Annotated in this window: 54 protein-coding genes (2 of these 54 running past the window's edge); 39 read left to right on the forward strand and 15 right to left on the reverse strand. The window is 71.7% G+C overall.

The window, feature by feature from the left end; all coding sequences use genetic code 11:
* The 6 genes from AB0K18_RS28485 to AB0K18_RS28510 form a co-directional block, all read left to right on the forward strand.
* On the forward strand, positions 1-581 hold the 3' portion of the coding sequence (locus AB0K18_RS28485; protein WP_364919976.1) for a histidine kinase. 580 nt of this gene lie to the left of the window's left edge; only the last 581 of its 1,161 coding nucleotides appear in the window; the start codon falls outside the window, past its left edge; it ends in the stop codon at positions 579-581.
* Positions 578-1,237 (forward strand): response regulator transcription factor, encoded by a 660-nt coding sequence (locus AB0K18_RS28490; RefSeq protein WP_364919982.1) that lies wholly within the window; start codon positions 578-580, stop codon positions 1,235-1,237. The genes AB0K18_RS28485 and AB0K18_RS28490 overlap by 4 nt, the downstream gene beginning before the upstream one ends.
* A 136-nt stretch (positions 1,238-1,373) precedes the next feature.
* The gene (locus tag AB0K18_RS28495) at positions 1,374-2,597 is read left to right on the forward strand and encodes a trypsin-like peptidase domain-containing protein (RefSeq protein WP_364919985.1); all 1,224 of its coding nucleotides are present in this window, start codon (positions 1,374-1,376) and stop codon (positions 2,595-2,597) included.
* Between the two features lie 197 nt (positions 2,598-2,794).
* On the forward strand, positions 2,795-4,909 hold the full coding sequence (locus AB0K18_RS28500) for a PQQ-dependent sugar dehydrogenase (RefSeq protein WP_364919988.1): 2,115 nt from the start codon (positions 2,795-2,797) through the stop codon (positions 4,907-4,909).
* A gap of 10 nt (positions 4,910-4,919) precedes the next feature.
* Positions 4,920-5,828, forward strand: a complete 909-nt coding sequence (locus AB0K18_RS28505; RefSeq protein ID WP_364919991.1) for a sugar phosphate isomerase/epimerase — start codon at positions 4,920-4,922, stop codon at positions 5,826-5,828.
* A gap of 175 nt (positions 5,829-6,003) precedes the next feature.
* Positions 6,004-6,834, forward strand: a complete 831-nt coding sequence (locus AB0K18_RS28510; protein ID WP_364919993.1) for a glycerophosphodiester phosphodiesterase family protein — start codon at positions 6,004-6,006, stop codon at positions 6,832-6,834.
* Here the strand turns inward: AB0K18_RS28510 and AB0K18_RS28515 are convergent.
* From AB0K18_RS28515 to AB0K18_RS28525, 3 genes are all read right to left on the reverse strand, one after another.
* On the reverse strand, positions 6,815-7,354 hold the full coding sequence (locus AB0K18_RS28515; RefSeq protein WP_364919995.1) for a hypothetical protein: 540 nt from the start codon (positions 7,352-7,354) through the stop codon (positions 6,815-6,817). The genes AB0K18_RS28510 and AB0K18_RS28515 overlap by 20 nt on opposite strands.
* A gap of 84 nt (positions 7,355-7,438) precedes the next feature.
* Positions 7,439-8,164, reverse strand: coding sequence for a LuxR C-terminal-related transcriptional regulator (locus AB0K18_RS28520; RefSeq protein WP_364919998.1), 726 nt, complete (start codon positions 8,162-8,164; stop codon positions 7,439-7,441).
* Between the two features lie 38 nt (positions 8,165-8,202).
* A complete protein-coding gene (locus AB0K18_RS28525; protein WP_364920000.1) occupies positions 8,203-8,985 on the reverse strand; it encodes an AraC family transcriptional regulator in 783 nt (260 codons plus the stop codon).
* Positions 8,986-9,070: 85 nt separating this feature from the next.
* Here AB0K18_RS28525 and AB0K18_RS28530 point away from each other — a divergent pair, with 85 nt between their 5' ends.
* A complete protein-coding gene (locus AB0K18_RS28530) occupies positions 9,071-9,889 on the forward strand; it encodes an NAD(P)H-binding protein (RefSeq protein ID WP_364920002.1) in 819 nt (272 codons plus the stop codon).
* Between the two features lie 88 nt (positions 9,890-9,977).
* On the opposite strand, the gene gdhA is transcribed toward AB0K18_RS28530, so the two are convergent.
* From gdhA to AB0K18_RS28565, 7 genes are all read right to left on the reverse strand, one after another.
* On the reverse strand, positions 9,978-11,318 hold the full coding sequence (gdhA, locus tag AB0K18_RS28535) for an NADP-specific glutamate dehydrogenase (RefSeq protein ID WP_364920005.1): 1,341 nt from the start codon (positions 11,316-11,318) through the stop codon (positions 9,978-9,980).
* Positions 11,319-11,391: 73 nt separating this feature from the next.
* A complete protein-coding gene (locus AB0K18_RS28540) occupies positions 11,392-13,827 on the reverse strand; it encodes a PEP/pyruvate-binding domain-containing protein (protein ID WP_364920008.1) in 2,436 nt (811 codons plus the stop codon).
* A 78-nt stretch (positions 13,828-13,905) separates the two neighbouring features.
* Positions 13,906-14,964, reverse strand: a complete 1,059-nt coding sequence (locus AB0K18_RS28545; protein WP_364920010.1) for an iron ABC transporter permease — start codon at positions 14,962-14,964, stop codon at positions 13,906-13,908.
* A complete protein-coding gene (locus tag AB0K18_RS28550; RefSeq protein WP_364920013.1) occupies positions 14,961-16,016 on the reverse strand; it encodes an iron ABC transporter permease in 1,056 nt (351 codons plus the stop codon). The genes AB0K18_RS28545 and AB0K18_RS28550 overlap by 4 nt, the downstream gene beginning before the upstream one ends.
* Positions 16,013-17,065 (reverse strand): iron-siderophore ABC transporter substrate-binding protein, encoded by a 1,053-nt coding sequence (locus AB0K18_RS28555; RefSeq protein WP_364920016.1) that lies wholly within the window; start codon positions 17,063-17,065, stop codon positions 16,013-16,015. Before AB0K18_RS28555 ends, AB0K18_RS28550 begins: the two co-directional genes overlap by 4 nt.
* 168 nt (positions 17,066-17,233) lie before the next feature.
* The gene (locus AB0K18_RS28560) at positions 17,234-18,031 is read right to left on the reverse strand and encodes an AraC family transcriptional regulator (protein ID WP_364920018.1); all 798 of its coding nucleotides are present in this window, start codon (positions 18,029-18,031) and stop codon (positions 17,234-17,236) included.
* A 366-nt stretch (positions 18,032-18,397) separates the two neighbouring features.
* Positions 18,398-19,330 carry an alpha/beta hydrolase gene (locus AB0K18_RS28565; RefSeq protein WP_364920021.1) on the reverse strand — a complete coding sequence of 311 codons (933 nt, stop codon included), beginning with the start codon at positions 19,328-19,330 and terminating at the stop codon, positions 18,398-18,400.
* 183 nt (positions 19,331-19,513) lie between these two features.
* On the opposite strand from AB0K18_RS28565, the gene AB0K18_RS28570 reads away from it, so the two are divergent.
* The gene (locus AB0K18_RS28570; RefSeq protein ID WP_364920023.1) at positions 19,514-20,665 is read left to right on the forward strand and encodes a histidine kinase; all 1,152 of its coding nucleotides are present in this window, start codon (positions 19,514-19,516) and stop codon (positions 20,663-20,665) included.
* A complete protein-coding gene (locus AB0K18_RS28575) occupies positions 20,662-21,321 on the forward strand; it encodes a response regulator transcription factor (RefSeq protein ID WP_364920026.1) in 660 nt (219 codons plus the stop codon). Before AB0K18_RS28570 ends, AB0K18_RS28575 begins: the two co-directional genes overlap by 4 nt.
* Before the next feature lie 186 nt (positions 21,322-21,507).
* On the opposite strand, the gene AB0K18_RS28580 is transcribed toward AB0K18_RS28575, so the two are convergent.
* Entirely contained in the window at positions 21,508-22,383 is an 876-nt protein-coding gene (locus tag AB0K18_RS28580; protein WP_364920029.1) for a LysR family transcriptional regulator, read from the reverse strand.
* A gap of 118 nt (positions 22,384-22,501) precedes the next feature.
* Between AB0K18_RS28580 and AB0K18_RS28585 the strand changes: the two genes are divergently transcribed.
* From AB0K18_RS28585 to AB0K18_RS28660, 16 genes are all read left to right on the forward strand, one after another.
* Positions 22,502-24,064 (forward strand): amidohydrolase, encoded by a 1,563-nt coding sequence (locus AB0K18_RS28585; RefSeq protein ID WP_364920032.1) that lies wholly within the window; start codon positions 22,502-22,504, stop codon positions 24,062-24,064.
* A gap of 17 nt (positions 24,065-24,081) precedes the next feature.
* Positions 24,082-25,026: an ABC transporter substrate-binding protein gene (locus tag AB0K18_RS28590; protein WP_364920035.1), complete on the forward strand. Its 945-nt coding sequence runs from the start codon at positions 24,082-24,084 to the stop codon at positions 25,024-25,026.
* Positions 25,027-25,028: 2 nt separating this feature from the next.
* Positions 25,029-25,922, forward strand: a complete 894-nt coding sequence (locus AB0K18_RS28595; RefSeq protein WP_364920038.1) for an amino acid ABC transporter permease — start codon at positions 25,029-25,031, stop codon at positions 25,920-25,922.
* Positions 25,923-25,951: 29 nt separating this feature from the next.
* Positions 25,952-26,692 (forward strand): amino acid ABC transporter ATP-binding protein, encoded by a 741-nt coding sequence (locus AB0K18_RS28600; RefSeq protein WP_364920238.1) that lies wholly within the window; start codon positions 25,952-25,954, stop codon positions 26,690-26,692.
* A gap of 78 nt (positions 26,693-26,770) precedes the next feature.
* On the forward strand, positions 26,771-28,450 hold the full coding sequence (locus AB0K18_RS28605; protein WP_364920040.1) for a BCCT family transporter: 1,680 nt from the start codon (positions 26,771-26,773) through the stop codon (positions 28,448-28,450).
* 40 nt (positions 28,451-28,490) lie between these two features.
* Positions 28,491-29,120: a sigma-70 family RNA polymerase sigma factor gene (locus AB0K18_RS28610; RefSeq protein ID WP_364920043.1), complete on the forward strand. Its 630-nt coding sequence runs from the start codon at positions 28,491-28,493 to the stop codon at positions 29,118-29,120.
* The gene (locus tag AB0K18_RS28615) at positions 29,117-29,332 is read left to right on the forward strand and encodes a hypothetical protein (protein ID WP_364920044.1); all 216 of its coding nucleotides are present in this window, start codon (positions 29,117-29,119) and stop codon (positions 29,330-29,332) included. Before AB0K18_RS28610 ends, AB0K18_RS28615 begins: the two co-directional genes overlap by 4 nt.
* Positions 29,333-29,387: 55 nt before the next feature.
* The gene (locus tag AB0K18_RS28620) at positions 29,388-30,149 is read left to right on the forward strand and encodes an SDR family oxidoreductase (protein ID WP_364920047.1); all 762 of its coding nucleotides are present in this window, start codon (positions 29,388-29,390) and stop codon (positions 30,147-30,149) included.
* A 24-nt stretch (positions 30,150-30,173) separates the two neighbouring features.
* Entirely contained in the window at positions 30,174-30,650 is a 477-nt protein-coding gene (locus AB0K18_RS28625; protein ID WP_364920049.1) for a peroxiredoxin family protein, read from the forward strand.
* A gap of 21 nt (positions 30,651-30,671) precedes the next feature.
* Complete coding sequence (locus AB0K18_RS28630) at positions 30,672-31,805, forward strand: molybdopterin-dependent oxidoreductase (protein WP_364920052.1); 1,134 nt, start codon at positions 30,672-30,674, stop codon at positions 31,803-31,805.
* The gene (locus tag AB0K18_RS28635) at positions 31,802-33,760 is read left to right on the forward strand and encodes an NAD(P)/FAD-dependent oxidoreductase (protein ID WP_364920055.1); all 1,959 of its coding nucleotides are present in this window, start codon (positions 31,802-31,804) and stop codon (positions 33,758-33,760) included. Before AB0K18_RS28630 ends, AB0K18_RS28635 begins: the two co-directional genes overlap by 4 nt.
* A complete protein-coding gene (locus AB0K18_RS28640; protein WP_364920058.1) occupies positions 33,753-35,057 on the forward strand; it encodes a hypothetical protein in 1,305 nt (434 codons plus the stop codon). Before AB0K18_RS28635 ends, AB0K18_RS28640 begins: the two co-directional genes overlap by 8 nt.
* Before the next feature lie 179 nt (positions 35,058-35,236).
* Complete coding sequence (locus tag AB0K18_RS28645) at positions 35,237-36,157, forward strand: ABC transporter ATP-binding protein (RefSeq protein WP_364920060.1); 921 nt, start codon at positions 35,237-35,239, stop codon at positions 36,155-36,157.
* Entirely contained in the window at positions 36,154-36,858 is a 705-nt protein-coding gene (locus AB0K18_RS28650) for an ABC transporter permease (protein ID WP_355412271.1), read from the forward strand. Before AB0K18_RS28645 ends, AB0K18_RS28650 begins: the two co-directional genes overlap by 4 nt.
* 7 nt (positions 36,859-36,865) lie before the next feature.
* Entirely contained in the window at positions 36,866-38,077 is a 1,212-nt protein-coding gene (locus tag AB0K18_RS28655; protein WP_364920062.1) for a sensor histidine kinase, read from the forward strand.
* Positions 38,074-38,703, forward strand: coding sequence for a response regulator transcription factor (locus tag AB0K18_RS28660; protein WP_364920065.1), 630 nt, complete (start codon positions 38,074-38,076; stop codon positions 38,701-38,703). Before AB0K18_RS28655 ends, AB0K18_RS28660 begins: the two co-directional genes overlap by 4 nt.
* 12 nt (positions 38,704-38,715) lie before the next feature.
* On the opposite strand, the gene AB0K18_RS28665 is transcribed toward AB0K18_RS28660, so the two are convergent.
* The 3 genes from AB0K18_RS28665 to AB0K18_RS28675 are packed head-to-tail and all read right to left on the reverse strand — an operon-like array spanning position 38,716 to position 41,788.
* Entirely contained in the window at positions 38,716-39,531 is an 816-nt protein-coding gene (locus AB0K18_RS28665) for a carbohydrate ABC transporter permease (RefSeq protein ID WP_364920067.1), read from the reverse strand.
* Positions 39,528-40,472 carry a sugar ABC transporter permease gene (locus AB0K18_RS28670; RefSeq protein WP_364920070.1) on the reverse strand — a complete coding sequence of 315 codons (945 nt, stop codon included), beginning with the start codon at positions 40,470-40,472 and terminating at the stop codon, positions 39,528-39,530. The genes AB0K18_RS28665 and AB0K18_RS28670 overlap by 4 nt, the downstream gene beginning before the upstream one ends.
* A gap of 29 nt (positions 40,473-40,501) precedes the next feature.
* On the reverse strand, positions 40,502-41,788 hold the full coding sequence (locus AB0K18_RS28675) for a sugar ABC transporter substrate-binding protein (RefSeq protein ID WP_364920072.1): 1,287 nt from the start codon (positions 41,786-41,788) through the stop codon (positions 40,502-40,504).
* A gap of 132 nt (positions 41,789-41,920) precedes the next feature.
* Between AB0K18_RS28675 and AB0K18_RS28680 the strand changes: the two genes are divergently transcribed.
* The 4 genes from AB0K18_RS28680 (at position 41,921) to AB0K18_RS28695 (ending at position 44,557) form a co-directional block, all read left to right on the forward strand.
* On the forward strand, positions 41,921-42,682 hold the full coding sequence (locus AB0K18_RS28680) for an FCD domain-containing protein (RefSeq protein WP_364920075.1): 762 nt from the start codon (positions 41,921-41,923) through the stop codon (positions 42,680-42,682).
* 232 nt (positions 42,683-42,914) lie between these two features.
* Positions 42,915-43,280, forward strand: coding sequence for a YbaB/EbfC family nucleoid-associated protein (locus tag AB0K18_RS28685; protein WP_364920078.1), 366 nt, complete (start codon positions 42,915-42,917; stop codon positions 43,278-43,280).
* A complete protein-coding gene (locus tag AB0K18_RS28690; RefSeq protein ID WP_364920081.1) occupies positions 43,277-44,185 on the forward strand; it encodes a hypothetical protein in 909 nt (302 codons plus the stop codon). The genes AB0K18_RS28685 and AB0K18_RS28690 overlap by 4 nt, the downstream gene beginning before the upstream one ends.
* 6 nt (positions 44,186-44,191) lie before the next feature.
* Positions 44,192-44,557: a hypothetical protein gene (locus AB0K18_RS28695; RefSeq protein ID WP_364920084.1), complete on the forward strand. Its 366-nt coding sequence runs from the start codon at positions 44,192-44,194 to the stop codon at positions 44,555-44,557.
* A gap of 2 nt (positions 44,558-44,559) precedes the next feature.
* Here AB0K18_RS28695 and AB0K18_RS28700 read toward each other — a convergent pair whose 3' ends face one another.
* Complete coding sequence (locus AB0K18_RS28700) at positions 44,560-45,474, reverse strand: RNA polymerase sigma-70 factor (RefSeq protein ID WP_364920086.1); 915 nt, start codon at positions 45,472-45,474, stop codon at positions 44,560-44,562.
* A gap of 169 nt (positions 45,475-45,643) precedes the next feature.
* Here AB0K18_RS28700 and AB0K18_RS28705 point away from each other — a divergent pair, with 169 nt between their 5' ends.
* From AB0K18_RS28705 to AB0K18_RS28750, 10 genes are all read left to right on the forward strand, one after another.
* Positions 45,644-46,990, forward strand: coding sequence for a YcaO-like family protein (locus tag AB0K18_RS28705; protein WP_364920089.1), 1,347 nt, complete (start codon positions 45,644-45,646; stop codon positions 46,988-46,990).
* 6 nt (positions 46,991-46,996) lie between these two features.
* Complete coding sequence (locus tag AB0K18_RS28710; protein ID WP_364920092.1) at positions 46,997-47,620, forward strand: TOMM precursor leader peptide-binding protein; 624 nt, start codon at positions 46,997-46,999, stop codon at positions 47,618-47,620.
* Complete coding sequence (locus tag AB0K18_RS28715) at positions 47,617-48,510, forward strand: hypothetical protein (protein ID WP_364920094.1); 894 nt, start codon at positions 47,617-47,619, stop codon at positions 48,508-48,510. Before AB0K18_RS28710 ends, AB0K18_RS28715 begins: the two co-directional genes overlap by 4 nt.
* A 71-nt stretch (positions 48,511-48,581) precedes the next feature.
* Positions 48,582-48,812 carry a thiomuracin/GE37468 family thiazolyl RiPP peptide gene (locus AB0K18_RS28720; RefSeq protein ID WP_364920097.1) on the forward strand — a complete coding sequence of 77 codons (231 nt, stop codon included), beginning with the start codon at positions 48,582-48,584 and terminating at the stop codon, positions 48,810-48,812.
* Between the two features lie 71 nt (positions 48,813-48,883).
* Positions 48,884-51,478, forward strand: a complete 2,595-nt coding sequence (locus tag AB0K18_RS28725; RefSeq protein ID WP_364920099.1) for a lantibiotic dehydratase — start codon at positions 48,884-48,886, stop codon at positions 51,476-51,478.
* A complete protein-coding gene (locus AB0K18_RS28730; protein ID WP_364920102.1) occupies positions 51,475-52,335 on the forward strand; it encodes a lantibiotic dehydratase C-terminal domain-containing protein in 861 nt (286 codons plus the stop codon). The genes AB0K18_RS28725 and AB0K18_RS28730 overlap by 4 nt, the downstream gene beginning before the upstream one ends.
* Positions 52,332-53,675 carry a SagB family peptide dehydrogenase gene (locus tag AB0K18_RS28735; protein ID WP_364920105.1) on the forward strand — a complete coding sequence of 448 codons (1,344 nt, stop codon included), beginning with the start codon at positions 52,332-52,334 and terminating at the stop codon, positions 53,673-53,675. Before AB0K18_RS28730 ends, AB0K18_RS28735 begins: the two co-directional genes overlap by 4 nt.
* Positions 53,672-55,417 carry a YcaO-like family protein gene (locus AB0K18_RS28740; protein WP_364920108.1) on the forward strand — a complete coding sequence of 582 codons (1,746 nt, stop codon included), beginning with the start codon at positions 53,672-53,674 and terminating at the stop codon, positions 55,415-55,417. The genes AB0K18_RS28735 and AB0K18_RS28740 overlap by 4 nt, the downstream gene beginning before the upstream one ends.
* Entirely contained in the window at positions 55,410-57,362 is a 1,953-nt protein-coding gene (locus AB0K18_RS28745; RefSeq protein ID WP_364920111.1) for a TOMM precursor leader peptide-binding protein, read from the forward strand. The genes AB0K18_RS28740 and AB0K18_RS28745 overlap by 8 nt, the downstream gene beginning before the upstream one ends.
* Positions 57,359-57,671: the 5' end (the start) of an ABC transporter ATP-binding protein gene (locus AB0K18_RS28750; RefSeq protein ID WP_364920114.1), read on the forward strand. The gene runs 1,364 nt beyond the window's last position; the window shows 313 of its 1,677 coding nt (coding positions 1-313); the start codon lies at positions 57,359-57,361; its stop codon lies beyond the right edge, outside the window. The genes AB0K18_RS28745 and AB0K18_RS28750 overlap by 4 nt, the downstream gene beginning before the upstream one ends.

The following is a 57,671-nucleotide window of genomic DNA, read 5'->3' on the forward strand; positions in this document are numbered from 1 at the left end:
TGCACGACATCCTCGCCCACGCGGTCAGCGTCATGGTGGTGCAGGCCGAGGCGGGGCCGGTGGCGGTCGCGACGCAGCCGGCCAGGGCGGTGGCCGCGTTCGACGCGATCGCCGCGGCCGGCCGGGACGCGATGGAGCAACTGCGCCGGCTGCTGAACGTGCTGAAGGAGGAGGCGGGCCCGCGCGGCCCGCAGCCCACGATCGCGGCGCTGCCCGCCCTGGCCGACCAGCTCAGGGCGGCCGGGCTGCGGGTGGACTGCTCCGACATGGGCGACCCGCGGCCGCTGTCGCCGGACACGGAGGTGGCCGCGTACCGGATCGTCCAGGAAGCCCTCACCAACATCGTCAAGCACGCCGGCGCCACCAACGCCGGCCTCGCGCTGACCTGGCAGGAAGACGCACTCATGATCGACATCACCGACGACGGGCACGGCAGGGAGCCCGCGCTGCCCTCGGGCGGCAACGGCCTGATCGGCATCCGCGAGCGCGCCGCCGCGTGCGGCGGCAGCGCCGTGGCGGGCCCGCGCGAGGACGGCCCCGGCTTCCAGGTGCTGGTCCGGCTGCCGCTGGCGGCGTCGTGACCGTCCGCGTCGTCGTCGCGGACGACCAGGAGCTGGTACGCGCCGGGTTCGGCATGATCCTCGACGCCCAGCCGGACATCGAGGTGGTGGCCGAGGCGGGCGACGGGGAGCAGGCGATCGCCGCGGTCCGCGAGCACGCCCCCGACGTGCTGCTGCTCGACATCCGCATGCCCGTCATGGACGGCATCGAGGCGGCCCGCGTGGTCTGCGCGGAGGGAGCGTGCCGGGTGCTCATGCTGACCACGTTCGACCTCGACGACTACGTCTACGACGCGCTGCGCGCCGGGGCGAGCGGCTTCCTGCTCAAGGACGTGCGCCGCGACGACCTGGTGCACGCCGTACGCGTGGTCGCGGCCGGCGAGTCGCTGCTGGCCCCGTCGATCACCACGAAGCTGATCGCCGAGTTCACGTCGCGAGCCGCGCCCCGGCCACCGGCCGACAGGCTGTCGGTGTTGACCGCCCGCGAGCAGGAGACGCTGCGGCTGATCGCGCGCGGGCTGTCCAACGCGGAGATCGCCGGGGAGCTGGTGGTCAGCGAGCACACGGTCAAGACGCACGTCAGCAACGTGCTGACCAAGCTGGGGCTGCGCGACCGGGTGCAGGCGGTGATCGTCGCCTACGAGACGGGGCTGGTCACGCCGGGAATTTCCGGCTGATTTCCAGCGGCGGGCGAGGCCGCGGCCAGCGGTGATAAGGCGGCCATCAGGGGGTGCCGGCGTGGGCGGCGTCCCGCTTAGCCGGTGTTTACGCACGTTCGATCACGCTTGTGTCATCGGGACTCTAGGAGATGACATGAGCGCGAACGAGCCGAGGGAGCCTCGCACCGGTGGCTGGAGCCAGTTCGGTGCCACACCACCGTCCGCCGGAGGGTTCACCCGGCCGATCCCGTCGATGCCGCCGCCCCCGCGGCCCGCCGCGAAGCAGGCGTTCATGCTGACTCGCAAGGCGATCGCGGGGCTGGCGCTGGCGGCCGTCGCGGCGCTCGGAGCCGCCGCGCTGGGCGGCGGGGCCGTGGGCGCGTACCTGGCAGGGGGCAGCACGCCGGTGGCGACCGCCACCCCGAGCCAGCCGAGCCCCGTCTTCCGCACCGCCGCCGACCAGTACACGGTGGCGCAGGTGGCGGAGAAGGTGCAGCCGTCGGTGGTGATGATCCAGGGCAGCACGTCGGAGGGCTCCGGCGTGGTGCTGTCGGCGGACGGGCTGATCCTCACCAACAACCACGTGGTGTCGGGGCAGGACAGCGGGCTGACCGTGAAGTTCAACGACGGCAAGATGGCCAAGGCCACCGTCGTCGGCACCGATCCGGCCACCGACCTCGCCGTCATCAGGGCCCAGGACGTGTCGGGGCTGGCCGCGGTGACGCTCGGCGACAGCGACCAGCTCAAGGTGGGCGACGACGTGCTGGCCATCGGCAGCCCGCTGGGCCTGGACGGCACGGTGACCTCCGGCATCGTCAGCGCGCTCGACCGTACGGTGACGGCCGGCAACGGCCCGCAGGACCAGCAGCTCCCGCCGGGCTGGGGCGGGCGGTCGCAGCCCGAGGACATCACCACGCTCGGCGGCATGATCCAGACGGACGCCGCCATCAACCCCGGCAACTCCGGCGGCGCGCTGGTCAACGCGGCCGGTCAGCTGGTCGGCATCAACAGCGCGGTGGCCTCCGACGGCGTCAACCTCGGCTTCGCGATCCCGGTGAACACCGCCAAGCACGTCTCGGAGCAGCTCATCAAGGACGGCAAGGTGACCCACGTCTACCTGGGCGTGAGCGTCACGAACGCGACCGGCGACGTGCCCGGCGCGCTCATCAGGCAGGTGACGAAGGGCAGCCCGGCCGAGAAGGCGGGGCTCAAGGAGGGCGACCTCATCACCAAGATCGGCAACACCCAGGTGGCGAGCGGTGACACGGTGGTCGGCCAGGTCCGCGGCTACAAGGTCGGCCAGCAGGTGGCCATCACCTATCAGCGCGGCGGCGAGGAGTCCACGGTGACCGTCACCATGGAGGAACAGAAGAACTGACGTCATAGAAGATCCCGATCGCCTCCTGCTCCGGCAGGGGGCGATCTTTCTGTCGGCGCCTTTCGCACTTAGGGCGATCGGGGGCGGGAGATACGCGGGCGGGCGTGAATTAGGCCCTCCTCGATCGGCGTAACTCGGGTTACATTCACGTTAATTTGCCCTCTCTTATCCACCCGAGTAGACCGAAGGAGAGAGGCGTGAGAGCGAGAACCATGATCGCGGCCATGAGCGCCGCGGCGATCATCATGCCGGCCTGCGTGCAGGCCGTCGCACACGCCGGCGTGGCGGCCCCCACGACCAGTGCGCCGCCGGACGATCAGTTCCAGAAGGTGACGCTCAACGACCACCCGGGTGAGCCCATGGACCTGGCGGTCTTACCGGACAACCGGGTCCTGCACACCACGAGGCCCGGCGAGGTCTGGTTACACGACCCGAAGACCGGGCTGAACACGCTCGCCGCCACCCTCGACGTCTACCAGCACGACGAGGAGGGGCTGCAGAGCATCGCCCTCAGCCCGGGCTTCGGCAAGGGCTCCAAGAAGGACGACTGGGTCTACCTCTACTACTCGCCCCCGCTCGACACTCCCGTCGACGACCCGGCCACCCCCGACGTCAACGAGGGCGACGCCCCGATCACCGGCACCCCCGCCGACTTCGCCCCGTTCAAGGGCCTGATCAGGCTGTCGCGCTTCCGCTTCACCGGCGCCACCATCGACCTGCGCACCGAGCAGCGCATCATGGACGTGCCGGTGGACCGCGGCATCTGCTGCCACGTCGGCGGCGACATCGTCTTCGACGCCGCGGGCAACCTCTACCTGTCCACCGGCGACGACACCAACCCGTTCTCCTCCGACGGCTTCACCCCGATCGACGAGCGGCCGGACCGCAACCCCGCGTTCGACGCCCAGCGCAGCTCGGGCAACACCAACGACCTGCGCGGCAAGATCCTGCGCATCAAGCCGCGCGACAACGGCGGCGGCTACTCCATCCCCAAGGGCAACCTGTTCCGGCCCGGCACCAAGGGCACCAAGCCGGAGATCTACGCCATGGGGCTGCGCAACCCGTTCAGGATCGAGCTGAACCGCAGGACAGGGGAGCTGTACGTCGGCGACTACTCGCCGGACCAGCAGCAGGCCAACCCGAGCAGGGGCCCGGCCGGCACCGGCAAGTGGACGGTCGTCCGCAAGGCCGGCAACTACGGCTGGCCGTACTGCGCGACGGCGCGGCTGCCGTACGTGGACTACGACTTCGCCACCGGCGCCTCGGGGGCGACGTTCGACTGCGCGGCGCCGGTCAACGAGTCGCCGCGCAACACCGGGCTGCGCCAGCTCCCGCCGGTCACCCAGCCCGACGTCTGGTACTCGTACGGGCCTTCGCCTGAGTTCCCCGAGCTGGGGACCGGCGGGATCGGGCCGATGGGCGGGCCGGCGTACGACATCGGCAAGGCCGACACCCGCGGCCGCGACTCGGTGGCCTGGCCGCGCTACTACGACGGCGTGCCGCTGCTCTACGAGTGGACCCGCGACTACGTCAAGGCCATGCACCGGGACGGCCGCATCGAGAGCGTGCTGCCGTCGATCGTCTTCGACAACCCGATGGACATGGAGTTCGGCCCGGACGGCGCGCTGTACGTGCTGGAGTACGGCGACGGCTACTTCAGCGAGAACCCCGACGCGCAGCTCGCCCGCATCGACTACATCGGCCGCACCGGCAACCACTCGCCGATCCCGGTCGCCGCGGCGTCCGTGACGGCCGGGCTGGCTCCGCTGACGGTCGCCTTCACCAGCACGGGCACCAGCGACCCCGACGGTGACCGGCTCAGCTACGCCTGGGACTTCGACGCGGACGGCCGGGTGGACTCGCGCAGTCCGTCGGCTTCCCACACCTACCGGCAGAACGGCCTCTACAACGCCACGCTCAAGGTCACCGACCCGCGCGGGCGGTCGGCCGCGACGTCCGTACGGGTCGTGGTGGGCAACGCGGCGCCGGTCGTCGAGCTGGTCAGGCCGGCGGACGGCGATCAGTTCAGCTTCGGCGACGTCGTCGAGTTCGAGGTGCGGGTCACCGACGACCAGCCGGTGGACTGCGCCGCCGTCACGGTGAACTACATCCTCGGCCACGACGACCACGGACACCCGCAGACCACGGCCCGCGGCTGCACGGGGTCGATCCAGACCACCGAGCCGAGCGGGCACGACCCGGAGACGGACAACCTCACCGGCGTCTTCGTGGCCACCTACACCGACCCCGGCACCGGCGGACTGCCGCCGCTGACCAGCAGCACCCAGGTCGTGCTCCAGCCGACGCGATAGGAGAACCACCATGTGTTACGGCTACGGCCCCAGCAGGCGCTCCCTGCTCGCCGCGGGTCTCGGGCTCGGCGCGGCGGCGGTCGCCGCCGGCTCGCCCGCCGCCGCGGCGGTGACGAATCCGCACCATCCGCAGCACCCGCGCGGCGAGAAGGTGCCGCCCGGCAAGATCAGCATCCAGCTCTACACGCTCCGCGACGACCTGGCCCAGGACTACGACGCCACGCTCAGGTACGTGGCGCGGGCCGGGTACCCGAAGGTGGAGCTGGCGCTCGGCTACTTCGGCCGTACCGCCAGGCAGCTGCGGCGCTTCCTCGACGGGCTGGGCGTGCGGGCCACGTCCAGCCACGACGGCATCAGCGCCGACGACGCCGCGCTCAACACGAAGATCGAGAACGCGCTGACGCTCGGCCAGAAGTACATGGTGGTGCCCTACCTCGCGTCGAACAGCCTGGACGAGTGGAAGGGCTGGGCCGAGCGGATGAACGTCGAGGCGCGCGCGGCCCGCTCGGCCGGCCTGCGCTACGGCTACCACAACCACGCCCACGAGTTCACCACCGACCTCGGGGGCGGGGTCACCCCCTGGGACGTGCTCACCTCCGAGCTGGACCCCCGCCTGGTGCACCTGGAGATCGACATCTACTGGGCGGTCACCGGCGGCGTCGGGCGCGGCGCGAGCGACCCGGTGAAGTTCGCGATCGACGTGATCCGCCGGGCGCCGCAGCGCGTGCTGCAGTACCACGTCAAGGACCGGCACCTCGACGGCGACATGGCCGACCTGGGCACGGGGACGATCGACTTCCGCCGGGTGTTCCGCGCGCACCGGGTGGAGGAGTACATCGTGGAGAACGACACCCCGGACGTGACGCCGCGGCAGACGGCGGAGGTGGGCTACCGCTACCTGCGCAAGCTGCGGTACTGACCGCATGGGTCCCGGGCCGGCGGCGGCCGGTCCGGGACGCGTCTTCTGAGGTCAAAAAGTTCGTACGGACCTCCGCGACACGCGTGAAGAAAACGGTCATTCCCCTCATTGGCGGGCACTTCTCTGGCACAACAGCACGTGTGCCGGCCAGCGCCGCGACACGGGGGGAGGGACCATGTACCGCTTTCTCGGCGTCCTCGCCATCGCGGCCCTGGCCGTGGTGCCGGGCCCGACGGCCCACGCGGCGCCGCCCCGGGTGGACACCATCGCCCACCGGGGCGGCTCCGCGCACGCCCCGGAGAACACCATCGCCGCCTGTGCCCGGGCCCGGACGCAGGGGGCGGACGTGTGCGAGTTCGACGTCCAGCAGACCAAGGACCACAAGCTCGTGCTCATGCACGACGAGACACTCGAGCGGACCACGAACGTCGAGAAGGTCTTCCCCCGCCGGGCGCCGTGGCGGGTCTCGGACTTCACGCTCGAGGAGATCCAGCGGCTCGACGCCGGCTCCTGGTTCTCCGCCCGCTACCGCGGCGAGGGCGTGCCCACCCTCGCCGAGGCCCTGCGCGCGGTCCGCGGCACCGGCACCCGGCTGCTGCTGGAGATCAAGCACCCGCCGGACAGCCCCGACATCGACCGCAGGGTGGCCGCCGAGCTGCAGGGGTCGCGCGAGCTGTGGGGCGACGGGTTCCTCACCGTGCAGGCGTTCGGCTGGCAGTCGATGCGATTCCTGCACGCCATGGTGCCAGGACTGCCGATCGCGCTGCTCGGCAAGCCGAACGCGGCCCGGCTGAGCGAGCTGTCCCGCTACGCCGACGGGCTCACGCTGGCCCACAAGAGCCTCACCGCCCGCTACGTCAAGAAGGTGCACGACCGGGGCATGCGGGTCTACACCTGGACCGCCGACAAGCCGGCCGTGCTGCGCAAACTGGTGTCGTACGGGGTGGACGGCATCATGACCAACCACCCCCGGCGGCTAACGACCGTCAAGCGCGGGCTGCGCTGAGCCCCGCCATCGTCCGCCAGCCGGTCGTGAGCGACGCCGCCAGCAGCACCACCCCCGACGCCACCCCGCTCACGATCGGCACCCAGGCGAGCGCGGACGTGCCGGCCAGCGCGAACCCGGCCACGCCGAGCAGAGCCAGCAGCGCGCCCGGCACGGCGATCGTCCAGTCCTTCCACACCGGCGCGAGCGCGACGAAGTGCACCCCCACCACGAACGCCACCCAGGCCACGTTGGCCTGCTCGGGGGCGCCGAGCGCGGCCAGCACCCGCAGCCCGCCGAAGAGCAGCACGACCTCGGCCAGCACGATGAGCAGGTAACCCCGCCCGTACATGCCGGGGCCCTGCGGCTGACCCGACCTGCGCTCCCCGCGTACGGTCATGAACCACATGGCGACCACCCCGGCGGCTGCCAGGCAGGCGGCCACCCGCAGCACACCCGCCACCGCGCCGCCCAGTGGGCCGCCCGCGTTGACGAGCACGAAGACCGCCCCGAACACCGCACCGACCAGCAATCCCGTCATCCGTTGCATGAGACCATCGAACCGGCCCCGGCGCCGCCCCCGCGCGGGGGCTACGGCGACAGCGGGGTAGCTCTGTCCCTACCCTCAGCGGGCCGTGCCGCGCAGATAGGCCAGCACCGCCAGCACCCGCCGGTTGACGTCGTCGGTGGCGGGCAGCTCCAGCTTGGCGAACAGGCTCGTCACGTGCTTGCCCACGGCCGCCTCGGTGATCGACAGCGCGTCGGCGACGGCCCGGTTGGAGCGGCCCTCGGCGATCAGCGCCAGCACCTCGCGCTCGCGCGGCGACAGCCGGTACGCCGGCTCCGTCACCTCCCTGGCCCGCTCCCAGGTCAGCTCGAACAGGTCGATCAGCGCGGCGATCACGCTCTGCTGCCTGATGACCAGGGCGCCGGGCGCGTGGGCGACGGGCGTGGTTCGCAGGAACGCCACCGTCCGGTCGAAGACCAGCAGCTGCTGGATCGGCTCGTCGATGATCCGGTGCAGGTCGCCCGCCGCGTGCAGCTCCCTGATGCGGGCCGCCTTGACCGGGTCGTCCAGCACGGCGGAGCCCACGATCGTGCGCATGCTCAGGCCGCCGCGCAGCGCGTCGAGCACGTCCCGCCGGCTGCGCTGCTCCCTGCGGCCCCGGTCGGTCGAGCCCAGCGGGTGCATGGCCCGCAGCTCCTTGGCCGCGCCGGCGGCCTCCAGGATGAGCGGGTGGACGAGCGTGTTGTCGGCCACCCGCTCGACGTCCACGGGGATGCCGCGCAGCTCGCCCACGACCTCCTCCAGCCGGCGGGCGAGGTCCGCCAGCGACCCGTTCTCCTCCACAAGGGTCGATTCTCCCCTATAGCGGGCGCTCGCCGCGATCAGGTGCGGCAGCCCGCCCGGCACTCGGTCGGGCTGACGCCGTAGAAGCGCTTGAAGGCCGTGCTGAACCCGAACGCGTCGGCGTACCCGACCCGGCGGGCCACCGCGCCGACGGTCGAGGCCGGCTCGGTCAGCAGGTCGGCCGCCAGCGCCATCCGCCACTCCTTCAAATACGTCAGCGGCGGCTTGCCCACCACTTTCACGAACCGCTCGGCGAGCGTGGCCCGCGACACGCCCGCCTCGCCGGCCAGCGCGGCCAGCGTCCACGGCCGGCCGGGCGCCGCGTGCATCGCCCGCAGCACCGGGCCGAGCGTCTCGTCGTGCCACCCGGCGGGCGCGACGGCCTGCTGGTCGAACCAGGCCCGCAGCGTGCACACCAGCAGCCACTCCAGCAACCGGTCCAGCACGACCTGACGGCCGGGCGCGCACGACGCGGCCTGCGCCACCAGGAAGTCCCTGGTCGCAGCGCAGTCGTCGCCGTCCGGCAGCACCAGCAGGGGCGGCAGGACGTCGAGGAGCCGGTGCCCGACGGCGCCGCGCACGTCGTACGTGCCGACGAGCAGCACGGCACGCCCTGTCGCGCGGGCGGTGAACGGCCCGCGCACCACCGCCGTCTCGCCGGCCCGCACGACGCCGTGCGGCAGCTCGGCGGCGCCTTCGATGGGCGCCAGCAGGGTCAGGGCCGCGCCGCCGGTGAGGGGGCGCGCCGGCGTCAGCTCCTCGACGCCGAGCCCGGCGCCCTCGGGCCGGACACCGCGCAGCAGATCATCGATCGGATCCATACCTTCACTGTTATGGACGATCGCGCATGCGCTCTGGATCCTGAGCCATGGCCGCACCCCGCCCCCGGCCGATTCACTGAGGGGCATGACGATCGTGGTGTTGGGCGGCACGGGCAAGACCGGCAGCCGCCTGGTGAAGACGTTGCAAGGACGCGGTGCGGACGTGCGGGTCGCGACCCGGTCGAGCGGGACGCGGTTCGACTGGTCCGACCCCGGCACGTGGGCGGGCGCGGTGGCGGGCGCGTCGGCGCTCTACCTCATCGCGCCCCAGGACCCCGAGGCCGCCGAGCCGTTCGTGAAACAGGCGACGGAGGCGGGCGTACGCAGGCTCGTGGCGCTGTCCGGCCGCGACATCGAGCGGTTCCCCGGCTACTTCAACGGCATGACCGCGCTGGACCAGGCCGTACGCGAATCGGGCGCCGAATGGACGGTCATCCGCCCGAACAACTTCAACCAGAACTTCGACGACCCGTACATCTGGCTGGCCCCGCTGCGCGAAGGACGGCTGGGCCTGCCGATCGGGGACGTGCCCGAGCCGTTCGTGGACGCGCAGGACATCGCCGACGTCGCCGCGGCGGCGCTCACCGAGGACGGCCACCACGAGCAGGTCTACACGCTGTCCGGCCCCCGGGCGCTGACCTTCCGCGCGGCCGTGGCCGCCATCGCCGAGGCGGCGGGGCATCCCATCAGGTACGAGGAGCTGACCCCCGAGCAGTACAGGGACGAGCTGCTCGCCCAGGGTGCGCCGGAGGAGGCGGCGGCGGAGCTGAACGCGCTGTTCGCCGGCATGCGCGCGGGCCTGTACGCCGAGCCGCGCGACGGCGTCCAGAGGGCGCTCGGCCGCGAGCCGATCGACTTCGCCGCCTACGTCGCCCGCACGGCGTCCGCCTGGCGGCTTGAGTAGGGGGTCACGGTACAAGGGGAAGCTGGTTGACCCGGACGTCGTTGGCCGGGCCAGGCCGTCAGATGAGGCCGTGTCAGATCAGGCCGTGTCAGATGAGGCCGAGGGCCAGCATGGCGTCCGCGACGCGGCGGAAGCCGTCGATGTTCGCGCCCGCCACGTAGTTGCCCGGCATGCCGTACTCGTCGGCGGTGCTGAGGCAGCGGTCGTGGATGTCGCGCATGATCTCCTGCAGCCGCTGCTCGGAGAACTCGAACGTCCACGAGTCGCGGCTGGCGTTCTGCTGCATCTCCAGGGCACTGGTCGCGACGCCGCCCGCGTTGGCGGCCTTGCCGGGCCCGTACGCGATGCCCGCCTCCTGGAACACCTTGATGCCCTCGGGCGTGGTCGGCATGTTGGCGCCCTCGCCGACCGCGACCAGGCCATTGGCGACCATCGTGGCGGCGTCGTCGCCGGTGATCTCGTTCTGGGTGGCCGACGGGAGCGCGACCTCGCCCGGCACCTCCCAGACGCTGCGGCCGGGCACGAAGGTGGCGTGGTCGCGGCGCTGCGCGTACGTGTCGAGCCTGCCCCGCTCCACCTGCTTGATCTGCTTGAGCAGCGCCAGGTCGATGCCCTTCTCGTCCAGCACGTAGCCGGAGGAGTCGGAGCAGGCGACGACGAGGCCGCCGAGCTGCTCGACCTTCTCGATGGCGTAGACGGCGACGTTGCCCGAGCCGGACACCACGACCCGCTTGCCGTCGAACGACGTGCCGCGCGCCTTCAGCATCTCGTCGACGAAGAAGACGCAGCCGTAGCCGGTGGCCTCGGTGCGGACCTGGGCGCCGCCGTAGACGAGGCCCTTGCCGGTGATGACGCCGGACTCGTAGCGGTTGGTGATACGCTTGTACTGGCCGAACAGGTAGCCGATCTCCCGGCCGCCGACGCCCGTGTCACCGGCGGGCACGTCGGTGTACTCGCCGATGTGCCGGTAGAGCTCCGTCATGAAGCTCTGGCAGAACCGCATCACCTCGCGGTCGGAGCGGCCCTTGGGGTCGAAGTCGGAGCCGCCCTTGCCGCCCCCGATGGGCAGGCCGGTCAGGCTGTTCTTGAAGATCTGCTCGAAACCGAGGAACTTGACGATCCCCAGGTAGACGGAGGGGTGGAAGCGCAGGCCGCCTTTGTAGGGGCCGAGCGCGCTGTTGAACTCGACCCGGAAGCCCCGGTTGATCTGCACCTGGCCCTGGTCGTCCATCCACGGCACGCGGAAGATGATCTGCCGCTCGGGCTCGCAGATGCGTTCGATGATCTTCGATTCGGCGTACTCGGGGTGCTTCCCGAGCACGGGGCCGATGCTGTCGAGGACTTCGCGGACCGCCTGGTGGAACTCGATCTCACCGGGATTGCGGCGCAGGACGTTGTCATAGATCGACGACAACTTCTCGTGCAACACGTACTCCAAGCTCACAGGGGTTGTGGCGGACTCCTCACTGTACGGGGAGGCGCGTTGTGAGCCGCACGCAGGTTCAGTCGTGACGCTCCACCTTGACCGTGCCGGCGCCCCCGTCGATGGTGATCAGGTCGCCGGTCCTGATCGCGCGGGTGGCGTCGCGGACGCAGATGACGGCCGGGATGCCGTACTCCCTGGCCACGGTGGGGCCGTGGGCGATGGCGGAGCCGGTCTCGGTCACCAGGCCCGCCGTCGTCAGGAACAGCGGCGTCCAGCCCGGATCGGTGGTGGGCGCCACGAGGATCTCGCCCGGCTCGATGCGCGCGCCCGCCGGGTCGCGGATCACCCTGGCCCGGCCCGTCGCCCGGCCCGCCGCGCCCGCCATGCCGACCAGCACGCCGTCCTCGGCCGGGACGCTCGGCGGGGCCAGCGCCTCCAAATCGGTGCCGTCCGACAGCAGCGCGCCTGGCACGGTGGGGCGGCGCAACTCCCGCGCGTACTCGGCGCGGCGGCGGGCGATCAGCGGCCGGTGGTCCTCCCCGTGCCGCACGGCCTGGGCCAGCTCGGCGAGGTCGAGGAACATGACGTCGCCGGCCTCCTCCAGCAGACCCCGCCCGGCCAGGTCAGCGCCGATGAGCAGGAGCTGGCGCCGCGACTCCTGGATCATCGGCAGCCAGGCGAACTTGCCGATCTCCCGCAGCCCGGTCAGCTTGCGCGAGCGGCGCATGAGGAACACCGCGAGCCTGCCGCGTACCGGACGGGCGAGGCGGGCGCGCGGCGCCAGCGTGCGGATCATCCGCTCGGCCCGCGCCGCGGCCAGCTCGAAGCGCCGGTCGGGCGCCTGCTCGGGATCCTCCACGCGCAGGTAGTTGGCGATGGTGCCGAACAGCGGCGCCGGGTCCTCCGCCCAGCGCGGCATGCCGACGTCGATCTCCGCCGCCGCCCGCATGCCGTAGCGGCCCAGGAAGCCGTCCAGGCCGATGTCCGGCAGCTCGCCCGCGCGGTAGCGGGCCGCCAGCTCGGCGGGGTCGGTGCCGAGGAACAGCTCGCGGTGCCGGCGCGCGTTGACCGCGACCCGCCACAGCGCGAGGTCCATGTCCGTGGTCACGTTGTACGGCATGCCGCCGAGCACCACGTCCAGCTCCTCGGCGGAGGCGACGCCGGCCAGCAGCCCCGCCGGCGACGTGCCGGCCAGCATGCCCGCGACCAGCGGACCCATCAGCCCGTGCAGGCCGGCCGTCCGCAGCGGGCGATGGGCGTCCTCGATCACCCAGCGCAGCCGCTCGGCCGCCGTGGCGGGCTCGGCGGGCGGGACGACGTCGCGCCGCATCCGGTGCACGGCGCGGTAGGCCCTGGCCCGTCCGGCGTCGGGCGCGGCCAGGCTGTGCACGACGCCCGCGACGAGGCCGGGGGCGAGCCGCAGTGTCATCCGTACGGCGCTGCCCAGCCGGAACGGCAGCCCTGGACGCGGGGCGAACCGCGGATCGTCCAGCACCCGATCGACCGCCTCGCGCACCCGCGGCCCGTACACCTCCAGCGACGCGCCCAGCTGCCCGCGCATCGAGGTGTTGCGCAGGAAGTCGGTCAGGTCGAAGTAGAGCCGCCCGCCGATCGGCACCACGCGCGGCAGCGGGTCGCGCCGGTCGAACCTGCCGCCCGTGGACTCCAGCCACACGCCCATCGCCGCCTTGAGCAGCGACATCCCCATCGGCGTCACCGGCCTGAGCATGCCCTGCATGTGGCCGACCTCGAGATAGAGGCGGGTGTCGCGGGTGGCGGGCGGCGCGGGGAACAACGTGGTGATCGGCCGCGACTGCAGCAGCCACAGTGTGCCGGCGGCGTCGAAGGCCCACTCGACGTCCTGCGGCGTGCCGAAGTGCGCCTGCAGCCGCCGCCCCGCGTCGCGCAGCGCCGCCAGCCGCCGCCGGTCGAGACAGCCGCCGCCGTCGGGCGCCGCGCGGTGGCCGAAGACGTAGTGGTCGGGGACGACCGTGCCGTCCACGACCGACGTGCCGAGGCCGGGGGCGGCGTCCACCACCATCTCCGTACGGCAGCCGGTCACCGGGTTCGCGGTGAACAGCACCCCGGCGACCTCGGCGTCCACCATGCGCTGCACGACCACGCCCATGGCGGCCTCGTCGACGCCCACGGCCTTCCTGTAGGCCGTCGCCCGCTCGTTGTGCAGGGAGTCCCAGCAGCGGCGTACGGCGTCGAGCAGCGCGGCGTGACCCTCCACGTCGAGGTAGGTGTCGTGCTGACCGGCGAAGCCGGCATCGGGCAGGTCCTCGGTGGTGGCGCTGGAGCGCACCGCCACCCGCCCGCCCCCGAGCCGCTCGTAGGCGTCGATCAGCTCCTGCTCGGGCAGCTCCCCGCTCCGGTACGCCGCCACGGTCAGGCAGAAGCCGTCGGGAACCCGCTCACCCGCCCTGATCATCTCGCCGAGACCGGCGGCCTTGCCGCCCACGGTCTCGACCATGGAAGAGTCGGCCGCGGCCACATCGATGATGGTCATCTCGCCCCCCGACCTGGTCAGCCGGTAGATGATCCATCAACCTACGCCTCGCCTCCCGGCTTCGTCCATCCTCGCACGTCAGAGCGAGCCGCCGGCGCGGTGCGTACGGACGATCAGATAGACGAGGTACGGCGCCCCCAGCACCCCCGTGACCACGCCCACCGGGAAGCGCGTGTCGAACGCGAACTGCCCCGCGAAGTCGGCGGCGAGCACCATCAGCGCGCCGACCAGGCCGGCGGGCACGAGCAGCGAGCCGCCTGGGCCGATCAGCCGCGCCGCGATCGGCCCCGACAGGAACGCCACGAACGCGATCGGCCCGGCCGCCGCCGTGGCGAACGCGATCAGGCAGACCGCGGCGACGATCACCGTGATCCTCGTGCGCTCGACGCGGACGCCGAGCGCGGCGGCCGTGTCGTCGCCGAACTGCAGCGTGGACAGGTCGCGGGCCTGCCACAGCAGCACGGGCGTCAGGACGACCAGCGCGGCCATGGCCGGTCGGACCTGCTCCCACCCCGCGCCGTTGAGGCTGCCGGTGAGCCAGCGCATGGCCTCCTGGAGATCCCATTCCGCGGCCCGCGACAGGACGTAGGAGGTGACGCTGTCGAGGATGGCCGCGACGCCGATGCCGATCAGGATGAGCCGGGTGCCCGCCACCCCGTCGCGGAAGGCCAGCGTGTAGACCAGCAGCGCGACGGCCAGCGCGGCGACGATCGCGATGGCGGACACCTGCGGGCCGCCCAGCGAGAACGACACGATCGCGATGGCCGCCGCCGTGCTCGCGCCCGCGCTGATGCCGATGATGTCGGGGCTGGCCAGCGGGTTGCGGAGCATCGTCTGGAACGTCACGCCCGCCAGCCCGAAGCTGAAGCCCGCGACGAGCGCGAGCACGGCGCGCGGCAGGCGCAGCCGGCCGACGGTGAACGACGCGCCCGGCACCCGCTCGCCGAGGATGACCTGGATGACGTCGCCCGGCGGGTAGAAGGTCTGCCCGGCCATCAGGGTCACCGCGAACGCGCCGACGACGAGCACGGCCAGCGTCACCACGACGACCCGCCGCCGCGACGTCCGCCGCCGCCGGCCGCGCGCCACCGCCCGCGCGACCTCGGCCGAAGGGGGTCTGGTCAGAAAGGCGGTCACAGTTCACGTACCTTCTGGCGGCGGACGATGTAGATGAAGAACGGTGCGCCGATCAGGGCGGTCACGATGCCGACCTCGACGTCCTCGGGGCGCGCCACCATGCGTCCGACCACGTCGGCGGCGGTCAGCAGGGCCGCGCCGCCCAGGGCCGAGAACGGCAGCGACCAGCGGTGGTCCACGCCGGCGAGCAGGCGGACGGCGTGCGGCACGACCAGCCCGACGAACGCGATCGGCCCGGCCGCGGCGGTCGCGGTGCCGCACAGGACGACGGCGCCGAGCGCGGCGGTGGCCCTGATGAGGGCGACCCGCTCGCCCAGCCCGGCCGCGATGTCGTCACCGAGTGCGAGCGAGTTCAGCCCCCGCGCGCACAGCAGGCACAGCACGAAGCCGGCGGCGGCGAACGGCAGGATGTGCCCGATCCGCTCGTACGAGGCCCCGCCGACCCCGCCGATCTGCCACAGCCGGAAGCTGCCCGCGATGTCGTTGCGCGGCAGGATGACGGCGCTGACCAGGGACGCGAACGCGGCCGACGTGGCGGCCCCGGAGAGCGCGAGCTTGAGCGGCGTGGCCCCGCCGCGCCCGAGCGAGCCGACGGTGTAGACGAACAACGCGGCGGCGGCCGCACCCGCCATCGCGACCCAGACGTACCCGGTGGGTGAGGTGAGCCCGAAGAACGCGACGGCGGTGACGACGGCCAGCGAGGCGCCCATGTTGACGCCCAGGATGCCCGGATCGGCCAGCGGGTTGCGGGTCACGCCCTGCATCACGCCCCCGGCCAGGCCGAGCGCGCCGCCGATGAGCACGGCGAGCAGCGTACGCGGGATGCGCTTGGCGACCGCGGCCTGGTCGAGCGAGCCGTCGGCCCCGCCGAGCGCGGCCCAGACGTCGGCCAAGGAGACGTCCCGCGAGCCCAGGGCGACCGAGGCGGCCATGAGCGCGGCCAGCACCACCACGACGGCCGGCAGCCACAGGAGCCGGACACGCGCAGGACGCCGCGCGGCGGCGGCGTCCTGGTTCCGGCCGGTGGCGGCCTCGGGTCGCGACAGGGTCACTTGACCTTGCCCGCGGCCTCGGCCAGCGCCTTGACGTAGTCCTTGAGCACGTACCTGATGGACAGCGGCGTCGGGTTGGCGGCGGTGCCGAGCGGCTTGCTGTCGGGCAGCAGGTAGATCGAGCCGCGCTCGACGGCGGGGATCTTCGACAGCAGTGGGTCCTTGCGGATCTTGGCGAGCAGCTCGCCCTTCTCGTCGCCGTAGCCGGTGATGATGTCCACGTCGTCGAACACGTCGATCTGCTCGGCGCTCCTGGTCAGGGCGAACTTGTCGGTGCCCTTCGACGCCTCGGCGATGCTGCCGGGGATCGTCAGCCCGAGGTCCTCGAAGAACAGCGTGCGGGTGTCGTGCGTGGTGTAGAAGCCGATCTCGCTGACGTCGTTGGGGTCCACGTGCGTCATGAACATGATCGACTTGCCCTTGAGCTGCGGATGTTCGGCGACGGCCGCCTCGATGTCGGTCTCGATGCCGCCGATCAGCCGCTCGCCCTCGGCGGCCAGGCCGATGGCCTTGCTGTTCAGCCTGATGATCTCGCGCCACGGGGTGGCCCAGGCGGCGTCCGGGTAGGCGATCGTGGGGGCGATCTCGCTGAGCGTGTCGTAGTCCTGCTGGGTCAGGCCCGAGTACGCGGCCAGGATGACGTCCGGGCGCGTGTCGGCCACGGCCTCGAAGTCGATGCCGTCGGTCTCGTCGAACAGGACGGGAGCCGGGGCGTTCAGCTCCTTGAGCCGTTCCGCCACCCAGGGGAGCAGGCCGTCGGTGTCGTCGTCGCCGAAGTTCGCCTTGGCCATGCCGACGGGGACGACGCCGAGGGCCAGCGGCACCTCATGGTTGGCCCAGTTGACGGTGGCGACGCGGGTCGGCTTGGCCGGGACGGTGGTGGTGCCGAGCGCGTGCTTGATCGTCAGGGGGAAGGCGGCGTCGCCGCTCGCGGTCGGGGCCGCGGCGCTGTCCCGCGCCTGTTCCGGCTGGCTGCTGCCGCAGGCGACGATGCCCATGAGCAGGGCGATCGCCACGGTGATGAGGCGCAGGCTGGGTGGACGCTTCACTCGTACTCCACTGGTGGTGACCCACTACTTAGGTAAGGCTTACCTATGACCTGCACGATAGGAGAAATGGGCGACTTGTCGCAATCAAGCGTTCAGGACACCGGATATCGCCATCGGGACACACCCGAACAGCCCAGCGCGCACGCCCGCGCCGCGCCCCCTGGGCGCTCATGGCGCTCTGAACGCTCCCGGCGTCAGCCCCGTCGTCCGGCGGAAGGCCGCGCCGAACGCGCTCGCCGAGCGATACCCGACCCGCTCCGCCACCACGTCCACCGGCCACCCCCGGGTGAGCAGCTCCACCGCGTGCTGCGCCCGCACCGCCGCCACCCAGCGCGCGAAGCTCGTGCCGGTCTCGGCGTTGAAGGCCCGCGAGATCGTCCTGGCGCTCACCCCGAGCAGGGACGCCCACTCGGCCAGCCCGCGCCGGTCGGCGGGATCCGTCATGACGGCGTCGGCGATCGGCCGCAGCAGCTCGGACGTCGGCATCTTGAGCAGCAGCTCGTGCGGCGACGGGGTGAGCACGTCGAGCACCATCGCCTCGGTCAGCTCCCGCGAGCGCGCGGGCAGCTCGGCGTCGGCCAGCCGTTCGAGCAGCAGCCGCAGCAGCGGCGTGATCTCGACCGCGACCGGCGTGGGGGAGATCGGGGCGACCGCGTCGAAGCCGAACAGGCTGGCCCGGCATCGCGTGCCGGCGGCCGCCGATCCGGAGTGCAGCGTCCCGGCCGGCATCCACAGGCCGAGCGTGGGGGTGACCGTCCAGGCCCGCGCGCCCACCACGGCCGTGGACGCGCCCCGCTCGTTCCACAGCAGCTCGTGATAAGGGTGGGAATGCTCGTTCCAGTCGAGGTCGTGCGTGAAGTCCTCGCTCCAGCTGAGGATCGGGAACGGCATCTCCACCGGCCCGGCCGCGAGCGCGGGCAGCACCCTGACCTCCCTGCCCGCCCGCCCCCGTCCCTGCGCGCTCACCGTGCCGCCTCCTGCGATGACTCCTGTCCGTCACCTTAAGGGGACGCTCTCACAGGCTCGCCTGGTAGCGGTACATCCAGGCCAGCGACTCCTGGCCGGCGCTCTTCCTGAGGAAGAACGGCATCATCAGGTCTCGGAACACCCGGGCCGTCGGCCGTCACCTGCCGCTCCTTCGCGGCGTCTTGGACTGGTGCCCGCCAGGAGCCCTGCCAGCGCACCACGGGCAGCGCCGCCACGTTCGCGGCCAGGTCCTTCGCCGTGACCCGCTGGGCGGGCGGCGACCGGCCCCCCAGCCGCAGTACACGGGGAAAGGCGCGTGCCCGCCGCAAGCCCCTGTCGGCGGGCACGCGCCTCGTCTTCAGGCCGTCACTGCGCGGGCTGGTCGCCCGCGGCCTGCGCGGTGACCCGCTCGATGGACTCGGCGGCGAGCTCGGGCTGGTCGACGTAGATGTAGTGCTCGCTCTTCTCGGCGACGATCAGCTTGCTGTTGCTGGACAGCTTCAGCCAGGCGCGCTGGCCGGCGGTCCACGCCTGCTCCAGCCTCGGCCCGTACGTGGGCAGCGCCGCGAGGTACTCCTTGCCGTGCTTGAGCACTTCGACCGGGATGTCACCGGCGGCGGCGACCGGCCCGTCGGGCATGCTCATCATCTCGGGGTTCTGCCCCTTGAAGACGGCCAGGTTCTGGGCGCGCAGCTCGCCGGCCGGGCCCTTGGCGTTCGCCGGGATCGACTTCTCCATGTCGCTGAGCATGGTGGACGGGGTGGCGTCCATGAGGACGACGCCCTTGACCTTGTCGGTGTGCTCGGGGGCGTACCTGGCGGCGATCAGGCCGCCGAGGGAGTGCCCGGCCAGCACCACCGGGTGGTCGCCCGCGGCCTTGTCGAGCACCGCGGTCAGCACCTCGCCCGCGCTCTCGAAGGTCTGCGGGCCCTTGGGCTTGTCGCTGGCGCCCTCGCCGGGACGGTCGTACGAGCAGACCCGGTTCTTCGCGCTCAGCGTCTTCTGCAGGGCGGCCAGCTTGTCCAGGCCGTCACCCGCGCCGGCCAGCAGCATGATCACCGGCTTGCCCTCGGCCGCCTCGCCGGCGCAGGACACGTTCACCTTCAAGCCCGCCACGTCGATCTTCTCGGTGCCGGACAGCAGCTTCTCCCCGGCCTCCTGGGAGGTCGACGACGTGGCGTCCAGGGCGTCGAGTTTGTCCAGCTCATCGAGTCCGTCGGCATTGCAGCCGGCGGCTCCGACGCCGACCACGGCGGCGCAGAGGGCGGCCACGGCGGTGGTCTTGAACGTGCGGATCATGATGTCCTCCAGGGGCTAAAGGAACGTCGTCGGCGTTATGACCGTTACGCTATGGAATCGAGCACCCCGGAAGCGTCACCACACAGTGGACAATCGCCCGTAGCTCGCATGGGGGACAAGTCGCCTCTTTCGGTTTCGCTCCGAGGTGGGCACGCCACCCCCTGCCACCGCTAGGCTCGCTCGGTGATGGATCTTCGACGCATAAGGGACGTCTGGCGCCGGAGCGACGTCACGGTCCGGGACCTTCCCTTGGCCCTGCTGCTGATCGTCCTGTCCTTCGTGCCCGAGTTCGAGGGCAGCGGCACCACGCTCGGCATGCTGCCCAACCAGCCCTTCGACGCGCTCACCCTCCTGGTGGTCGCCCTGGAGTGCCTGCCGCTCGCGGTACGACGGCGCTACCCGGCCGCCGCCACCGCGCTGATCTCGATCGGGTTCTCCCTCGACCAGGTCTTCGCCTACCACACGGTGGGCAGCATCGCCCTGCCGATCGCGATCATCAGCGCGGGCGCCCACATCGAGCGCCGCCGCCGGCTCACCCCGGCGCTGCTGTCGGTGGCGTACGTGGTGCTGGTGCTCTGGCTCGGACAGCTCGGTTCGAAGGAGACGCTGCCCGACCTGGTGGTCTTCTACGTGGCGCTGGTGGTCCTCTGGACGGTCGGCTCCTGGCTGCGCGCCTACCGCGCCTCCGAGGCCGAGCGGCGCCGCCACGTCGCCGAGGCCACCCGCACCGCCGAACGCACCCGCATCGCCCGCGAGCTCCACGACGTCGTGACCCACCACGTGACGGCCATGGTCGTGCAGGCCGAGGCGGCCCGCTACCTGACCGCCAGCCCTGACCGCCTCGACGCGGCGCTCGGTTCCGTCACCCAGACGGGGCGGCGCGCCATCTCCGACCTACGCCACCTGCTCGACGTGCTCAACCCCGACCACGAGGCCGACTTCAGCGTGCCGTCGGCGAGCGATCTCGCGGACCTCGTCGAGCAGACGCGGCAGGCCGGGCAACCGGTCGAGTTCGACGAAGACGGCAAACCATCCGAATCCGCAGGCAGCGCCGAGTTCGTGACCTATAGAGTCGTCCAGGAAGCTCTGACGAACGCCCTCAAATACGCCCATGGCAGCCAGACCGTGGTCCAGGTGCGCTATGGCGAGGAGGAGATCAGCGTGGTGGTCACCACCGACGGCTCCGGCTCCCGTGCCACTTCCGTGGGAGGGAGCGGGCGCGGCCTGAACGGGCTGCGCGAACGTGTCGAGGCCCTCGGCGGCAGGTTCGAGTCCGGGCCGCAGGCCGGCGGCTTCGCCGTACGTGCCCACATCCCGACGGGCAGCGGTTCGTGAGCGCGCCGATCCGCGTCCTGATCTGCGACGACCAGGCGCTCATCCGCACCGGGTTCGCCACCATCATCGACGCGCAGCCCGACATGGAGGTCGTCGGCGAGTGCGGCGACGGCCGCACCGGGGTCGAGATGGCCCGCAGGCTCAGGCCCGACCTCGTGGTGATGGACGTCCGCATGCCCGTGCTCGACGGCATCAAGGCCACCGCGCAGCTCGCCGGCGCCGGGGTCGAGGACCCCGTCAAGGTGCTCGTCGTCACCACCTTCAACCTCGACGAGTACGTCTACGAGGCGCTGCGCGCCGGGGCAAGCGGCTTCCTGCTCAAGGACGCCCCGCCGCCCCAGTTGCTGCACGGCATCCGTACCGTCGCCACCGGCTCCGCGCTGCTCGCCCCCGAGGTGACCCGGCAGCTCGTCGGCAAGTACGCCGCCCGCATCCGCCCCGTGGACGAGCCGGCCGCCGACGCCGCGCTGACGCCGCGCGAGCTGGAGGTGCTGCGCCTCATCGCCGACGGCCAGTCCAACAGCGAGATCGCCGCCACGCTGGTCATCAGCCAGGAGACGGTCAAGACGTACGTCTCCCGCATCCTCACCAAGCTCGACCTGCGCGACCGCGTCCAGGCGGTGGTCTACGCCTACCGCCGCGGCCTCGCCACCTGACACCCTCACACCTCCGGCCGGAGAAACCGCGCACCTCTCCTGACGCGTCGCTCATGTGCCGCCCATCGTTCGCCGGGGCCGAGCCTGCGCACAACATGACCACCATCGCGCTTATGGCCGGGCCGGGAGAGGGACAAGGCGGGACATCGAATTTCGTCTATGACGAGGATGACCGGCGCGCGGAATTCAGAGTGTGAGGGCGTCCAGGAGGGTTTGGAGGCGGGCGGTTTCGCGGTCGGGGTGGGCGAGGGTGAAGATGCTGCGGCTGATGTTGAGCCAGGGGAGGTCCACGACCACCACCTCAGGGTTGTGGGTGCGGAGGGCGAGGTCGGGGAGGAGGGCGGCGCCCAGGCCGGCGGCGATCAGCGACAGGGTGACCTTGAAGTCGTCGGAGTTGCCGACCACGCGCGGATGCAGGTTCCAGCCGGCGAACAAGGCCTCGAACAGGGTGGCGTCGCTGCTGGCCGGGTGGTGCATGATCCACGGCAGGTCGACGAGCTGCTCGGCCCGGTGCGGTGACAGGTCGGGCCAGGAGCGGGGCAGGACGAGCCGGTAGCGGTCCTCGGCGATCCACCGCCGCGACAGCGCCGACGGCCACGACAGCCCGGAGTTGCCCACCTGGTAGACGACGGCGGCGTCCATCTCGCCGCCGGTGCCGAGGCGGGTGATGAGCTGCGAGGGCTCGGCGACCGACAGCCGGATGCCGGCCCGCTCCTCAGGCTCCATGTCGCGCAGGACGCCGGCCAGCACGTCGGCGAAGCTGGGGAACAGGCCGAGCCGGACCTGCGGGTGGCTGTTGCGGTGCACCTCCTGGACGGTGGCCACCATGCGGTCGATGTCGGCGAGCACGGTCTCGGCCTGCCGCGCCATCACCTCGGCCGCGCTGGTCGGCAGCACGCTGTGGGCGAAGCGCTCGAAGAGGCGGACGCCGGTCTCGCGTTCGAGCGCGGCCATCTGCTGGGAGACGGCGGAGGAGGTGTAGCCGAGCCGGTTGGCCGCGGCGGCGAAGGAGCCGAGCCGGACGACCTCACGCAGCGTACGCAGATGCTCGGGCTTCAGCATAAGCATTCCTTGCTCTGAGCGGCGCTAAATGTCGTGTTTATAGCGCTTCCTACTTCTTTTCGCGACTCCTACAGTGAGCGACACCACTCCTCCCCATTCCCTGAGAGATCACGACAGCATGCGCGTATACCGCAACGCCGCCATCCGTACCGGCGTCCCCGGCGCACCCGCCGCCCCGGCCATGGCCGTGGACGGCGAGCAGATCGTCGCCGTGGGCACCGAGGACGAGGTACGCGCGGCCGCGGGCGCGGCGCCCGAGCTGGTGGACCTCGATGGCGCCGCCGTCCTGCCCGGCTTCTACGACGCCCACATCCACACCGCCCAGTACGCCCACAGCCTCACCGGCGTGGACCTGCGCGACGTCCGCTCCCTGGACGAGGCCCTGGCCAGGATCGCCGAGCACGCGGCCAGGCTGCGGCCGGGCGGATGGCTGTTCGGCGGCCGGTGGAACAGCAACGTCTGGGACCCGCCCGTCCAGCCCGACCGCCGCGCCCTCGACTCGGTCTGCCCCGACCTGCCCGTGGCGCTGCCGAACGTGGACGGCCACACCGTCTGGGCCAACAGCGCCGCGCTCAAGCTGGCCGGCATCGACGCGAGCACCCCCGACCCGGTGGGCGGCGAGATCGTCAGGGACGCGGACGGCGAGCCCACCGGCATCCTGCGCGAGTCGGCGTCCTACCCGCTGCGCGCCCTGATGGTCGCCGGCGATCTGCGCGACCGGCTGCGCGCCGGGCAGGAGGAACTGCTGGCGCTGGGGGTGACCAGCGTGCACGACATCGACGGCGAGGACTGCAGGGCGGCCTACCTGGAGCTGCGCGACGCGGGCGAGCTGAAGATCCGGGTGCACAAGGCGATCCCGGTGGGCCACCTGGAGGCGGCCATCGCCGAAGGGCGCAGGACCGGGCAGGGCGACGACTGGTTCCGTACGGGGCCGGTCAAGGTGTTCAGCGACGGCGCGCTCGGCTCGCACACCTGCCACATGCACCGCTCGTTCGCCGGCGAGGCGGGCAACACCGGCATCGCGGTCACCCCGTACGAGGACCTCGTCCGCCTCTTCTCCACCGCGGCCGAAGCCGGGATCGCGGTGGCCACGCACGCGATCGGCGACCGGGCGAACCGGCTGGTGCTGGACGCGTACGAGCAGGTCGGCCCCACCCCGGGCCTGCGGCACCGGATCGAGCACGCCCAGCACCTGCGTCCCCAGGACCTGACCAGGATGGCCAGGCTCGGGGTCGTCGCCTCGATGCAGCCGGTGCACTGCACCACCGACATCTCCCTGGTGGACGCGCTGCTGGGCGAGCACGACCTGGCCTCGTACGCCTGGCGCGGCATGCTGAACGCCGGCGTCGCGCTGGCCTTCGGCTCGGACGCCCCCGTGGAGAGCCCCGACCCGTTCGCCGCCCTGTACGCCGCGGTCACCCGCACCAGGCAGGACGGCACCCCCGCCGGCGGCTGGCAGCCCGAGCAGCGGCTCAGCATGGCCGAGGCGATCACCGCCCACACGCTGGGCGCCGCGTACGCGGCCGGCGAGCAGGACCGCAAGGGCGTGCTGGCGCCCGGCATGCTCGCCGACTTCATCGCGGTGGACACGGACCCCTACCTGGAGGCGCCGGAGGCGGTGCTGCGTACCCAGGTCCTCACCACCGTCGTCGGCGGCGACGTCCGCTGGCGGCGATCCTGACGAAGGAGCACCCCCCTGTGAAGATCCGTATCATCACCGCCGGCCTGCTGCTGGCCGCGACCGCGGCCTGCGGCGCCCAATCCCTGGACGCCGACAGCTCGGAGCCCGCCGGCAGCGCGCCGCCGGTCACCCTGGACCAGGCGCCCGCCGAGGAGAAGGCGGCCGGTGTCATCAACGCCATCACGCCCGACCCGGCCCTGGCCGGCAAGACGCCGGCGAAGCTGAAGAAGGACGGGCTGAAGGTGGTCTCGTCCATCGGCTACCCGCCGATGGAGCTGTACGCGACCGACGGCAAGACCCCGATCGGCTTCGACCCGGCCCTGGCCAGGGCGATCGCGCGCAAGCTCGGCGTCAAGGTGAGCATCACCGACGAGGAGTTCAACTCGCAGATCCCGGGTGTGCTGACCGGCCGCTACGACTTCGTCATCTCGTCGATGAGCGACACGCCTGAGCGGCGGGAGCAGCTCACGTTCGTCGACTACGTCAAGGCGGGCGCCGGGCTGATCGTCAAGAAGGGCAACCCGGCGAAGATCTCCGGCCCGAAGGACCTGTGCGGCAAGACGGTCTCCGTCGTGGACAACGGCTCGTCGCTGCAGCTGGCCGAGGGCTACTCCGCCGACTGCGAGAAGGCCGGTGAGAAGGCGGTCGAGCTGCTGAAGTTCCCCGGCGACCAGGAGGCGCTGCTGCAGGTGACCGGCGGGCGGGCGCAGGCCAGCATCACCGACTACGTGGTGGCGGCGTACAAGGTGCCCGACGAGAAGCTCGGCATCGAGGCGAAGGCCCTTGAGGGCACGGAGAGCCCGTGGGGCATCGGGCTGCGTACCGACGACAAGGAGCTGATCGAGGCGGTGAAGGGCGCGCTCGACTCGCTGATCGCGAGCGGCGAGTACGCCAAGATGCTCGAAGCCTGGAACCTGGGCGCGCTGGCGGTGGACGCGGCCACCATCAACGGCGGTACGTGAGGATGCGCACAGAACCGTTCACCGGGCCGGACGGCGCGCAGATCCCGGTCGTCAGGACCCGGCACTGGGGCCGCCTGGCCGCCGCGCTCGTCGCGATCGTGGTCGCCGGCTGGCTGGTCTACCTGTTCGCCGCCAACCCGCGCCTGCACTGGGGCAAGGTCGTCGAGTACCTGTTCAACGACCGCATTCTCGCGGGCGTCTGGGTCACCATCGAGATCTCGGTGCTGGCGACGGTGCTCGGGCTGGTGCTCGGCGTGGCGATGGCGATCCTGCGGCTGTCGCACAACCCGGTGCTCAGCGGCCTGGCCACGCTCTACATCTGGTTCTTCCGCGGCACGCCGGTGCTGGTGCAGCTCATCTTCTGGTACAACCTGGCGTTCCTGTTCCCCGAACTGGTGCTGAAGATCCCGTTCACGATGATCGGCCTGAAGTGGGACACCAACGAGGTGATGACCGGGTTCACCGCGGCCATGCTGGGGCTCGGGCTCAACCTCGCGGCCTACTTCGCCGAGACCGTACGCGCCGGCATCCAGGCGGTGGACCACGGCCAGACCGAGGCGGCGTACGCGCTGGGCATGACCCCCGCCAAGCGGATGCGGGTGATCGTGCTGCCGCAGGCGCTGCGCATCATCATCCCGCCCACCGGCAACGAGTTCATCTCCATGCTGAAGACCACGTCCCTGGTGTACGTCGTCGCCGGCCACGACCTGATGACGAACGCCAGCCAGATCTACAAGGCCAACAACCTGATCATGGAGCTGCTCATCGTGGCGAGCCTGTGGTACATGCTCATGACCGCCATCGCGACCTTCCTCCAGGGCCGGCTGGAACGCCGCTTCGGCTCCGAGGCCGTCCGGCTGGTGCGGGGCGGCGGGCGTCTGAAGGCGGCGGCGTGACCCCGGTCGTGCACGCCCAGGGCGTGCGGATGAGCTACGGCGACACGCAGGTGCTCAACGGCGTGGACTTCGCGGTCGCGCCCGGCGAGGTGAGCTGCGTCATCGGGCCGTCGGGGTCGGGCAAGTCGACGTTCCTGCGCTGTGTGAACGGCCTTGAGCCGGTGCTCGGCGGCAGCCTGCGGGTGCTGGGCGAGGAGGTCGGCCACACGCTGCGCGACGGCCGCTACCGGCCCTGGACGCCGAAGGAGTTCGCCGCCTTCCGCCGCAGGATCGGCATGGTGTTCCAGCGCTTCAACCTGTTCGCCCACCAGAGCGCGCTGGAGAACGTGGCCTGCGCGCCCGTGCACGTCCTCGGCGTGCCGGCCGAGCGGGCGCGCGAGAGCGCGATGGAGCACCTCGACAGGGTCGGGCTGGCCGGCCACGCGCACAAGCGGCCCCACCAGCTCTCCGGCGGGCAGCAGCAGCGCGTCGCCATCGCCAGGGCGCTGGCCATGAAGCCCGAGCTGATGCTGTTCGACGAGCCCACGTCGGCGCTGGACCCCGAGCTGGTGGACGAGGTGCTGGAGGTGATGCGCGGCCTGGCCGCCGATGGCATGACCATGGTCGTGGTCACCCACGAGATCGCCTTCGCCAGGGAGGTCGGCGACCGGCTGACGTTCTTCGCCGACGGGGTCGTGGTCGAGAGCGGCGCGCCCGCCGAGCTGGTCGCCGCCCCCGGGCACGAGCGGACCAGGGCGTTCCTGTCGAGCGTGCTGAGCCAGGGGGCCTGACCAGGCCGAATCCGTTTACCCTGCCACGGACCTGGAGACGAGAGGGGCCAGAGGGTTCGTGGAACAGCAGGAGAGCCCATGCCGACTTCGGATGGCCGCGACGCCGCCCGCTCGCCCCGTACGGACTGGGCGGTGTTCGGTGTGGCCGCCGTCCTGACCCTGGTCTTCATCGTCTGGGGCGCGGTCGCCACCGGCTCGCTGCAGGACGTGTCGAGCGCGCTGCTCGCGGCCACCATGCACAACCTGGGCTGGGCGTTCGTGCTGGTCGCCTCGGGCCTGGTGGTGTTCGTGCTGTGGCTGGCGCTCAGCAAGTACGGGCGGATCACGCTCGGCGCGGAGGACGAGCAGCCCGAGTTCAGGACGGTGTCCTGGGTCGCGATGATGTTCAGCGCCGGCATGGGCATCGGGCTGATGTTCTACGGGGTGAACGAGCCGCTCACGCACTTCACCGAGCCGCCGCCCGGCACCCACGAGGCCACGGCGCCCGCGGCCGCGCGGATGAGCACCGCGATGGCCACCACGCTCTTCCACTGGACGCTGCACCCCTGGTCGATCTACGCCGTGGTCGGCCTGGCCATCGCGTACGGCACGTTCCGCAGGGGCCGGCGGCAGACGATCAGCGCGGTGTTCACCTCGCTGATCGGCGCCAGGCACGCCGGCGGCTGGGCGGGCAAGGTGATCGACGTGCTGGCCATCCTGGCCACCCTGTTCGGCTCGGCCGCCTCGCTCGGCCTCGGCGCGCTGCAGATCGGCAGCGGCGTCAGGGAGGCCGGGCTGATGGCGAGGACCGGGGTCGGCCTGCTCATCGTCATCATCGCGGTGCTGACCCTGGCGTTCGTGGCGTCGGCGGTGTCGGGGGTGGAGAAGGGCATCCAGTGGCTGTCCAACACCAACATGCTGCTGGCGGTGTTCCTCGCCGCGTTCGTCTTCATCGTGGGCCCGACCGTGCTGATCCTCAACCTGCTGCCCACCTCCGTCGCCTCCTACCTGGGGGAGCTGGCCGGGCTCGCCGGGCGTACCGAGGCGACCGGGGGTGACCGGGTCGCCGACTGGCTGTCGACCTGGTCGGTGTTCTACTGGGCGTGGTGGATCTCCTGGACGCCGTTCGTCGGCATGTTCATCGCCAGGATCAGCAGGGGACGGACGATCCGGCAGTTCGTCGGCGGCGTGATCCTGGTGCCCAGCCTGGTCAGCCTGGTCTGGTTCGCCATCTTCGGCGGCACCGCGATGTCGCTGGAGGCCGAGGGGGCGGGCCTGACCCGCGAGGCCACCGCCGAGGGCCAGCTGTTCGCGGTGCTGAACCAGTTCCCGCTGGTGGGCGTCACGACCGTGCTGGTGGTGGTGCTGGTGGGCATCTTCTTCGTCTCGGGAGCCGACGCCGCCTCCGTCGTCATGGGCACGCTCTCCCAGAGCGGCTGCCTGCGGCCCACCCGGCCCATCGTGATCTTCTGGGGCGTGCTGACCGGCGCGGTCGCGGCCATCATGCTGCTGCTCGGCGGCGGTGGCGAGGCGGCGCTTACCGGGCTGCAGAACGTCACGATCCTGGCCGCGGTGCCGTTCATGCTGGTGATGGTGGCGATGTGCGTGGCGCTCACCCGCGACCTGCGCCACGACCCGCTGATCCTGCGCGGCAAGCGCGGCGTGGAGATCGTGCACTCGGCCGTCGAGACCGGCCGCGAGAAGTACGACGACGACTTCGAGCTGATGATCAGCCCCGCCGACGACGACAAGGACACGGACGCGGAGCGCCGGGAGTAGATCTCGCTACGATGCGTGCGTGGGGGGAGGTGGCCCGGCTGTGCTGGACGACGAGTCTGCCGCGTGGGTGCGGGCGCTGCGCTGCACGGGGCCCGAGCGGCAGGCGGCCGTCGGGCGGCTGCACGAGCTACTGCTGCGCATCGCCAGGAAAGAGGTGGGCAGGCGCGCGGCGCGGCTCGGCGTGACCGGGCCCGAGCTCGACGACCTCGCCCAGCAGGCCACCTCCGACGCGCTGCTCGCCATCACCCGCAAGGTCGGCGACTTCCGTGGCGAGAGCCGGTTCACGACCTGGGCCTACAAGTTCGTCGTGCTGGAGGTGGCCGGGAAGGTCGCGCGGCACTTCTGGCGCGAGCCGGCCCTGCCGCTCGAAGGCGAGCAGTGGGAGCGGCTGCCCGACCGGTTCGGGCTCGACCCGGCCAAGGAGTCGGAGTGGCGCGACCTGCTCGCCGCGCTGCGCCAGGCCGTGCTCGACCAGCTGACCGAGCACCAGCGCCGCGTCTTCGTGGCCCTGGTGCTCACCGGGGTGCCGCTCGACGTCCTCGCCGCCGAGATGGGCACCAACCGCAACGCCATCTACAAGACGATGTTCGACGCCAGACGTAAGCTCAGGGCGGCGCTCGCCGCTAAGGGATACGTGAGCGACGTCGACGACATGGTGAGGCGCCCGTGAACGACTGGGCCGAGCTCGACCGCTTCCTGCGGACCGACCCCCGCGACGTGGGCTGCGAGGAGGCGATCGCCATGCTGCACGTCTATGTCGAGCTGGTGGCCGAGGACGCCGGGGCCGCGCGGCGCTATCCGGGCATCGCCGCGCACCTGCGCGCCTGCGGCCCGTGCGCCGACGACTTCGAGGGCCTGCTGGCCGCAATCACCGACGATTGATGTGACCTGCGTCACATCGAGGTAAGGGCTCGCCCCTGATCGTCGCGAACGGGGCATGACTCATCCGTTCAAAGGCAGGGCCGCCCTGGTCACCGGGGCCGGCCGGGGCATCGGCCGGGCGACCGCCGTCGGCCTGGCCGCGGGCGGCGCGAAGGTCGCGCTGCTCGCGCGGTCGGAGGACGAGCTGGCCGGTACGGCCGGTCTGATCAAGGAGCAGGGCGGCACCGCGTACGTGGTGCCCGCGGACCTCGGCGACGACGGGCGGCTGGCCGAGGCGATCGCCCGCGTACGCGACGAGCTGGGCGCCGTCGACATCCTCGTCAACAACGCCGGCGTGGTGTGGCCGCTGGGGGAGACGCCCGCCGTGGACGTCGGCGAGTGGGCGGCGGCGATGCGCGTCAACGTGCTCGCCCCCGTGACGCTGGCCGTCGCGTTCGTGCCCGGGATGCTCGACCGGGGCTGGGGCCGCGTCGTCAACGTCTCCACCGGGGCCGTCACCCGCCCGGGCAGCATGATCGGCGGCAACGCGTACGTCACCACCAAGACCGCGCTCGAAGCCCACACCCTCAACCTCGCGCTGGAGCTCGACGGCACCGGCGTCACCGTCAACGTCTACCGCCCGGGGCTGGTGGACACGGCCATGCCGGGCTACATCCGCGCCCAGGACCCCGGCCGGATCGGCGCCGCGCTGCACGAGCGGTTCATCCGCTCGCACACCGAGGGGCGGCTGATCACGCCCGAGCAGTCGGCCAGGACGCTGCTCGACCGGCTGGCCCGCGACAACGGCACCGCCCAGATCTGGGACTTCGACGCCTGACCACCATCAACGGAAGGAAAAGCCATGAGCCTGCTGAACGCCGGGGACACGTTCCCGAACCTGACCGTGACGCTGCCCGGATCGGAGACCCTCGAGCTGCCGGGCGCGTTCGCCGGCCACTTCGGCGTGGTGCTGTTCTACCGCGGCGCGTGGTGCCCGTACTGCAACGCGCAGCTGCGCGCGTTCCAGCGGTCGCTGGACAAGCTCGCCGACCTCGACACCAAGGTGGTCGCCGTCTCCGTGGACGACGAGGCCACCACCAAGGAGACGATCGGCAAGCACGGCCTGCGGTTCCCGGTGGGCCACAGCGCGGACGCCCGCGCGTACGCCGAGGCGACCGGCGCCTTCGTCAACGAGGACCCCCTCTACCTGCAGTCGACCGGCTTCCTGCTCGACCCGCAGGGCCGGGTCCTCGTCAGCGTCTACTCCAGCGGCGCCATCGGCCGCCTGGTCCCCGAGGACGTCGCCGGAATGATCCGCTACGTGCGCGAGCACGCGTAGCCGACCCGCGGGAGCCCGACCATGAGCACGCGCCTGAGGCAGGTAACGGACCTCGGCCGGTCGCTGCCGGGCCGGTTCACCAGCCGGCTGCACTCGGAGAAGGTGGCGGCCAAGCTGGGCATGTGGCTGGGCGTCAGCTTCACCGTCGCGTTCGCGACCGGGCTGTTCAGCCACTACGTGCAGCACCCGCCCGCGTGGCTGCTGTGGCCGTCGCGGCCGGTCAACCTCTATCGGGTGACGCAGGGGCTGCACGTCATCGGCGGCATCGCCACGGTGCCGCTGCTGCTGGCCAAGCTGTGGACGGTCTACCCGAAGCTGTGGCAGTGGCCGCCGCTGCGCTCAGCCGGGCACGCGGCCGAGCGGCTGTCGGTGCTGCTGCTGGTCGCGGGCGCGTTGTTCCAGCTCGTCACGGGGCTGATGAACATCGCGTACACGTACCTGTGGCCGTTCGGGTTCATTCAGGCGCACTACTGGACCGCGTTCATCGTCTACGGCGCGCTCATCATCCACGTCGTCAACGAGTGGGCCAAGGTGCGGCGGCACGCCTTCACCCAGGTCGAGGACCCGGACCGGCGTCGCTTCCTCGCCACCGTGGCCGCCGCGTGCGGCGTGGCGGCGCTGGTCACCGCGGGCGAGACCGTCACGCCGCTCAAGCGGCTGGCGGTGCTCGCGCCGCGCGACCCGGACATCGGGCCGCAGGGCGTGCCGGTCAACCGGTCCGCCGCGGCGGCCGGGGTCACCCAGGTTGATCCGGGGGCGTACCGGCTGGTCGTGACGGGTGCGGTGCGTACGGAGCTGACGATCGGCTACGACGAGCTGGCCCGCATGCCGCAGCACACGGTACGCCTGCCGATCGCCTGCGTGGAGGGCTGGAGCGTGGAGTGCGAGTGGACGGGCGTCCGCCTGCGCGACCTCATCGAGGCGGCCGGCGGCGCGCCCGAGGCGGTCCTGACCGTGGAGTCGCTGGAACGCACCGGCTACTACCGCACCAGCGAGGTCCGCGGGCCGCACTGGCAGGACCCGCTGACCCTGCTCGCACTCAAGCTCAACGGCCGGCCGCTGGACCCCGACCACGGCTACCCGGTACGCCTCATCGCCCCGAACCGGCCGGGCGTCATGCAGACCAAATGGGTGGGGACGGTGCGCGTCACATGAGATGGCTTCTGTACGCGGCCGGCGCCGCGCTGATCCTGCTCGGCTTCGCCGGGCTGGTCAAGGAGAGCGACCCGGTGGGCTGGGCCTGGTGGTTCGGCGGCGCCGCGGTGGCCCACGACGCGATCCTGGTGCCGCTGGTGCTGCTGGCCGGCTGGGCGCTGCGCCGGGTGCGCCGGGCGGTGCGGGCCGCCGCGATCGTGGCCGGCACGGTGACGCTCGCGACGCTGCCGACCGTGCTGGCCCTGGGCAGGCGCGGCGACAACCCGTCCATCCTGCCGCTCGACTACGGCCGCAACCTGCTGCTCGTCCTCGCCGCGCCGGCGCTGGCCGCCCTGCTGCCCCGCCTCTGGACCAGGACGGGCCGGCTCGGGCTGCTCGCCGGGCTGGTGTCGGGCGTGCCGGTGGTGTCGCTGATGGCGGTCAACGACATGATCGACGCAGGGACGTGGGCGCTGTTCCTCGCGCACGCCGCGCTGCTCGGTGCCGTGCTGGCCGCGCTGTTCGGCACCCGGCTGTTCAGCCTGGCCAACGCCCTGGCGGGCGGCCTGCTGACCGGGCTGCTCGCCTGGGCCGTCTGGTCGCTGACGGTGCTGCCCGTCCTGCTCGGCGGCGCCCCGCACTGGACGATCACGCCGGGCGACTTCCGCTCGCTCGCCGGAGAGGTGCTGCTCGGCGGCATCACCGGCGTGCTGCTGTACGTCGCTCCGCGCCGCCGCGAACAGCCGGCCGCCGCCCCGCCGCGGAAGACCGCGCGCGTGGTCGTCGTCGGCGGCGGCTTCGGCGGGCTGGCCGCCGCCCGCCGGCTCGACCGGCTCGTCACCCGGGGGCTGCCCGCCGAGGTCACGCTGATCAGCGACGCCGGCTCGCTGCTGTTCACGCCGATGCTGGCGGGCGCGGCCACCGGCGCCCTGGAGCCGCGGCACATCAGCGTCCCCGTACGCGCCTTCCTGAGCCGTACGGCGTTCCTGCACGCGCGGGTCGAGTCCGTGGACACCGCCGCACGGACGGTCCGCGTGAGCGACGGGACGACCGTGCCGTACGACCAGCTCGTGTACGCCGTCGGCTCCATCCCGTCCTTCCACGACCTGCCGGGGCTGGCCGGGCACGCGTTCACGCTCAAGACGACCGCCGACGCCACCCGGCTCCGCCACCACGTCCTCGACCTGCTGGACGCCGCCGACCTCGCGGGCGACCTCGCGGGCGGCGACCGGCGCGAGCTGCTGACGTTCGTGGTGGCGGGCGGCGGCTTCGCCGGCAGCGAGCTGATCGCCGAGCTGTTCGACCTCGTCCAAGGGGTGCTGCACCGCTATCCCGGCATCCGTCCCGACGAGCCGCGCTTCGTGCTCGTGCACTCGGGGGAGCGGATCCTGCCCGAGCTGAGCGCCACGCTCGGCGCGTACGCGCACCGCAAGCTGACCGCCAGGGGCATCGAGATCCGGCTGGGCGCCCGGCTGTCCGGCGCCACGTCCGACGCCGCGCTCCTCAAGGAGGGGGAGAAGATCCGCACCCGCACGATCGTGTGGACGGCGGGCAACAAGCCCCACCCCTTGACGGAGGGGCTGCCGGCCGCCGACGGCCGGTTGCGTGTGCCGGGCAGGGAAGGCGTGTGGGCGATCGGTGACTGCGCGCGGGTCCTCGGGCCGGACGGCGTGCCGTACCCGCCGACCGCCCAGCACGCGCTGCGGCAGGGCCGTACCTTGGCCGACAACGTGGCCGCGACGCTGCGGGGCGACGAGCCGGCCGAGTTCCGCCATCGCTCGCTCGGCACCCTGGTCGCGCTCGGCCGCCACACCGCCGTCGCCGAGATCCGGGGGCTGCGGCTGTCCGGCTTCCTGGCCTGGGCGGTGTGGCGGGCCGTCTACCTGGCCAAGCTGCCGGGGCTGGAGAAGAAACTGCGGGTGTTGTTCGACTGGTCGCTCGACCTCGCCTTCCCAAGGGACATCGCTCATGACTAGGGGAGCCGTCTCAGGCATCGTCGGCGGGCTGGTGTTCGGCCTGATCATGGCGCAGATCGGCTTTCTGCCCACGGTCGCCGCCATCGTCCGCACCGACTCCGTGGTGCTCGGGTTCGCCGTGCACATGCTGTTCGCGATGATCATCGGCGCCGGGTTCGGCCTGCTCGTCGAGCGGCAGCGCGCCCAGGCGGGCGAGCTGCTGTTCTGGGGGCTCGTGTACGGCGCCTTCTGGTGGTTCCTCGGCCCGCTCACGCTGCTGCCGATCCTGCTCGGCCGGCCCGTCACCTGGGATCTGACGAGCGGCCAGAGCCTCACCCCGAGCCTGTTCGGCCACCTCGCCTACGGCGCCTTCACCGCCGCCGCCTACGCCTGGCGGCAGGCGCCGTCCGCCCCGGTCCGCCTCGCCACGGTGGTCAGGGGCGCCGTCGCCGCGCTGGTGAGCGCCGCCGTGCTGGTGCTCGGGCTGAACGTCATGACCGGGCGGACTCCGTACGAGCTGCTGGTCGCGGCCCCGTTCGCGGGCGCCGCGTACGCGCTGCTGTTCGGCGGCCGCTCCGAGGGCACCGGGCCCGCGCTGATCCGCGGCATGGTGTACGGCTTCGCCTGGTGGATCCTGCTCGCCCTGACCCTGCCCGGCCTCCTCGACGACGGGCGGCTCGACTGGTCGATCGCCATGGTCCGCGAGGACCTGCCCGCCCTGCCCGGTTACCTGCTGCTGGGCGCGGGCACCGGCGCCGTCTTCACCTGGCTCGGCGGGCTGGCGCTGGTGTTGTTCGCCGACGACGTCCGCCGCCTGCAGCCCGACCCGCTCGGCGTCCCCAGGCTCACGGCCGCCGCGTACGGTGTCGCTCTGGGCCTGGTGGCGGGCCTGTTCGGGGCGCTCGCCGCCGGGCCGCTCGGGCTCGTCGAAGGCGTCGTCGCCGGCGTCACGTACGCGCTGTTCTTCCGCGGGCGCAGCTTCGACCCGGTGTCCGGGCTCGGCTGGGGCCTGTCGTACTGGTTCCTGTGGTGGCTGCTCGGCCCGCTCATCCTGCTGCCCGTCCTGCGCGGCGCCGCCCCGTCACCCGACCTGGCCGCCGCCTTCCCCGCCCTGGTCGCCCACCTGGTGGCGGGGGCCGCCGTCGGCGTCCTGTACAACCTGCTGGAGGAGCGGGCCAACCCGTGGTGGCTCACCCGTGGCCAGTCCGCCGCGGAACGCGCGAACGCGCTGCGCGAGCAGACCCTCGGCTCGGCCCCCGCCATCTGGACCCTGGTCCTTCTCCTGGCCGTCCTCGTCCCGACCCTGGTCGCCACGTGAGCCGGTGACTCAACGCCTCTTCCATGATTCTTCAACGCGCCCTCTCGACACTCCTGGGGACAAGGACCACACGTAGGGCGCATCAACCGATCGGTTGATTTGTCGGTCAGCCGGATCCGCGCCGGGTCGTGGCCGGCTGGGCGATTCGGGCGGAGGGTGTTCCCCGCCACCATGAACGCATGACGGTGATCGAGGTGAACGCGCTCGTCAAGCGGTACGGCGGGCTGCCAGTGGTGAACGAGGTGTCGTTCTCCGTGGCCGAGGGTGAGATCTTCGGCATCCTCGGCCCCAACGGGGCCGGGAAGACGACGACCGTGGAGTGCGTGGAGGGGCTGCGGCGGCCCGACGGGGGCTCGATCAGGGTGCTCGGGCTCGACCCGGTCAAGGACCGGAAAGAGCTGAGCCACCTGGTGGGCGTGCAGCTGCAGCAGTCGCTCCTGCCCGAGAACATCAAGGTGGCCGAGGCGCTCGACCTGTTCGCCTCCTTCTACCGCACGCCCAAGGACTGGCGGGCGCTGCTGGAGGAGTGGGGGCTGGCCGAGAAGCGGCAGGCGAAGTTCGGCTCGCTGTCGGGCGGGCAGAAGCAGCGGCTGTTCATCGCGCTGGCGCTGGTGGGCGACCCGAAGGTGGCCTTCCTCGACGAGCTGACGACGGGCCTCGACCCGGCCGCCAGGCGGTCCACGTGGGAGCTGATCAAGCGGGTCCGCGCGGCGGGCGTGACGGTCGTGCTGGTCAGCCACTTCATGGACGAGGTGGAGGAGCTGTGCGACCGGGTCGCGGTGTTCGACAGGGGCCGCATCGTCGCCCTCGACAGCCCGGCGAACCTCATCTCCAACGTGGACGCCGACCAGCACCTGCGGTTCAGGCCGCTGGCGCCGTTCGACGACGCGCTGCTGACGCGGCTGCCGGGGGTGGCGTCGGTGACCCGCTCGGGGGAGCAGATCATCGTGGCGGGACGGGGCGACTTCGCGGTGGCGGTGACGTCCGCGCTGGCACGTGACCAGGTGCCGGTGGCCGAGCTGCGCATCGAGCAGCACACTCTCGACGACGCGTTCGTCGCCCTGACGGGACGGGCCTTCGACGCCAAGGAGGACGCGTGACCGGCTTCGGGAAACTCACGGGCGTCGAGACCAAGCTGCTGATGCGCGACCCCGGCGCGATCTTCAGCATGGTGATCCCGCTGTTCATCCTCATCGTCTTCAGCAGCGGGGTGGCGCCGGGCGACACCATGCTGCCCGCGCTCTCGATGACGGTCGCGGTGGGGCTGGTGGGGCTCTACATGGTGCCCACGACGCTGGCGACCTACCGGGAGCGGGGCATCCTGCGCCGGTTCTCCACGACGCCGGTCAGCCCCGGTGCGCTGCTGGGCGTGCAGCTGATCCTCCAGCTCGTCTTCGCGGTGGTGTCGTCGGCGCTGCTCGTCGCCGTCTCGGTGACGGTCTTCCAGGCGGCGGCGCCCGCGCGGGTGGCGTCGCTGGTGGCCGCGTTCCTGCTCGGCACCGCGGCGATCGTCTCGGTCGGCCTGCTCATCGCGGCGACGGCCACCAGCGGCCGGGCCGCGAACGGCATCGGCGTGCTGCTCTACTTCCCGCTGGCCTTCCTCGGCGGCGTGATGCAGCCCGTGGACGCCATGCCCGAGGTCCTCGCCACGATCGGGCGGTTCACGCCGCTCGGGCTCTTCCGGCAGGCCGTGCACGATGCCTGGAGCGGGGCGGCGACACAACCGCTCCTTCTTGCCATAATGGCGGCATATGCGCTGGTCATCGGTGGGGTCGCGGCCCGGTTCTTCCGCTGGGAGTGAGACACGCGTGAGCGACGCCGCCCACACGCGGGTCAACGCCGGCCTGGCGGCGATCCCGTACGTGCTGCTGGTCGTCTCGGCCGGGCTCGCGCTGCTCACCGGCGACCTCACGCCGGGGCAGCGGATCGCCGCCGTCGTGCTGAGCGTGCTCGCGGCCGGGTGGATGGTGGCGCTGCGCCCGGCTCGCACCGCCAGGAGAGCCGCGGTCTACGTCGCCGGCCTGGTCGCGCTCATCGCCGCGCTCGGCCTGATCAGCACGTGGTTCGCCGGCTTCTTCGCCTTCATCGGCTACCTGGACTCCTGGCGGCTGCTGGCAGGCCGCTGGCGGATCGCGGGCGTGACGGCCACGGCGGCGGCCGCCGTCACCGGCTACTTCGGCGGGCTGCCCGACCCCGACCCGGCCGTCATCTCCTCCTACGTGCTGGTCATCGTCGCCATCGTGGTGATGGTCGTCCTGTTCAGCCTGTTCGGCGACATGATCAACGAGCAGAGCGTACGCAGGCAGCAGATGGTCGACCAGCTCGCCGCCACCAACGCCAAGCTGGAGGAGACCATGCGGGAGAACGCCGGGCTCCAGGCCCAGCTCCTCCTCCAGGCTCGCGAGGCCGGCGTCACCGACGAGCGGCGGCGGCTGGCCAGGGAGATCCACGACACGCTCGCCCAGGGGCTGGCCGGGATCATCACCCAGGTCCAGGCCGCCGCCAAGGCCAAGGACGACCCGGAGACCTGGCAGCGTCACCTCGACAACGCCGCTCAGCTCGCCAGGGAGGGCCTGGCCGAGGCCCGCAGGTCCGTGCACGCGGTGGGGCCGGCCGAGCTGGAGACCGCCCGGCTGCCCGAGGCGCTGTCGGAGGTGGTGCGGCGGTGGGAGGGCCTGCACGGGGTGCCTGCCGCGTTCGCGACGACGGGGACGGCCCGGCCGCTGCACCCCGAGGTCGAGGTGACCCTGCTGCGGGTCTGCCAGGAGGCCCTGGCGAACGTGGCCAAGCACGCCCGCGCCTCCCGGGTCGGCGTCACCGTGTCGTACATGGACGACGTGGTCACTCTGGACGTACGCGACGACGGCGCCGGGTTCGTCCCCGGCGCCCAAGGAGGCGGTTTCGGCATGACGTCGATGCGGCAGCGGGTCACCCGGCTGGCCGGCGGCTTAGAGGTCGAGTCGGAGCCGGGCGGGGGCACCGCTGTCTCCGCCAGCGTCCCGGCGATGGAGCCGCGATGAGCGCGATCCGGCTGATCGTCGTCGACGACCATCCCATCGTGCGGGACGGGCTGCGCGGCATGTTCACCGGCGAGCCCGGCTTCGAGGTGGTGGGGGTCGCGGGCGACGGGGCCGAGGCGGTCGGTCTGGCCGAGGAGCTGCGGCCCGACGTGATCCTCATGGACCTGCGGATGCCGGGCACCGACGGGGTCACCGCGATCCGGATGCTGGCCGAGCGGGGGAGCACGGCCAGGGTGCTGGTGCTGACCACGTACGACACCGATCGCGACGTGCTGCCGGCCATCGAGGCGGGCGCCACCGGCTACCTGCTCAAGGACGCGATGCCCGACGAGCTCGTCCGCGCCGTCCGCGCCGCCGCCCGCGGCGAGGCGGTGCTGTCCCCGTCGGTGGCCACCCGGTTGCTGGGCCAGGTACGCGCCCCCGCCGACCCCCTGAGCGCCCGCGAGCTGGAGGTACTCGGCCTGATCGCCCGCGGCTGCACCAATCGCGAGGCCGCCGCCCGCCTGTTCATCAGCGAGGCCACCGTCAAGAGCCACCTGCTGCACATCTACACCAAGCTGGGCGTCAAAGACCGCGCCGCCGCCGTGGCCACCGCCTTCGAACGCGGCCTCTTCGACCGCCCATGACCGCCCTGAGCCTCAGCCCTTGGTGGCGCCGGCGGTGAGACCGGACACCACGTACTTCTGCACGAACAGCGCGATCACCATGATCGGCAGGGTGACCACGGTGGTCGCGGCCATCAGGCCGCCCCAGTCGATGCTGGCGTACCCGACGAAGTCGAAGATCGCGACGGGCAGGGTCTTGGTGTCCGCGTCGGACAGTACGAGCGCGAACATGAAGTTGTTCCACGAGAAGATGAACGACAGGATCCCCGAGGTCGCGATGCCCGGCACCGACAGCGGCAGCGTGATCCGCCGGAACGCGCCGACGTGCGTCAGCCCGTCGACCAGCGCCGCCTCCTCCAGCTCGGTCGGCAGGCTGTCGAAGTAGCCCATCATGATGTAGACCACGAGCGGCAGCGACACGAACATGTGGCTGATGATCAGCACCCCGAAGCCGCCGACCATGCGCAGGTTGGAGAAGACGTAGAACCACGGCACGAGCAGCGAGACGCCGGGGATGATCCGCGCCATCAGCACGACCAGCGCCGACTTCTTCATGCTGAACCGGCTCATCGAGTACGCCGCGGGCACTCCCAGGATGAGCGAGGCCACCGTGGCGGCGAAGGCCACCCACAGGCTGTTGAGGATGAACTCCACGTAGTTGGCCTGCTGGAGCACCTTGCCGTAGTTGTCCAGCGTGGGGGAGAAGGACAGCGCCTTGGCCGGGTCGTAGATGTCGACGTTCGTCTTGAGCGACGCGGCGACCATCCAGACCAGCGGCGCGACCAGCACGAGCACCACGACGGTGAGCGCGGTCGCGCGGAAGATCCGGTACGCGGGCCGGGCCCTCATCGCTTCGCCTCCTTGCGCCGCGCGGTCAGGGCCCACATCGCCCCGATGATGATCAGGAAGAAGAGGATGAGGACGGTGGACGAGACGCCGTACTCGTTGTAGTCGAAGCTGAGGCCGTAGGCGTACACGTTGAGCGTCTCCACCTCGTGGAACGAGCCGCCCCCGCGGCCCTTGGTGGCGTACAGGATGTCGAAGGTCTTGAGCGCGTCGATGCCGCGCAGCAGGACCGCGACGGTCAGGGTGGGCGTCAGCAGCGGGAGCGTGACGTGCCTGAAGCGCTGCCAGGTGCTCGCGCCGTCGATGCGGGCGGCCTCCTGCGGCTCCTCCGACAGCGAGGTGAGCCCGGCGAGCAGGATCAGCACCACCATCGGCGTCCACTGCCACACGTCGATGAGGATCGTGGTGGGCAGCGCGGTGTGCTGGCCGGCCAGCCAGGGCTGTGGCCCGATGCCGAACCAGCCGAGCGCCTGGTTGGCCAGGCCGATGTTGGGGTCGAAGATGAGCCGCCACATCATGCCGACCGCGACGGGGGTGGCGACGAGCGGCAGCAGGATGGCGACGCGGACCCACCGCTCGCCCTTGAACGGCCGCCACAGCAGCAGCGCGATCGCCATCCCGAGGACCACCTCGAACAGCAGCGCCACGATCGTGAACGTGGCCGTGCGCCCGACCGCGGGCCAGAACCGCTCGGTGTCGGTGAGCACGTCGAGGTAGTTCCGCAGGCCGACGAAGTCGCTCTCGGCGCGGACGGAGCCCTCGGCGTCGGTGAGGCTGAGGAAGATCGTCCAGCCCAGCGGGAAGATGAGCAGCGCGGCGACGAACGCCATCGCCGGCGCGGCGAAGAGCCATTTGCGGTGGTCGTCCACCCAGCGCGCCCACCCCGGCGTGGCGGGGGTGGGGGTGGACGCGCTGCGCGGCGGCTCGGTGGTGGTCGTTGCCACGGAATCTCCAGAAAGAAGCGAGGTAGCTGCTACCTGGCCTCGTCGTCCAGGAACTTCTGGAACGCGGTGTTGGCGGCGTCGGCGGCCGCCGCCGCGTCCTTGCCGGTGATCGCGTCCACGATGGGCTGGCCGACGATCTCGCGGGACTCGGCCACCTTCACGACCAGCGGCCGATCATGACCGACCCCGGCCTGGGTGCTGGCCGCGATGGCCTCGGCGAGGTCCTTGGGGAACGTCGAGGTGCCCTCGGGGTTCTCCCACACGGACGCGCGGGCGCCGGGGACGCCGGACTTCTGCTGGGCGAGCGTCTGCTCCTTGCTGGTCGCCCACTCGATGAACTTCCAGGCGTTGGCCGCGTTCTCCGAGCTCTCGTTGATGCCGAGCGCCCACGACGGGATGTTGTACGGCTTCGAACCCGCCGGACCCGCAGGGAACGGTGCGAAGCCCACCTGGTCCGACACCTTCGACTTCGCCGGGTCGGTGGCGTTCTGGTAGAGCGAGTTGGCCTCGGTGTAGAAGGCGGCCTTGCCCTGGGTGAAGATCGCCATCGCCTCGGGCCAGCTCATGTCGGTGCTGACGTTCGCCGGGCCGCTGTCCTTGATCAGGCCGCCGTAGAAGGCGTACGCCTGCTTGGCGGCGTCGCTGGCGACCGCGGACTTGCCGTTGGCGTCCACGAAGTCGCCGCCGAAGCTGTAGAGGAAGCTGGAGAACTGGGTGACGGCCGCGGACTTGCCGGTGCGCGCGACGAACCCGGCGACGTCGGGCTCGCTCTCCTTGATCTTGGCGGCGGCGGCCTTCAGCTCGTCGAGGGTCTTCGGCGGGGCGTCGAGCCCGGCCTTCTCCAGCAGGTCCTTGCGGTAGTAGAGGACCTCCTGCTCGGTGATGATGGGGACGCCGACGGGCTTGCCCTCGTACGTGGTGGCCTCGACGGGGCCGGCCTGGAAGTCGCTGAAGTCCCAGTTCGCGTTGGCCTTGACCTGGGTGGACAGGTCGGCCAGGTACTTGTTCTTGGCGAAGAGCTTGCCCTCCTGGAGGGGGCGGTACATCATCACGTCGATGTCGGCGGAGCCGGCGTTGAGCTTGACGTTGTACTGGTCGGACAGCTGGTCCTCGCCGAGCTGGGTGATCTCGACCTTGAGCCCGCTCTGCTTCTCGAACTCGGGCAGCGCCTTCTTGATGTTGTCGGTCCACACGTGGTTGGCCAGCGTGACCCGGACCGTGGTGGACGCGCCATCGCCGTCGTCGCCGCCGCAGGCGGACAGGGTCATGGACACCACCACGGCCAGAGATGCACCGATGATCGACCGATGTCGCACGTGATCTCGCCTTTCTTTCATGGTCGCCGCCCCCTATGCGCCACGTATCCGTAACATCCGGTTAATGCCGGGATGCTAGGACAAAAAAGCTGACTTATTCAAGTATCGTCTTTCAATTGATATGCTTTATTCGTGACTCAGTCCTCCCCCAAGGGCGCACCAACCCCACCTGCCCCTGCCGAGGCTGGGTTGCACGCTCAGGTCCTCGACCGGCTCGGCACCGTCATCTGCAACGGCGAGCTGCCCGCCGGCTCCGTCCTCAGCATCGACGACCTGATCGACCGCTATCAGGTCTCCCGCTCGGTGATCCGCGAGGTGCTGCGCGTGCTCGCGTCCATGGGGCTGATCGAGACCCGGCGCAGGGTCGGCATCATGATCCAGTCCGCCCGGGCGTGGAACGTCTTCGACCCGCAGGTGATCCGCTGGCGGCTCGCCTCCGGCGGGCGCATGGCGCAGATGCGCTCGATCACGGAGCTGCGTACCGCGATCGAGCCGTACGCGGCCGCGCTGGCCGCCACCCACATCAGCGACGACGAGGCGAGCGAGCTGGTGGGGCTCGCGGCCAAGATGTGGGCCGCGGGGAAGGCCGGCGACGAGACCCGCTTCCTCGACCTCGACATCGAGTTCCACCGGCGGGTGCTCGCCGCGTCGGGCAACGAGATGTTCGAGAAGCTGCACCTGATCGTCGCCGAGGTGCTCGCCGGGCGGCACCACTACCACCTGATGCCGCACTACCCGGACGAGCAGGCGCTCCACCTGCACACCGACGTGGCCCAGGCGATCCAGCGCCGCGACGGGGAGCGCGCGCGGCGAGCCATGGTGGGGATCATGGAGCAGGGGTTCGCGGAGATGAAGTCGATGTGGGAGCGCAGCGCCGAGCCCGGCGGCAGGTGACGGAGGGGCGGTTCAGCGTACGCCGCGTACCCGCAGGATCAGGAGCGCGCCGACGAGCGCGAGCACGCCGCCGGTGACGAACAGTGCGGGATGGCCGCCGAGATGGGCGACCATCCGGCGGAGCCGTCAGGCGACCCGGTCGCGATCGCCCTGGAGATCCTCGAAGACCAAATCGAGATTTGACCGATTTGCGCATCTTGTGGAAGATCGTCTAGGTGATTCAGGAGGCGGGATGACATCACCGAGAGATCCGTTAACCACCACCGGCGACGAGGAACTGGGCCGGCTCCTCCGCGGCTACCAGCAGGATCTCGCGGAGCTCGAGGGCCTGCGCGACCGGATCGCCGCGGTCAAGGGCCGGGGCGAGGCCGCCGACGGCCGGGTCGTGGTGGAGGTGACACAGACAGGGACGCTCGCCGGGGTCACCATCGACCCGCGCGCCATGCGGCTCGGCTCGGAACAGCTCGCCGCGGCCATCATGGAGGCCGCGGGACGGGCCGGCCGCCAGGCGGAGCAGGAGGCGCAGGACCTGGTGACGCCGTTCATCGCCGGCACGCTGCTCGACGGCGACCGCGCCGACGGGACGCGCCGCCGTTGAAGCTTCCTTACGGCCGCGCGGGCGTCTACACGTTCGGCACCCTCGGCATCGCCGGCTTCGTCTTCCAGATGCTCGCCGTCGACTACCCCGAGGGCGACCCCGACCGGGCGCGCCAGGCCGCCGGCGTCTACGCGCGCCTGGCGGAGCGCATCGAGAAGAGCCCGTCGCACACCTACCCCGCCGCCGCCTCCGTGTGGCGCACCAACCACGGGGGCGGGGTGGAGCAGTTCAAGCGGGCCATGACCGAGGGGCTCTACCCCGAGCCGGAGGAGAACGGGTACGCCGCCAAGCTCGCCCAGCGGTGCCGCGACGCCAGCGCGGCCTGCAACGAGTTCGCCGACGCGGTCGAAGCGGCCAGGCACGCCTACTGGACCCTGGCCATGGCGAACTTCGCCAGCTTCGTCTTCATCTCCACCTTCCCCTGGCAGGCCGGGGCGGCGTACCAGATCACCCAGATCCTCATCCGCCGGGCGCAGGCCGGGCTGCTCGCGAAGCTGCTGCAGCACGGCATGGCCAAGATCGTGCTGGCCAAGCTGACCGAGTACACGATCGGCAGCGTCTTCTTCGCGGTCGGCGACGTGGCGGCGGTGGCCGGCGTCAAGGCCGCGCGCGGTGAGGACGTCGGCTCGCTCGGGGACAACGCCACGCAGGCGCTCAAGGAGTTCGCCGCCTCGGTCGCCTTCTACGGCGTCTTCGACGCCGCCGCGCCCCTGGCCAAGAAGGTCACCTCGAACGCGGACGTCCAATACTTCCTCAGCCGCATGGCCGGCGGGTCCATCGCGTACGGGCCCTCGTACGACCTCATGAACGGCCAGCGCGGCGAGGAACTGCTCCCCACCTGGAAGGAGACCCTGGGCCGGGTGCTCCTGTACTTCACCATGGCCCACAAACCGGCGGGAGGCTGAGTTTCCGTGGAGATCGGCAGGTCACGCATCCGCTCGGCGGCGGGCGCGTTCGACATCGAGGGCACCGAGCTGGCCACGTTCGTCGCGGCGGCGGCCGAGGAACTCAACGCCATCGGCGACTTCTGGGGCGGCACCACCGAGGGCGTCACGTTCTTCAAGGGCCAGGGCGGGGGCAGCGGCTACGAGGCGGTCGCCGGCCAGCTGGCCGCCGGCATCGGGGTCCTCATGGAGGCCCACCACGAGATCGCCGACCGCCTGCGCCTGATGACCGACAACGTGGAGGTCGGCGACTGGAACAGCGTCGCCGAAATCCTCTCCGAACTCCCGCCCCCGGACCCCGGCCAGCCCGTCTGGGGCATCGCCGAAGCCTGACCTCAGCGGCTGACGGTGGTCGGGCGGTTGATGTGGGAGAGCTTTTCGGGGTTTCTGACGTGGTAGGCGCCGGTGACGTGGCCGTTGTCCACGTGTACCGCAAGCACGCCGTCTATCTCGCCGTCCAGCCGGATGAGCAGGGCGGGGGAGCCGTTGATCTGCACCGGTTCGACCGTTCGCCTCGCGTCGGTGCGCCACCAGCCGGTCGACAGCAGGCGGGCCACCGCGTCGGCGCCCACGACCGGGCGCGGCAGGGCGGACTTGACGCCGCCGCCGTCGCTCAAGGCCACCACGTCAGGGGCGAGGATGTCGAGCAGGTCCTGGAGCTCGCCGGTCTCGACCGCCCGCTGGAAGGCCAGCAGGGCGGCGCGGTGCTCGGCGGGGGAGCCGGTGCCGCGCGGGCGGCGGGCGGCGACGTGCGTACGTGCCCGGTGGGCGAGCTGGCGGACCGCGGCCTGGCTCTTGCCGACGGCCGCGGCGATCTCCTCGTACGCCAGGTCGAACACCTCCCGCAGCACGAACACCGCCCGCTCCACCGGCTGCAACGTCTCCAGCACCAGCAGCATCGCCATCGAGACGCTGTCGGCCAGCTCGACGTCCTCGGCCACGTCGGGCGTGGTCAGCAGCGGCTCAGGAAGCCACGGCCCGATGTACGACTCGCGGCGCCGGCTCAGCGTACGCAGGCGGTCGAGCGCCTTGCGGGTGACGATGCGTACCAGGTAGGCGCGACGGTCGCGGACGGCGGCGAGATCGACGTCCACCCAGCGCAGCCACGTCTCCTGCAGGACGTCCTCGGCGTCGGCGGCCGAGCCGAGCAGCTCGTACGCGACCGTGAAGAGCAGGTTCCGATGGGTGACGAACGCCTCGGTCGCGGTGTCGGCGCGCGGGCCGCGTTCGTTGATGCCTGATTGCGTCACACCCACAAGACGCCCGCGCCTGCCTTTTTGTGACACGGCCGGTCCCCTCGTGACCATCAGAACGCCGCGCCGCCGACTCGACTAGAGTGATCGGGCCGATGGCGGCCGACCGCTCCCCCGAGAACGCGCCGGCGCCTGGCGCCCAAGGAGATCGGACCCGAGGAAGCCCTTGACGGAGACGTTAGGCGGGCCCCCGCGCCCCAGACCCCCGGTGGCGGACGCGCTGGAGGCGATGGTCTCACCCCTCGGCGGGCTCGTCGGCTCGACCAGCCGGCTGCTGACTCCTGAGACCGGTGCGTCGCTGCCGGTTCATGCCGCCGCCCTGGGCGACACCACGCAGGTGCTGCCCGCGGTGGCCGATGCGATGCGCGGGCGTCCGACGAACGGGACCATCGACGGCGCGGCCGCGTCCCTCGACGAGCGAGAGGCGCGCTGGCTGGCCGTCGCCGAGGCCTTGGAGCGCTACTCGAGCAGCGTCTACAGCGAGGATCAGTTCGTCTGGGCGACAGCGGCCGAACTCGGCGATGAGGCACTCGACCTCGACACGGTGCCGAGCATCTCCGATGCCGAGGCGGCCCACCCGGCCTGCCCCCTGGTCAAACCGGACAAGCTCGCGCCCATGCGCTGGGTCCGCGGTCTGTCGCTCATGACGTCCAGGCCGGCCTGGATCCCGGTGCCCTATGTCTACCTGCACCTCCGCTACGCCTCCGAGGGTGAGCGGCTCACCGCGCCGATCTCCACCGGCTGCGCCGCACACACCGACGTGCACACCGCGCTCGCCAAAGCGCTGTGCGAGGTGATCGAGCGCGACGCGATCGTCCTGACCTGGTTGCAGCGGTTGCCGCTGCCCCGTCTTGACCTGGACCGTGTGTCGGACGAACTCGCCCTCCTCACCCGTATCGCACGCGAGGAACAGGTCGTCACCCACCTGTTCGACGCCACGACCGACCTCGGTGTACCCACCGTTTACCTGGTGGAGGTCGCGCCGCACCATCCGGCCACGCGGACGCTGGTGACGTGCGCCACGGATCCCGACCCGTACGCGGCGGCGGAGAAGGTGTTCCGCGAGGCCGCTTCGTGCCGGATCGGCCTGCGTTCCCGGGTGCCGGAGCGAACGGACCCCATGACGTTCCGCGACCCCTTCGACGGAGGCACGTACATGGCCGCCCCCGAACGGGCGCACGCCTTCGGCTTCCTGCTCGACTCGCCGCACCGGCGCAGCCTGTCCGAGCTGCCCGCGCCCGAGGTGGCAGAGGGGCGGCCGGCCCTGCGATGGATACTCCAGCGGCTGCGGGATCACGGAATGGAGGCGTTCGCAGTGGACCTCACCTGCGACGAGGCACGGGACATCGGGATGTCGGTGGTCCGCGTCATCGTGCCGCGGCTGATGCCGCTGTCCTTCGTCGGCGCCGCTCAGTACCGCGGGACGCCGCGACTGTACGAGGCGCCCGTCGCCATGGGCTACCCCGCCCACGCCGAAGCCGACCTCAATCCCTGGCCCCAGCCGTTCGTGTGAGGGCCGATGATCATGCGACCGCCCGATCTCATCGTCACCGTCGGCGCCTTCGGCGCCGCTGCCGCCCGGCTGCTCTCGGGACCGGCCACCCGCCTCGCCGACGCGCCTCCGGCCGGGCGGGAGATCGACGTACCGCCTGCGACCGCGACCGTGGTGCTGGCCGCCTCGGTGCCCGCACCCGCCGTGGAGCTGGAGCTGTCGCGGGCCGCGCACCTGCGGGACTTCGCCTTCCTCCCCGTCGTCCTCGACCATCCGCGCCTGCGTGTCGGCCCGGTGTCGCGGGCCGGCTCTCGGGGTTGTTCCACCTGTTACCGCAACAGGGTGCGGCAGCACGCGGCCAACGTATCGGCTCAGGAAGCGGTTGAGGAGCATCACCGCCGGCATCCGGAGGTCGCCGACCGCGGGTATCTGGCGCACTGGCCGGCACTGGCCGCCGCGCTGGCCGCTCAGGCCGACCCGGCGGACACGACCCGCGTCCGTCACCTCGATCTGCTGTCGAACACACCGCTGGTGAGCAGGCTCGTGCCGGTCCACGGCTGCGCGGTCTGCGCGCCCGAGGCGGCGGAAGCGCCGCAGCTTCGCAGCATCGTCCGCCTGCGAGGCATCGTGGAAGAGCTGGAGACCGAGTGACGTCCTCCGACCTGCCTCGCAAGCCGAAGCTCCATCCCGGGCTGTGCGCCGTGCCGTACGAGCGGGGTCTCGTCCTGGAGGGCACGGCGCAGCCGAGGTCCTTCGACGGGACGGCGGCGCGTACATTCCTGCCACGCCTCCTACCGTTGCTCGACGGCAGCCGGACCCACGCCGACCTCGCCCGCCATCTCGGAGCAGGTACGGAGCAGGCGGTCACCGCCGCCCTTCGCCTCCTCCACTCCACGGGTCACCTGCAGGAGGACGACGACGATCCGGAGCCGCCCCCGGGCGTGCCCGCGGGTGCCGAGCAGGCCCTGGGCAGGATGCTCGGTGCCGACCCGGCCTGGCCCAACGTGGCGGCGGCCTATCGGGCGATGCATGCCTCACCCGCCTTCATCGTGGACACGGGGCCGCCCGCCGCGCGGGTCGCCGACTTGCTGGCGGCGTCGGGGGACCGGGTGACGCTGGTGGCGCCCGGCAGCGTGCCGGCGGCGCAGTCGTACGTCGTCGTGTCGGCGGGTGAGACGGAGCGCGACCTGCTCGAACGGTTCGACGTGGCCTGCTTCGAGCATGGCCTGACGTGGACGTGGGCCTGGTACGCCGGAGGAACCCTGCGACTGTGCCGCTTCGACCGGCGGCTCACCCCTTGCCTGGCCTGCTCCCGCAGTGCCGCTCACGTTCCGCCGGCCGGCGGGCCCGGCCCGGATCCGTCGGAGGCGGCGGACCTGGCCTGGGCGCTCGTCGCGGGCGAGATCCTCCATCAGCGCGCCCGGATCGGCACACCGCTCCCGCCGGGCATGATCACCACCTTCGACCTGCGCGCGTGGTCGTCGCGCCAGGACGTCGTCGCACGCCGGGCGGACTGCGAACGCTGCGGTCACCTGGCATAACGTCGGCATACCTCGGACATACCGGCTCCTCCTAGCGTTGACGGCAACTCCGCTAGGTGAAAGGGGCTTCCATGCCGACCACAGAAATGCTGGACTTCGACGTTCAGGACCTTTCGATGGACGTCTTCGACCTCACCGTCAGCGGGCTGGAGGTGGAGACCCTGACCATGGGCCGTGGCCTGGACGTGGTCGCCTCCTGCCTGTCCACCCGCTGCTACCCCTGCTCCGGTACGGGGGGCTGCGGCTCCTGCACCGATGACCCGCTCCCGGTGGCGCCCGGCATCGACGAGGACGAGGAGTAGTCCGGCTCGTGGGCCGCCGCCGGCGTGGCGGCCCACCGGCCACGTCCTGGTGCTCGTCGAATGAGGTTGAGGTGGATGTTCCCCCGTTGGTCCGGCTGGCCGGCATGCCGTCGGAGGTGCTACGCGAGCTGCGTTTCCACGAGGCATGGCAGGCGGTGGAGCGACAGCTCCAGCTGCGGCGCAGGCTGAGGACCGAGAGCGAGGCTCTGAGCGACGACCTGTACGGCGTGATCGCAAGCCTGGCCGACGATCCCGTCAAGCCGTTCATGGTCGGCCTGCGCCGCGCCCTCTACCAGGGGCGGGCGCCCACCGCGCGCGAGTGGAGCCCGGACACGCGAAAGGCGCTGGCACAGGACCTCGCCGACAGGGTGGAGCAGTGGCTGGCGCTGAACGCGCGGCTACGCGCGGGTGAGCACGACCTGGACGAACTGGTGAGATCCGAGACCGACGCCCGCGCCGCCCGGTTGCGCGAGATGGCCTCGGCCCCCGCCTTCCGGCGCGGGCTCCTGCAGGCCAGCGCCGCCCTCTCGGACGACCTGGACAAGTGGCTGGCCGACCCGCATCGTGGCGCCCCGCACCGCCTGGCGGCGGCCCTGGCCAAGTATCTGACCCGCGCCGCGGCCAAGACCAGCCCCTTCAGCACGTTCATGGTGACCGGGCGCGGCACGTGGAGCGAGGACGACGTCGCGGTCCGCCGGCTCGCCGATGGGGTACGTGGCGCCCGCGGCGTGCTGCAGCTGGGTCACGTGACCCGGTCGGACCTGCACGCGGCCCTGGTGGCGAGCGATCGCACCCGGCGCGCTCTGTTCGTCCGGGTCAATCCGAGCGTGGTCGTCGACCGTGACCGGCTGCGCTTCCTCGGCCACCCGCCCGAGGAGCCGATGATCACGATCAATGGCACGCCGGCGATCCATGCCTGCCTGGACCTGCTTGCCGGCACCGCTGCCAGTACCGCTGCGAGTACCGCTGCCGGCAACGCTGACAGCACACTCGGAGACCTCGCCGGACGGCTGGCGGAGCGAGGGAAGGCCGATCCCGCTCAGGTCGACGCCTTCCTCGATCACCTCGTCGAGATCGGCCTGCTGCAGGTCGCGCCCCAATCCGGCGGGCAGATCACCACGCCGGGGGAGACCGCGCGCTGGTTGCGGTCGCTCGGCGCGGACTTCGCCCACGAGGGCGCGCTCGTCAAGACCGTCAGCGATCGGCTGAGCATCGACGTGCCGATCGAGGACGTCGAGGGCCACCGACGCCGCCTGAACGACGTCCGCCACGCGCTCGCCGACCTGTCGGACCATCTGGGACAGCCCGTCGCGTCGGCCGGAAGCCAGGCCACCTTCGACACCGCCGTGGCCGAGAGCCCGCTGGCGGCTTTCGGGCGCAGCGCCTGGCGGCCCGTCATGGACGATCTGCAGGTCCTCCGCCGGTGGCTGGCGGTGTTCAGCCCCAGTCTGGAGTTGAAGATCGCTCTGGACGCTTGGTGGACCCGGCGGCCGTCCGCCGATCAGCGGATGCGCTACCTGGACTTCTACCACGAGGTCATGCAGGAGGTGGCCGGCGGCTCCCCCGAGGGCAGGACGATCGGCCGCCTGTGGCACTCGCCGTCGGAGCGGCGGGAGAGCGGGTCGGCCCGCGCCGATGAGCTCCACGCCCTGCGGGATGACGCCGCCCGCGTGCTCTGGGGTGAGCAGGCCGGTCACGAGACCGTCGACATCGATCCCCAGCGGCTCGCCGACGCGGTGGCCGGTTTCCCCCCGTGGGTGGACGAACTGCACTCGCTCGAGGTGTACGGCCAGCCGCTGCTGGAGCAGGCGGGGCCCGAGTTCGTGGTCAACAACGTCTTTATCGGATACGGCAAGGGGCACCGCCGCGTGGACGGCCTGGCGGGACGTCGTGCGGAGCCATGGGTGATCCCCGGCGATTTTCCGTTGTTCGCGGGGCTCGGCGGCTCTCTCGGCACCTCGCTGAACGTCCGGGAGCCCTGTGTGCCGTACGAGATCGTCTACCCGTGGCACGGTGACGCGCGGCCGGGAGTCCGCGGGATCGATCTGGGGGATCTGTGGGTGGAGCGCGACCATGCCCGCGGCCTCCTGCGGTTGCGTGCGAGTGGCCTCGATCGGGAGATCAGACCGCTACATCTCGGCATGAGCGCACCTTGGACCCTGCCACGTGCGGCCCAGCTACTCGTGAAAGGGTTCGGCGAGGACGCTCCTCAGCCGATCGCCGCCCTCGCGCCCCGCGGGCACTGGTCCGGGGCGCGCGGCAGGGAGGTGATCTCGCGGGCGCGAGTGGGACGCGTGACGGTACGACGAGCCGCCCGGCACGAAGCGCCGCCGGACATCCCCGCGCCCAAGGCCGGCGAGCGGGAGGCCGCCTATCTGCTGCGCCTGACCGAGTGGCGGCAGATCGCCGGAATCCCGGAGACCTGCTACGTGAAAAGCCTGTTCAAGAGCCGTTCCCGGGCGCGGACCGGCGAGCATAAGCCGCTCTTCATCGATTTCGCCAACCCCTTCCTCGTGCGGGTTTTCACCGATTTCCTGCGATCCCCCCACGACGTGGTCCTCTTCGAGGAGGCACTGCCGGATCCGGTGACGGCGCACGAGAACCACGGCGGAGGTCACGTCATGGAGATGATGCTGGACGTCTCGGCGTGGGATCGCCTGACATGAGCGGCGACCAGTGGGTGAGCGCGCACGTCTTCCACCACGGTGATCAGGACCGCCTGATCACCCGGCTGATCAGGGAGATCGTGGACGACCTTGCCGCGGCAGGCCTCGGCAGGGACTTCTTCTTCCTCCGCTATTGGGAGGCAGGACCGCACGTGCGGTTACGCGTACGGGCCGAGCCGTCCGACCACGCCAGAGTCCGCCGCCTGATCGAGAAGAGAAGCCGCCGCTTCTTCCAGACGTGGCCCTCCGCGACCCGGATCAGCCAGACCGAGTACGAGCGGTCGGCCGCCGAACTGGCCCGCGGGGAACAGATGACGGAGTTCGCCCCCACCCTGGCCTCCAACGACTCCGTCGCGTTCATCCCCTATCGCAGGGAGTACCACCGCTACGGGCGCCCCGCGATGGCGGCGGTGGAAGAGCACTTCGTGGACTCCAGCAGGATCGTCCTGGCCATGCTCGAAGCGGGGATCACCGCAGAGCAGCGCGTCACGGCCGGCGTCGCGATGTACATCATCGTCCGGCTCCAGCTCGCGGCACCGCCGACGGCGCCGCAAGAGCATGCGGAGGCCTACGCGCGGCAGCGCGACATCCTGCTACCGCTGGGGCGGCGCCTGCGCGGGCTGGTCGACCACACGGATCAGGTGACACGCGACGACGGTCTGGCCGGTTGGGCGCGGACGACGGCGAAACTGCGCAAGGCGCTGCAGGTGGACCCGGACAGGACGGCAGCGGTGCTGACCACCTGCGCGCACCTCGCCGCCAACCGCCTGGGCATCGACCTGTGGACCGAGCGATACGCCTCCTCCCTGGCCGCATGGACCGTGCATGAACTGCGTGAGGAAGAGCATCGGGCATGACACCACCGATCGAGGAAATGGTCAGGCTGAGGCCGGAGGTGGCGGGAACGCTCGCTCCGGACGGCTCCTACCACCTGCTCAGCTGGCCGCACAGCACATGTCTGGGTCGCCTGACCGCAGACCAGCACGCGCTGCTGCGGCGATTGGGACAGGAGTCCGTCCCCCTCGGCGAGCTGCGAACTCATCCCGGCTTCCGCACTCAGCTGGAGCTGCTGCGGACGGGCGGCTGGTTGCACGTCACCGTGGCCGCCGCCGGCCGGAAGGTCTACACCGTTGAGCCGGAGCGGCCGCAGGAGCGCCATCAGGGAGAGCCAACCGGGCGCCTGATCCTGTCGAGGTTCGCGATCGCTCGCAGGGACGGCGGCGAGGTGGTCGTGGAGTCCCCGCTGTCCTGGTGTCGCGTCCGGCTGCACGAGCGCCGCGCCCTGGCTCTGCTCGCCGCCGACCGGCCGGTCGACGATGATCCGGCGCTTGTCCGGCTCCGTCAGGACCTGTGGGCGGCCGGCCTCGCCGTACCGGAGGACGACGAGGCGGCCGGGCCGCCCGAGCGCCTGTGGCAGCCGCATGAGCTGTGGTTCCACCATCGCAGCCGCACCCGGCTGCCTGGAGTCCCGTACGGCAAGGGCGACTGGACGGCCGGCGTGTCCGACCCGCCGGGGGCGCGTCGTGAGCCGTTCGGGGGCGAGATCGTCGAGCTGGCCCGGTCTGATCCGGGCCGCCGGTACGCCGCCGAACCTCGCCTGACCGAGGTGCTGGAGGAGCGGCGATCGATTCGCGGGCACGACGACGGCGCCCCGCTGACCGCCGCGGGCCTCGGAGAGTTCCTCCACCGTTGCGCGGGCAACCGCGGCATCTACCGGATCGACGGCGTCCAGCACGTGAGCCGGCCCTATCCGGCGGGCGGAGCCATGCACGAGCTGGAGATCTACCCGGTGGTCCGGAAAGTCTCCGGGCTTGAGCCCGGTATGTATCACTACGACCCTCAGGATCACCGGCTGGAGCGGCTGTCCGGGACCACACCCCCGGTGCGGCGGCTCCTGCGCGCCGGGGCGATGGCGGCGGCCACCGTGCAGGAACCGCAGGTGCTCCTCGTGATCGCCGCCCGGTTCGGACGGGTCATGTCGGGCTACCAGGCGATGGCGTACTCGCTGGTCATGAAGCACGTCGGAGTGCTCTACCAGACGATGTACCTGGTGGCCACCGCGATGGGATTGGCACCCTGCGCCCTGGGCGACGGTGACGGTGGCGCGTTCGCCGCGGCGACGGGTCTCGACCCGTTGGAGGAGGGGGCGGTGGGCGAGTTCGCCCTCGGATCACGTGACGCGGAGGTGCGGTCATGAGGGTGCGCTGGCGTGAGGACGCCTATGCCGCGGCGGACGGCGACGGCGTTCACATCCTGACGCATCGCGGGCTCGCGCGGATCGACGGCGCCTCGATCGCCGGATGGGTCGACCGGCTGGCCCCGTTCCTCGACGGCGAGCGCACGGTCGGCGAACTGACCGCCGGGTTGCCGCCTGCCCGTGGCGATGCGGTGCGGAAGGTCATCGACCTGCTTCTGGAATGCGACGCCGTCCAGATGGTCGCCGAGGAACCGCCGCGCACACCCGGAGGTGACTTCCTCGGCTGCTTCCGGGCTCCTGCGGTCGCCACGTTCGATGACTACCGGCGCCTGCGTGTAGCGCTCGTCGGTGCCGAGCCCATGCTGGAGTCCCTGGCGCGAGCGGCGAGGGTGTCGGGCCTGGAGAACGTCACGAGGATCGACATCAGCGCGCCCCGGGGAACGCCGCCGCCCGAGGTCATCGGCCTGCCCGAGGGAACCGAGCTGGTGCTCTACGCCGGCGACGGGCCGTCGGCCCTGCCGCTGAACCGCATGTGCGCGCGGCGCCGGATCCCCCTGGCCTTGCTGGTGCACACCGGCGACGCCACCTGGCTCGTGCCCCCGGGAGGACCCGGCTGGGAGGACGCCTGGCGTCGGCTGGGTTCTCCGACCGGCCACGTCGCCGCGGCACCATCCGGTGCGGCGGCCCGCCTGGTCCATGCCGCTTTCCGGGTGATGACGGGCGTCATGCCGGACACCGAACGTGACCGTTTGGTCCGGATCGATCCGGACGGGTATACGAGCACGCGGCACGCGTGCCTGCCGCACCCCGCGCGCGCGACGGCGGCGGGCGGCTCGCCCCAGAGCTTCCACCGGCGGCTGCGTGTCCTGCGAGCCGGCCGGCCCGTCGACGACGCCACGTTCCTTCGTGACATCGCTGCCTGCTACGACGAGCATCTGGGCCTGTTCACCCTCGCCGAGGCCGCGGGCCCGCAGACACCGCTGAACGTCTGCCGCGCCGTGCTCAAGGGAACACCGGACATGGACGTGCTCGGGGTGGGGTTCGGGTACGACGCGGCGACCGGCGACGCCGCCCGCAAGGCTCTGGCCGCCTACGCACTGCGCGAGGCCACCGAACAGGGCGGCCACGTGTGGGCGTACGAGATCGACGATCCGGATGCCGTTCGCTCACTGCCCGTGCCCGGTGCGTTCGGCACGACGGACGCGGGACTCGCGGCCGGCTCCCACTGGGAACAGGCCGTCGGCGAGGGCCTGGCCGATCAGTGCCTGCGGCTGACTCTGGCTGAGCTGCGGTCACGCTCGGAACCGTGCCCGCGCATCGACGTGGCCACGGCCGACCTGCCCGCGGAGGGCCGGAGGTGCCGGGATGTCCTCGCCCGGCTCGATCAGCTGCCCGACGTGTACGACGTCACCGGTCCGCTGGGCGTCCCGGCCGTCGTCTGCTGCGCCGGGACGGTCACCGTCGGCTACTTCGCCGCGCTGAACCCGGCGAAGGCTCTGCAGAAAGGACTCAAAGCGGTGCTGCTGCACCTGCAATCCCCGCAACGGACCCCGGTGGAGCCCTTCCCGGATCAGTTGCGCGGCGCCCGGTGCCGACCCATGCTCCCCGGCCTCGGCGCGTCACAGGTGGCGTCGCGGCTGCGCGCCCGCGGCTTGGTGGCGCTGGCCGCGCCCCTCGATCGTGATCCCGCCATCGCCGGGCTCATGCCGTACCTGGCCAAGGTGGTGATCGAAGATGCGTGAAGTGGCGCTGGTCGGGCGGGGAATGCTGCACGAGGCGATCGCCGCGGAACTGAGCGGCGACCGAATCGTCAGCCGGTACGCGACCGCGGAGGAGCTCACCGGCTCTCCCGGCCTGCTCATCGCGGCCGACGACGGCTGGAACACCGAGCGCACCCGGGAGATGCGGGCGGCGGCCACCGGCTTCGGGGTCCCCTGGCTGCGCGTCCGTACCGAGCTGAACCGCGTCGTCGTCGGCCCACTGGAAACCCCCGGCCAGGCGGGATGCGTCTCCTGCGCCGAACGCCGCCGGCGCCGCCTGCGCAGCGATCCGGCCGGACACCGGGCCGTCCTGCGACAGCACCGCACCGCCCTGCGCGAGCGCCCGTCGTCGTGGCTCACCCCGCTGGGAGCCCTGCTGGTCGCCGAGCTCGTCGCAGCGGAGACGGCACTGCTGGCCGAAGGCCGCCCGCTCCGTACCAGGGAGGCCTTCTTCCTGGTGGATCTGGAACGGCTGGACGTCGGCCTGCACACCTTCCTGCCCGACGACTTCTGCCCCACGTGCGGTGATGCTCCGGCGGACAGCGCCGGGCGCGCCACGCCGACGCTGGAACCCCGGCCCATGTACCGCGAGCGGACCTTCCGGACGCGGGACGTCGCCGATGAACTGGCCGACCTGGAGAAACTGTACGTCGACACGGAGTCCGGGCTCGTCGGCGGGCTCACCGAGTGGACGGCGGGCGGTCTGGTCGTCACGTCGGCGGCGGTGGGGGCACGGGCCGGCGGTGAGGTGGTCGGCTATGGGCGAGCCGGCACCCGGGCCGCCAGCCGGCTCGTCGCGCTGCTGGAAGGCGTCGAACGTTACGGCGGCGCCCCCGGCGCGTGCCGGACGGCGGTGCGCGCCCCGTACGCCGAGATCGCCGACAGCGCGCTGGACCCGCGCACCCTCGGCCTGTACCCCGAGGAGCGCTACGACCTGCCAGGATTCCCCTACCGTCCCTTCGACGTGAACGAGCCCCGCGCCTGGGTGTGGGGGTACTCCTTCGCCCGGCAAGCGCCGATCCTGGTGCCGGAGCGCTGCGCCTACTATCAGCACGCGCACTCCACCGGCCACGACCACGGGCTGGTCTACGAGATCTCCAACGGATGCGCGCTCGGAGGGTCGCTGGAGGAGGCGATCCTGCACGCCATCATGGAGGTCGCTGAACGCGACGCCTTCCTCCTCACCTGGTACTGCCGGTTGCCCGCCCCGCGCATCGACGTGTCCGCCGCCGTCGACCGTCGCCTGCCGCTGTGGCACGCGGCGCTCGAGGCCGAGACCGGGTACGCCGTGTCGCTCCACGACATCAGCGTTGAGCAGCGGATCCCCTGCGTGTGGGCCATGGCGGTGAATCCCCGGGACGACGGCCGGCCCGCGACGATCAGCGCCGCGGGATCCAGCCCGGACCCCGAACGCGCCATCGCCAACGCGCTCACCGAGCTCGCTCCTGACATCGCCCCGATGGCGGACCGATATGCCCGGGAGAGGGACCGGGCACAGGCGATGGTGGCCGATCCCGGACTCGTCAGGGACATGGACGACCACTCCCTGCTCTACGCGCACCCGGACGCCGCGCGGCGGCTCGCCTTCCTGACCCGGTCGACCGGCGTCCGCAAGCCGGCCGACATGGGGATCCCCGGCGCCTTCGACGACACCGATCTGACCGGCGTGCTCACCGAGACGGTGGGACGCTACCTGGACACCGGACTGGACGTCATCATGATCGATCAAACCGGTTCCGAGCACCGGGCGGGCGGCTTCGCCTGCGTGAAGGTGCTGATTCCCGGCACCCTGTCGATGACGTTCGGGCACGACAACCGGCGCATGCACGGCCTCCCGCGGCTCCTGACCATGCCGCGGCTGCTCGGACACCGCGACCGGGACCTCACGCCCGGCGACCTCAACGCCGACCCCCATCCCTTCCCATGACGGCCCGCGCGGTGCTCCGCCGCATGATGACGTGGTTCCGGCCGCATCGATGGCGGGTGGCGGCCTCCCTGGTCATCGTGCTGATCTCCGTACCCCTCGGGGTCGTCAGCCCCCTTCTGACGAGAGGGGTCATCGACCAGGGCCTGCTGCGCGGCGACTTCGCGACGCTGACGGTGCTGTGCACCCTCATGGTCGTGGTGGGGATCGTGAACAGCGCTCTGGCCGTCGGCAACGTGGCGCTCACCAACAGCATCGGCCAGCGGGTGACCGCCACGTTGCGCGCCGGCGTGTACGAGCGCGCCCAGGCGC

The sequence above is a fragment of the Nonomuraea sp. NPDC049421 genome (assembly GCF_040677005.1).
Lineage (GTDB): Bacteria > Actinomycetota > Actinomycetes > Streptosporangiales > Streptosporangiaceae > Nonomuraea > Nonomuraea salmonea.

What these genes read in the sequence shown, in the direction of transcription:
- AB0K18_RS28495 (WP_364919985.1), top strand. Translation starts at nt 1,374, where the DNA reads ATGAGCGCGAACGAGCCGAGGGAGCCTCGCACCGGTGGCTGGAGCCAG.
- AB0K18_RS28505 (WP_364919991.1), top strand. Translation starts at nt 4,920, where the DNA reads ATGTGTTACGGCTACGGCCCCAGCAGGCGCTCCCTGCTCGCCGCGGGT.
- AB0K18_RS28510 (WP_364919993.1), top strand. Translation starts at nt 6,004, where the DNA reads ATGTACCGCTTTCTCGGCGTCCTCGCCATCGCGGCCCTGGCCGTGGTG.
- AB0K18_RS28515 (WP_364919995.1), bottom strand. Translation starts at nt 7,354, where the DNA reads ATGACGGGATTGCTGGTCGGTGCGGTGTTCGGGGCGGTCTTCGTGCTC.
- AB0K18_RS28525 (WP_364920000.1), bottom strand. Translation starts at nt 8,985, where the DNA reads ATGGATCCGATCGATGATCTGCTGCGCGGTGTCCGGCCCGAGGGCGCC.
- AB0K18_RS28530 (WP_364920002.1), top strand. Translation starts at nt 9,071, where the DNA reads ATGACGATCGTGGTGTTGGGCGGCACGGGCAAGACCGGCAGCCGCCTG.
- AB0K18_RS28540 (WP_364920008.1), bottom strand. Translation starts at nt 13,827, where the DNA reads ATGACCATCATCGATGTGGCCGCGGCCGACTCTTCCATGGTCGAGACC.
- AB0K18_RS28565 (WP_364920021.1), bottom strand. Translation starts at nt 19,330, where the DNA reads ATGATCCGCACGTTCAAGACCACCGCCGTGGCCGCCCTCTGCGCCGCC.
- AB0K18_RS28580 (WP_364920029.1), bottom strand. Translation starts at nt 22,383, where the DNA reads ATGCTGAAGCCCGAGCATCTGCGTACGCTGCGTGAGGTCGTCCGGCTC.
- AB0K18_RS28585 (WP_364920032.1), top strand. Translation starts at nt 22,502, where the DNA reads ATGCGCGTATACCGCAACGCCGCCATCCGTACCGGCGTCCCCGGCGCA.
- AB0K18_RS28595 (WP_364920038.1), top strand. Translation starts at nt 25,029, where the DNA reads ATGCGCACAGAACCGTTCACCGGGCCGGACGGCGCGCAGATCCCGGTC.
- AB0K18_RS28600 (WP_364920238.1), top strand. Translation starts at nt 25,952, where the DNA reads ATGAGCTACGGCGACACGCAGGTGCTCAACGGCGTGGACTTCGCGGTC.
- AB0K18_RS28605 (WP_364920040.1), top strand. Translation starts at nt 26,771, where the DNA reads ATGCCGACTTCGGATGGCCGCGACGCCGCCCGCTCGCCCCGTACGGAC.
- AB0K18_RS28620 (WP_364920047.1), top strand. Translation starts at nt 29,388, where the DNA reads ATGACTCATCCGTTCAAAGGCAGGGCCGCCCTGGTCACCGGGGCCGGC.
- AB0K18_RS28625 (WP_364920049.1), top strand. Translation starts at nt 30,174, where the DNA reads ATGAGCCTGCTGAACGCCGGGGACACGTTCCCGAACCTGACCGTGACG.
- AB0K18_RS28630 (WP_364920052.1), top strand. Translation starts at nt 30,672, where the DNA reads ATGAGCACGCGCCTGAGGCAGGTAACGGACCTCGGCCGGTCGCTGCCG.
- AB0K18_RS28635 (WP_364920055.1), top strand. Translation starts at nt 31,802, where the DNA reads ATGAGATGGCTTCTGTACGCGGCCGGCGCCGCGCTGATCCTGCTCGGC.
- AB0K18_RS28640 (WP_364920058.1), top strand. Translation starts at nt 33,753, where the DNA reads ATGACTAGGGGAGCCGTCTCAGGCATCGTCGGCGGGCTGGTGTTCGGC.
- AB0K18_RS28645 (WP_364920060.1), top strand. Translation starts at nt 35,237, where the DNA reads ATGACGGTGATCGAGGTGAACGCGCTCGTCAAGCGGTACGGCGGGCTG.
- AB0K18_RS28660 (WP_364920065.1), top strand. Translation starts at nt 38,074, where the DNA reads ATGAGCGCGATCCGGCTGATCGTCGTCGACGACCATCCCATCGTGCGG.
- AB0K18_RS28665 (WP_364920067.1), bottom strand. Translation starts at nt 39,531, where the DNA reads ATGAGGGCCCGGCCCGCGTACCGGATCTTCCGCGCGACCGCGCTCACC.
- AB0K18_RS28685 (WP_364920078.1), top strand. Translation starts at nt 42,915, where the DNA reads ATGACATCACCGAGAGATCCGTTAACCACCACCGGCGACGAGGAACTG.
- AB0K18_RS28710 (WP_364920092.1), top strand. Translation starts at nt 46,997, where the DNA reads ATGATCATGCGACCGCCCGATCTCATCGTCACCGTCGGCGCCTTCGGC.
- AB0K18_RS28720 (WP_364920097.1), top strand. Translation starts at nt 48,582, where the DNA reads ATGCCGACCACAGAAATGCTGGACTTCGACGTTCAGGACCTTTCGATG.
- AB0K18_RS28730 (WP_364920102.1), top strand. Translation starts at nt 51,475, where the DNA reads ATGAGCGGCGACCAGTGGGTGAGCGCGCACGTCTTCCACCACGGTGAT.
- AB0K18_RS28735 (WP_364920105.1), top strand. Translation starts at nt 52,332, where the DNA reads ATGACACCACCGATCGAGGAAATGGTCAGGCTGAGGCCGGAGGTGGCG.
- AB0K18_RS28740 (WP_364920108.1), top strand. Translation starts at nt 53,672, where the DNA reads ATGAGGGTGCGCTGGCGTGAGGACGCCTATGCCGCGGCGGACGGCGAC.
- AB0K18_RS28745 (WP_364920111.1), top strand. Translation starts at nt 55,410, where the DNA reads ATGCGTGAAGTGGCGCTGGTCGGGCGGGGAATGCTGCACGAGGCGATC.